The sequence below is a fragment of the Streptomyces macrosporus genome (assembly GCF_039533145.1).
Classification (GTDB): domain Bacteria; phylum Actinomycetota; class Actinomycetes; order Streptomycetales; family Streptomycetaceae; genus Streptomyces; species Streptomyces macrosporus.
Map to the genome: position 1 here is coordinate 287,283 of NZ_BAAASZ010000017.1, position 56,062 is coordinate 343,344.

Genomic DNA, 56,062 nt, shown 5'->3' on the forward strand with positions numbered 1-56,062 from the left:
CCCTTTCCGTCCCGGCCGGCGGCACGGCCACCGCCGCGCTCCGCCCTCCGGCGGCCCCCCGCCCGGCTCCCCCGACGCCCCTCCGCCCCCAGGGCCCGCGGGACGCCTGCCACGAGCCCCCGGACGCGGGCGTGTCGTGCGACCTGGAGCGGAGGGAGGTCTGATGGCCGTCTTCGTCCCCCGCTCGGCCTGGGGCGCCCGCCCCGCCCGCAGCCGCCCCACCGACATCGCCCCCGAGAACGGCGGCGTCGCCGTCCACCACGTGGGCCCCTCGCGCGTCGCCCGCGCCGGCCACGACGACTGCGCCGGACAGGTGCGCGGCATCCAGGCCCACCACATGGACGTCAACCGGTGGGGCGACATCGCCTACACCCATCTGGTGTGCGTCCACGGCTACGTCTTCGAGGGCCGGGGGCCGGGCGTGCGGACCGCCGCCAACGGCACCGCCGCCGGCAACCGGAACTGGTACGCGGTGTGCGCCCTCACCGGCGGCACCCGCTCCCGCTACGACCCCGTCGGCGACCGACTCCTGGACGCCTTCCGCTGGTCGATCGCCCAACTGCGCGACATCGGCGGCGCGGGCCGCGGCATCCGGCGGCACGGCGACCTCACCGCCACGTCCTGCCCGGGCAGGCTCTCCTCCTACGTGCGGGACGGCTCGCTGGAGCCCGGAACCGGCCCCCCCGACGGGACCCGCGGACCCCCGCCCGGCCCGTTCGGCCCCACCCCGCCGGGACGGGCCGCGAAAGGCTCCCGGCGACGGGTTCGCCGCCGGCACGGGCGGGTACGGCGGTCCCCGGAGACGACACCCACAGGGAGGCGACGTGGACCACGCGGCGGACACGACAGGAGACACGGCGGCGGGCGGGACGGTGGACGTCGTCGCCTACGGGGTCGTCGCCGACGAGCGGCCCCTGCTGGAAGAGGCGTTCGGAGGGCGGTACCGCCTGCGCTGCCTGGACCTGGTCCTCGACCGGGACACCGCCTCCACCGCCGCCGGCTGCGAGGTCGTCTGCAGCAGCGTCAACGACGTCCTGGACGGGGAGGTACTGGCCACCCTGGCACGCGGCGGCACCCGACTGATCACCCAACGCGCCACCGGCTACAACAACATCGACCTGGAGGCGGCCCGGAAGGAGGGCCTGTCGGTCGCCCGCGTGTCGTCCTACTCCCCCCACTCGGTGGCCGAGTTCGCCTGGGCCCTGGCCCTCGCGGTCGACCGCAGGGTGGCCAGGGCGGTGACCCGCACCCGCGACTTCGACTTCCGGCTCGACGGCCTGCTGGGACGCGACTTCCACGGGCGCACCGCCGGCGTGCTGGGCACCGGGAAGATCGGCGCCGCCTTCGCCCGGATCGCCGCGGGCTTCGGCATGCGCCTGCTCGGCTCCGACATCGCCGAGAACCCCGAGTGCCTGGAACTGGGCATGGAGTACGTCGAGCGGGACCGACTGTTCGCCGAGGCCGACCTGATCAGCCTGCACCTGCCGCTGGTGCCCGACACCCACCACGTGGTGAACGCCGACGCCCTGGCCCGGATGAAGGACGACGCGATCCTGATCAACACCAGCCGCGGCGGCCTGATCGACGCCCAGGCCCTGGTGGAGACCCTGCGGGCGGGCCGGCTCGACGGCGTGGGCCTGGACGTCTACGAGGAGGAGGCCGGGGTGTTCTTCTTCGACCGCTCGCTGGACGTGATGACCGACGACACCCTCGCCAGGCTGATGACCTTCCGCAACGTCCTGGTCAGCTCCCACCAGGCGTACTTCACCCGCGACGCGGTCGGCCAGATCGTCGAGGCCACCGTGCGCAACGTCGAGGACCACCTGGCCGGCCGCACCGGCGACAACACCCTCGTCCCGCCACCCGCGCCCCGCTGACCGACGACCGGAGAGACGAGGACCGCGAGGACGAGCCGGGAGACGGACCGCCGGCGGGCCGAACGGCCGGGATCGAACGGAGACGGACGGTCGGGATCCACCGGAGTCACCCGGACGCGGAAGTGCACCAGGGCGTGCGCGATCAGGAAGGGCACCACCAACGCCTCGATCACGGCGCCGGTTTCCGCTCGGCACCGCCCTGGTCCAGCCGGAAGGGCGGATAGACGTCCGTCATCAACGCCACGTAGGCCACCACCCGCAGCACCCACCGGTTCAACCCGACGACCAGGTCGTACAGCCCCCTGGGATAGACGCCGGTGAAGGCCACGGCGACCACCGCGAAGAACGCCAGGACGGCGATCAGCCCGGCATAGGCGAACCACCACCGCTCCCCGCCCGCACCGCCCGCGCCGCCGGTGAGGAACCCCACCACGATGTAGTGCGGGATCGCCAGCAGCCACCACTTCACCAGCACCAGACCGCGCGAGAGCCGCTCGGGACGGACGACGTCCAGCCGCGCCGGATAGTCCGGCTCCGGACCCAGGCTGAAGGGCGGATAGCGGTCGGTGGCGAACGCCCCGTGGGAGTAGTACGTCACGCGCCAGTTCCAGCGCAGCACACCGAGGTTGAAGGCGAACAGCGGACGCGGATAGCGGCCGGTGAACAGCACGGCGAAGAACGCGATCACGGTCACCACGGCGAACGCGATCCACAGGAAGAACAGCACCACGTAGTGCGGGATCAGCAGAATCCACTTCACCAGCCACAGCCAACGCGACAGCGGCTCGTCCAACGCCGCCTCCACCCGCACCGGCACGACCGGCTCGGTCGCCGCCTGATCGACCACGGTGATCAGCTCCTTCGTTCGACGACGGCCGGGAACCGGGCGCGGAAAGCGGGCGACGGCACCGGCGGACACGCGACCGCGCCCCGGTCACGGCGGATCTGGTGCCGCAGGCCCGCCGGGACGGCGGTCACGTCCTCGCACCCCCCTTGCCGGGAACCGGCACCATCAGCACCGGGCAGTGGGCGTGGTGGATCAGGGCGTGCACCACCGGACCCAGCCGCATCGCCAGCCGGCCGCGCCCCCGGTGGGCGGCCAGCACCACCAGATCCGCCGCCCGACTCGCCTCGATCAGGACGTGCTGGGCGCTGCCGTTGACCGTCCTGACCCGCGCGCGCACCCGCGGATACTTCTCGCGGAACGGAGCCACCACCCCCTCGGCCACCGCCGCCTCGGTACGCGCGATCCGCGCGATGTCCTCCTCCAACGGACTGGAGGGCACCAGCGGCTCGCCGGGCGGGGACAGGTGGTGGTAGATCCAGGCGTGCAGCGCCGCCAGCTCGGCGTGCCGGGCCGCGGCCTCCTCGAAGGCCAGCTCCACCGCATCGGCGTCGGCGTCGCTCTCGACCCCGACCACGACGGTGCCGTGGACCGCGCCGCCCCCCTCCGGCTCCGGGCCGCCCCGCACGAGCAGCAGGGGCCCGGCGGCGTGCGCGGCGACCCGCAGGCTCACCGAACCGAGCAGCAGCCCGGCGAACCCGCCCAGACCGCGGGAGCCGACCACGGTCAGCGCCGCGCGCCCGCTCACCTCCACCAGGGCCTCGGCGGCGTCCTCCTCCGAGACCCCGGCCAGGACCGTCAGCCCGGGTTCGAGCTCCCGCGCCCGATCCGCCGCCGCGTCCGCCAGCGCCTGGGCGTCCTCGCGGGAGGGCGGACCGAACCCGCGCCCGGTGCCCCCCAAACGGGACCACGGCCGACCGTGCACGACCTCCAACGGAACCGCGCGGCGCCGCGCCTGCGGCGCCGCCTCCCGCAGGGCCGCCTCGGACCGTGGGGAACCGTCCACCCCGACCGCCACGTGCCCCCGCGGTTCCCGCTCCGCGGGGGGCGGTGTGCCGTTGGCGTCCATCGTCCTTCCTCCCGTCCCTGCCACAGCGGAACGCGAACTCCGTCCCGCTATCTACAAGGGTGTACGGAAACTCCCGTTTCCGCTTGGACGCCCCCGGACGACCGCGGAACGCCCGGAGACCCCCGCCACCCGCACGCCGTCCCGCCGTCACGCCGTGCGGACCCATGCCGGGAACCGTCCCCGGACACCGCGCGGACACGTCAGTGGTACGGAACGACGGCGACCGGCGCGGGCGAGTGGTGCATGAGCGCATGGGTCACCGGCCCGACGTGGAAACCCAGCGGAGAACGCCGGACGTGCCGCCCGACGACCACCAGATCCGCCTCCTCGGCGGCCTCCAGCAGATGCCGGGCGGGCCGCCCGATCACGGCCTGCTCCACCACCTCCACCTGCGGATACTTCTCCCGCCACGGACGCAACGCCGCCGCCAACGCCTGCTCCTTCTCCCCGGCCAGGTCGTCCACCGGATTGGGGCCCAGGGCCACCGGATTGATCCCGTACACCGGCGGCGGCTCCCAACCGTGGACGACACGCAGCAGCGCGCCCCGCAGAGCCGCCGCGTCGAAGGCGAACTCCACCAACTCCTCGTTCGGCCTGCTCGGATCCACCCCCAACACGACATCGCGGTACGGACCGCGCTCCCCCCGGCCCCCGCCGTCCCCCTCCCTCTCGCCCCCCGCCCGCACCAACACCAGCGGACACCGGGTGTGGGCCACGGCGGACAGGGCGACCGAGCCCACCAGGAAACCCGCCAGCGCCCCCCTGCCGTGCGACCCCAGCACCAGCATCCCGGCACCGGCCGCCACCTCCCTCAGCACCTCGGCCGGACGCCCCGCGGCCCGCTCGACCACGACCTCCAGACCGGGATGCCCCGCCGACAGACCGGCCGCCACCTCGTCCGGCACCCGCCGCCACCTCTCCCGCGCCTCCGCGTCCAGCGAGGACACGAAACGCGGATGGTGGGACTCCGTCTCCTCCACGTGCACCAGCCGCAACGGCAGCGAACGCAACTGCGCCTCACGAGCCGCCCAGTCCGCGGCGGCCAGACTCTCGCGCGAGCCGTCCAGGCCCACGATGACGGCGCGGGTCATGGCGTGCACCTCCAGACCTCCGGACGGAGCGGCGCTCCGCCCCGCTTCCCGACCCCGAGCCGAGTACCCGCCCGCGGCAGGAGACACGGATCCCCGAGAACCCACCCACGTCACACGACCGACCGCACGGGGTAGGCGTCCCCGTGTGGCCGCGACGAGGCCCGACGACCCCGACGGCCCCGACGACACGCCCGCGGCGACACCACGCCGCACCACCGAGCACGCACAGGAAGGAGGCGGTCGGCGATGACCGCACGACACGTGCTCGTCGCCTACGGCTCGAAGAACGGCTCCACCGCCGAAATCGCCCAGTGGATCGGCGCAGCCCTCCGCGAAAGGCACCTGGAAGCCGACGTGCTGCCCGCGGCCGAGGTCGACGACCTCGCTCCCTACGACGCCGTCCTCCTCGGCTCGGGCCTGTACGCCGGCCGCTGGCACCGGCAGGCCACCCGCCTCGCCCGCCGCCGGTGTCACGAACTGGCACGACGGCCGGTGTGGCTGTTCAGCAGCGGCCCACTCGACACCTCCGCCGACGAACACGACATCCCGCCCACCCCCCAGGTGACACGCATCGCCGCCCGACTGGACGCCTACGAACACGTCACCTTCGGCGGCAGCCTCGCCGACGACGCCCGAGGATTCATCGCCCGGCAACTCCTCGCACACGGCAAGGGCGGAGACTTCCGCAACCGCGAACGCATCCGACGCTGGGCCCACGCGATCGCCGACGAACTCACCGGCGCACCCCAGATCATCTGACCGCACCCACCCCGCCACACCCCCACGGGCCGCCGCGCAGCACCCCGACCGGAAACCGGCACGGCGGCCCCACACCGCCCCGACCCGCGCGACGCCCGCCACCCCGCCGACCGGCCCGGAAGACCCCGGAAACCGGCGCGGGAAACCGGCGCGCGACGACGGCCGAACTCACCCCCCGGCCAGCGGAACCCGCCACACCAGCCGGCTGCCGCCGTCCCGCGGCGACTCCACCAGCAACTCCCCGCCGAGCTTCTCCGCCCGCTCCGCCAGGTTCTTCAGACCGCTGCGACGACCCCCCTCGGGAATGCCCACCCCGTTGTCCACCACCGTGACGGTCACGGTGCCGGACCCCACCACGAGCGAGACCTCGGCCACCGAGGCGTCCGCGTGCCGCGCGACGTTGGACAGCGCCTCCCCCAGCACCGCCACCACGTCGTCGGCCACGGCGGGCGGCACATCGGTGTCCACCAGCCCCTCCATCCGCAGAGCCGGCGTGAAACCCAGGCTCCGCACGGCCTCCTCCACCACCGTCGCCACCCGCACCCGCAGCCCCGACCGGCGGGGCCGGTGCCGTGACCGCGCAACCCGAAGATCGTCGACCTGATGATCTTGATGGTCTCGTCCAGATCGTCCACGGCCCGCAGCAACCGCTCGCTCGCCTCCGGGTGCCGGACGAAACGCACCGCGCTCTGCAACGTCATCCCCGTGGCGAAGAGCCGCTGGATGGCCAGGTCGTGCAGATCCCGCGCGATGCGGTCCCGGTCCTCCAGCAGCGCGACCTGCTCGGCCGCCCGCCGCCGCTTCGCCAACTCCATCGCGACCCCCGCCTGGGCCGCGAAGGACAGCAGCGGAGCCGTCTCCACCTCGGTGAACACCGACGCCTTCCCCCTGCGCACCAGCAGCAGCGCGCCGTGCGCCCCGTCCCCGGTGCCCATCGGCACCGCGACCGCGGGCCCCATCCCCTCCCACCGCGACGGGCCCGACGTGATCCGCGGATCGTCCGCGATACGGGTGCTGGTGATCGACTCCCCCGCCTCGATCGCCGCCCCCAGGAACGACCCCCGCCGGGGCAGCACCAGCCCCCGGAACACCTCGCTGCGCTCCCCCGTGGCCAACGCCACCTGCAGGTTGTCGGTGCCCTCCAAGGGCAGGGCCAGCACCCCCAGGTCCGCCGAGAGGATCCGACGCGCGTGCTCGACGATCAGCTCCAGCACCCGCTGCTCGTCCACACCGGACAGCAGCCCGGCGGTGATCTCGGTGTTCGCCCGCAGCCAGCGCTCCCGGTTGCGCGTCTGCTCGTACAGCCGGGCGTTCTCGATCGCCACACCCGCCGCCACCGCCAGGGTGGACAGCACCGTCTCGTCCTCGGCGTCGAACTCCCGGCCGCCCCGCTTCTCGGTCAGGTAGAGGTTCCCGAACACCTCCTCGCGCACCCGGATCGGCACGCCCAGAAAGGAGTGCATCGGCGGATGGTTGGGCGGGAAGCCGCTGGAGCCCGGATGCCGCGAGAGGTCCGGCACCCGCAACGGCTCGGGGTTGCGGATCAACTCGCCCAGCAGCCCGTGGCCCGAGGGCAGCGGGCCGATGGCCTCGATCTGCTCCTCGTCCAGCCCCACCGGGATGAACCGGGAGAGCCTGCCGTCCTCCCCGATCACCCCCAGGGCGCCGTACTCGGCGTCCACCAGGACCACCGCGGCCTCCACGATCCGCTGGAGCACCTGCGACAGGTCCAGTTCGCGCCCCACCGACAGCACGGCCTCGAGCAGGCTGTGCACCCGGTCCCGGGTGCCGCGCACGGCGTCGATGCGCACCTGCAACTCGTCCAGCAGCTCGTCCAGTTGCAGCCGTGGCAGCCGACCGGCGTCGCCGTGCCCCTTGCCCGCCATGCCCACAGGTCCCTCCGCCAGGCCCAAGAGCCTTCCGGTCCCCCACCGTAACGGCCCCCGTCACCGGGCCGCTGCCCCGCCCCCGCCGTGCCGGTCGCTTTCCGGACTTCCCCCCCGGCAAGTCAACCCGCCTCGGCGGCAAGGGAGTTGTGCCGGCCGTCCGGACGCCTCCGGTCCGGCGCGGGGTCTCGGCTCCGGGCCGCTTGGCACACTTTTCCGGCGGAAGCCCGTCCGCCGCCGGTCACGTCGCCGCCCGCAGGGCGCTCGACCGCCGGTACGGCGCCGGCTTCGCGTGCCGGGCCCCACCGGCGTCCCGGCGGAGCCCGGCAGGACTCGGCCGACGGCCCGACCCGCTCCCCGCGGCGGCGCGGACGGGGCCGGAGGTCCCTGGCCGCGGGGACGTCCGGCCCCGTGCCCGGCGGGCCGCGATCGGGTGTGCTCGGGGTGACGGAGAGGACCGGGGGGAGGGACGCGGCACGGTGGAGCGCCGGCCGGCGCGCCCGGGGGTCCGCGGGACGCGGACGGTCCTCCCCGCCGCCGTTCACGAGGCGTTCGCCGGGAGGGGCGGGGCGGCGGGCTCGGCCCGCCGCCCCGGTTCCGTCGTGTCCGCGCGCCCCTCCGGGGCCGGGGCGGCTAGGGGTCGACGTCGAGGATCTCCGGCAGCGGGCGGCGCGGCGTCTCGGGCCCCGGGGGTCCGTAGCCCAGGCGCAGCACCACCTGCACCAGTCCCTTTCCGGAGACGGGGTCGCGCAGCGGCCAGCGCAGGTCGGGCCACTCGACGGCCTGGGTGACGGGCGACCCGACCAGGCCCTCGGAGGTGGCCAGCAGCAGGACGCGCTCCATGGCCTGACCCGCCCTCAGCCAGTCCTCGGGGCGGTCCCTGAGCGTGCTGAGCAGGGCCAGTTGGGGGGAGCGCTCGAAGTCCGCCGATCCGCGGCCGGGCGTCCGCCGGGCGCCGGCGTGGTCGCGCACGGGGACGCTGCCCTCGCGGGTGCGCGGCCCGAGGGCGCGGGCGGGGCCGCCGTCCCCGGTCGGGCCGTCCGTCCCGGGTCCGGTGCGGGCCCACCGCGCCAGGTCCTCCCGCCGGCCGGGGTCGGTGCGGTTGCGGGCCTCGGCCTCCTCGGTGAGTTCCAGGACCCACCGCAGGTGCCGGGGGCTCGGGAAGTCCAGCAGGGCCCCCTCCCGGCGGGCGGCCCGGGCCAGGGCGGACCGCACGGCCTCGGGGATCCGGGTCTCGGCGTACGGCCGGCGGCTGGTGTGCCGTCGGCGGACCGCCGGGTACAGCGCGGCGAGGTCGCTCTCTCCGCCGTCGGGGTCGACCAGGTGCACGGTGGCGAGCAGGGCGGGGTCCCTCGGGTCGGGCAGCAGCCGGGTCTCCGGGCGCCAACCGGCGTGGGCGGCGGCGACCCTCAGGTTGAGCACGGCCGCTCCGCAGCCGATGTGGAGGCCGCGCGCGTCGGGGTCGGTGTGCGGCAGGCCGCGCCCGGGGTCCGCGCGGACCTCGAAGGTGCGTTCGCCCCGCAGGCAGTGGAAGCGCCAGGGTTGCGCGTTGTACAGGGACGGGGCCGCGGTGGCGTCGTGGACCAGGTCCGCCACGCGTTCTTCGGAGAGTGTCCGTGTGCTCACCGGTTCTCCCTGGCTGTCGCCCGTCCGCCGGTCGGTGGACGGTTGTGTGCGGGACGCCCGCGGCACCGCGCCGGGCCCGGGTGCGGGGCCCGGCGTGCGGCCGATCGCCGTGGTGCGGTGCGGGTCGGGGTGCGGGGACGGCTCAGGGGCCGGGGTGGGAGAGGCCCTCGATGTCGGTCCGTGCGATGGTCAACAGTTTCTGCGCCAGGTCGTTCATCGCCCGGCCCGCCGCGAGTTCGTCGCCGATCTCGGGGATGTCCCTGTCGTGTGGGTTGCGGCGCGCGACACCCTGGCCGGTGACCGCCGTGCCGCCGATGTCCAGTACCGCGCGTGCCTTCGTCGTGCCCTCCTCCTCGGAGAGGTGGAGGCGGACCTGCCAGTCCTGTGTGTGCTGCGGCATCGTCTGCTCCCTGTCGTGGCGCGGACCGCTGGGGTCCGCCGATGGGGTGGTGGACGCGGTCGGCCTCGATGCGCCGTCCGGTTCACCGGGGGATGCGTCCTGGGATGCGCCTCGGGTGCGCTTGTGCGATGCGCCCGGAGGTGCGCCGCCGCGCCCTTCGACGCGGCCTTCGCTCCGGCGGGTGCCGTCCGCGCCGGTGGTTCTCCGGCGGCTCGGCCGTCGGGCGGCGTGGCCCGCCGACCGCCGGGGGCGGGTCTGTGGCGTGGGGGTCGCGGGGACGGCCGGACGTGCGGCCCGCGGCCTCATCCGGGCGCGGAGCGCGTGCGGGGCCTGCCCGCCCGGTGTTCGTCTCCTCGGGCATCGACGGCACCTCCTCGGCGTCGATGCGCGTCCGGCTTCCGTTCTCCACGGTACCCCCGGGACCTCGGGGGTTCCATCGGACGGCGGAGTCCCGGTCCGGGCGGGGGGTTTCCGGACGGGGCGTCCCCGGTACTCCCCCACCACGCACCGGAGCGTCCCGCTCCGCCCGTCCCCGCAGGCCGGGGAACAGCCGTCCAGGGAGCACGAGGATGTCCACTCCGCGAACCGACGCGTCCGCCTCCCGGGCCGGTACGGGCCCGCGGGCGGCGGGGTCCCCGCGCGCGGGCGTGTACGAGACCCACACCGCGGTCGTGTTCTTCGTCGGGGACCGCGTCTACAAGCTCAAGAAGCCGGTGGACCTGGAGTTCGTGGACTTCACCACGCCCGCCGCGCGGCGGCGGGGGTGCGAGCGGGAGATCGAGCTCAACCGCCGTTTCGCCCCCGACGTCTACCTGGGTCTGGCCGAGGTGCACCGCCCCGCCGAGGACCCGGCCGCGGGCGCTCCCGAGCCGGAGCCGATGGTGGTGATGCGCCGCATGCCGATCGAGCGCCGCCTGTCCCACCTGGTGCGGCGGGGCGAGGACGTCGAGGACCCGCTGCGGGCCGTGGCCCGGCTGCTCGCGACGTGGCACGCGAAGGCCCCGCGCGGTCCGGAGGTCGCCGCGCAGGGCACGCGGGACGCGCTCGCCTCGCGCTGGGAGGCGAGCTTCGCGCAGGTCCGCGCGGTGGAGGGGGACGTCGAGGTGCCCGAGGGGGTGGCGGAGGTCGAGGGGTTGGCGCGCCGTTACCTCGCCGGTCGCGAGCGGTTGTTCGAGGCCCGCGTCCGGCAGGGGCGGGTGGTCGACGGCCACGGCGACCTGCTGGCCGAGGACGTCTTCTGCCTGGCGGACGGCCCGCGCGTCCTGGACTGCCTGGAGTTCGACGACCGGCTGCGGTACGTCGACGGCCTGGACGACGCGGCGTTCCTCGCGATGGACCTGGAGCGGCTGGGCGCCGCGGAGGCCGCCGCGTTCTTCCTCGCCCGGTACGGCGAGTACTCCGGTGATCCCGCGCCGACCTCCCTGTGGCACCACTACGTCGCCTACCGCGCCTTCGTCCGGGCCAAGGTCTCCCTCTTCCAGGCGCGGCAGGGCGCGCCCGGCACCGGGCAGGCGGCGCGGCAGCTGGTGGCGGTGGCCCTGCGCCACCTGCGGACCTCCGCCGTGAAGCTGGTCCTGGTCGGGGGGCTTCCGGGCAGCGGCAAGTCCACGCTCGCCGGCGCGCTGGCCGACCGGTCGGGGATGGTGCTGCTCTCCAGCGACCGCGTCCGCAAGGAGGTGGCGGGCATCCCGGCGGAGCGGTCCGCCGCGGCCGGCTACGGCGAGGGGCTGTACGCGCCGCGGTGGACCGAGGCCACCTACGCCGCGCTCCTGGAGCGCGCGTCCGCCCTGCTGTCCTCGGGCGAGTCGGTGGTGCTGGACGCCAGTTGGACGGATCCGGCGCGGCGCGCGGCGGCCCGGCGCACGGCCGAGGGCGCCGAAGCCGATCTGGTGACCCTGCGCTGCGAGGTGCCGGACGACGTGGCCGCCGCGCGCCTGGCCGGCCGTGCCCCCGGGGCCTCGGACGCGGACGCGGAGGTGGCCGCCGCCATGGCGGCCCGGGAGACGCCGTGGCCCGAGGCCGTCCCCGTGGACACCGGCGTCCCGCTCGGGGTCTCCCTCGACCGGGCGCTGGCGGTCGTGCGTCCCCACGACGCCGGGCGGGCGCCCCTCTTCCGCCGCCCGTACATGGAACCCGACTGACGGTCCCCCACACACGTCCCCCGCCCCACCAGCACAGGACGGATCCCCACAGACCATGAGCGGACAGATGACGGTGCCGGGAGCGCTCACCACCGACCTGTACGAGGTGAGCATGGCCCTGGCGTACCTGCGCGACGACATGACCGGCGAGGCGACCTTCAGCCTGTTCGTCCGGAAGCTGCCGCCGCGCCGCGGCTTCCTGGTGGCCGCGGGCCTGGAGTCGGCGCTGTCCTATCTGGAGGGGCTGCGGATCGGCTCCGCCGAGGCGGCGGCCTTCGCCGAGGCGCTGCACCGTCCCGTGGAGGACCTCGAACCGCTGGTGGGGCTGGAGTTCACCGGCGAGGTGCGGGCGGTTCCGGAGGGCCGGATCGTGCCGGCCGGCGAACCCCTGCTGGAGGTGACCGCCCCGCTGCCGCAGGCGCAGCTCGCCGAGACCGCCCTGCTCAACCTGCTCAGCCACCAGACGGCCGTGGCGTCCAAGGCGGCCCGCTGCGTCTTGGCCGCCGCCGGCCGCCCGGTGGTGGACTTCTCGCTGCGCCGCACCCAGGGGATCGAGGCGGGGCTGCGCGCGGCCCGGCTCGGTTCCCTGGTGGGGTTCGCCGGGACCAGCAACGTCGCCGCGGCCACCGCCTACGGGATGCCCGCGGTGGGCACCATGGCGCACTCCTTCGTCGAGGCGTACGAGGACGAGGAGGCCGCCTTCCACGCCTTCGCCCGCGCCCATCCGGGGCCGGTGACCTTCCTGGTGGACACCTACGACACCGAGCGGGGGGTGGCCACGGCCGCCCGGGTGCTGCGCGACCTGGGCCACGCGCCGGGCACCGGCTGCGGCATCCGGCTCGACAGCGGCGACCTGGGCGACCTGGCCGTGCGGGCGCGGCGCGTCCTGGACGGGGCGGGGCTGCCCGAGGTGCGGATCGTCGCCAGCGGCGGCCTGGACGAGGACGGCATCGACCGCCTGGTGCGCTCCGGCGCCCCGATCGACGTCTACGCCGTGGGCACCCGGGTGGGGGTGTCGGCCGACGCGCCCTATCTGGACTCCGCCTACAAGCTGGTCTCCTACGACGGGCGTCCGGTGATGAAGCTGTCGGCGGCGAAGGCGACGGCCCCGGGCGCCAAGCAGGTCTTCCGGGGGCCGGGGATCGCCGACACCGTCGGCCTGTGGGACGAGGAACCGCCGCCGGACACCGCTCCCCTGCTCCGGACGGTGATGTCCGGCGGGCACCGCGTCGCCGGGCCGGCCCCGCTGTCGGTGGCCCGCGAGCGGTTCGAGGCCGACCTGGCCGAGCTGCCCGAGGCGGCCCGGCGGATCGACGATCCGGTACCGCCGGAGCCGGTCGTCTCCGACGCCCTGACCCGCCTCACCGACGAGGTCCGCCGGCGCGTGGGGCGGCGGGCGACGGGCGACGGAGACCCCTGACGTACTGTCAGGTGCCGTATCCCTCGGGCATGGGAACGGCGTGTTCGGCGGCGCGGCTGGTCTCCTCCCAGGCGGCCCAGGTGTCCATGCGCCGGCGCACGAGGTCGAAGGCCAGGTCGTAGATCGTGTCGCCGAGCAGCAGCCGCAGCGGCGGGTCCTCGCTGTCGACCAGTTTCATCAGGGCCTCGGCGGCCAGGCGCGGCATGCTGTCCACCGAGTTCCCGGCCATCGCCTTCTCCGTCTCGGCGCGCAGCGGCGCGTAGGCGTCCAGGGGCTCGGCGGTGACCAGGCCGGTGGTGTAGAGGTCGGTCCAGTAGCCGCCGGGTTCGACGATGGTGACCTTCACGCCGAAACTCGCGGCCTCCGCCGCCAGTGCCTCGCTCATCCCCTCCAGGGCGAACTTGCTCGCGCTGTACAGGCCGGTGAAGGGGAAGCCCCCCAGCCCGCCGATGCTGGAGATCTGCACGATGTGCCCGTGGCGCCGGGCGCGCAGGTGGGGCAGGACGGCCTGGCTCACCCACAGGGGGCCGAAGAAGTTGGTCTCCAACTGGGCGCGGGCCTGGGTCTCGGAGAACTCCTCCACCGCCCCGGTGGCCAGGAAGCCGGCGTTGTTGACGACGACGTCGAGGCGCCCGAAGTGCTCCACCGCCTTCCCGACGGTCTCGTGGACGGCCGCACGGTCGGTGACGTCCAGCGGGAGGGTCAGCAGCCGGTCGCCGTGTTCGGCCGCCAGGTCCGCCAGGGGTTCGGGGGTGGCGAGGGTGCGGGACGCGGCGGCCACGCGGTCGCCCGCGGCGAGGGCGGCCTCGGTGAAGGCCCGGCCCAGGCCCCGGCTCGCCCCGGTGACGAACCAGACCCGGTCGGTGGTCGGTGTGGGCGCGGTGGTCATGGGGTGTCTCCCTGGGTCGGACGATCGAGCGAGACGCACCGTCTCGCCTTGGCGTTCCCACCGTAGATCCACCCTCCCCGAAAAGCAAGACGGTCCGTCTCGTCTCTCTTCCGGTACGCTGTCCCCGATGACGACGCAGCGCAGAACCCCCGACGCCGGCCGGCGCAGCGAGGCCACCCGTCGAGCCATCCTCGACGCCGCGCTGGAACTGGTCGGGGAGGTCGGTTACGCCCGGCTGAGCATCGAGGGCATCGCCGCCCGGGCCGGCGCGGGCAAGCAGACGATCTACCGCTGGTGGCCGTCCAAGGGCGCGGTGCTCTTCGACGCGCTGCTGGCGCTCTCCGAGGGCCGGGACGAGGAACTCGCCGACCTGCCCGACACCGGCGATCTGGAGGCGGACCTGAAGACGGTGCTCCGCGCCACCGTCGACGAGTTGAACGACCCGCGCCTGAGCGAGCCGATGCGCGCCCTGACCGTCGAGATCCTCCTCGACCCGAAGCTGGCCGCCGACTTCGCCGAACGGCTGGACGGGCCCCTGAGGGAGCTCAAGCTCCGGCGCCTGCGCAGGGCCCGGGAGGCGGGACAGCTCGCCCCCGACGTGGACCTCGACATCGCCCTGGACCTGATCTGGGGGCCGTTGCAGCGGCGCTGGCTGCACCGCGAGGGACCGCTGACGGCCGAGTTCGCCGACGCCGTGGTCGAGACCGCCCTGAACGGGCTGCGACCGCGGACCTGACGCGTCCTCGCGTCCGCCCCTCCCCCGCGCGCCACGGGCCCCGGGCGGCTGCCTGGTCGCCGCCCGGGGCCCTGTCCCGAGGACCGTCGCCCGACGGGGCGGCCCGTCGGGCGACTCGGTCGCGGTCTACCCGGTCACGGTGATCTGCGACGCCGGGTCGGTCACGTCGGTGATGTCGTAGGCGACGCTGAAGGTGGAGCTGGTGGAGCTGGTCGGGCAGCCGAACCCGCCGACGACGTCCACGGGAACGGACACGTTGGAGAAGGAGAGCCGGGACGGCGCCCCGTTGGTCCAGGTGCCCGCGACCGTGGCGTCCCCGTCGGGGGCGGCGGTCACGGTGCAGCTCGCCAGCCCGCTGGTCTTCAGGACGAAGCCCTGCCGGGGGATGGTCAGGTTGGCGGTGGACGGCGTCCCGTGCTGGACGGCCACGCCCCAGGTGCCGGTGGTGACGATGGAGGCGGACACGCCCGGCATGCTGGTCCGGCACGAGCTGTAGGTGGGCGGGTTGATGGGGCCGGAGACCGGACCGGCGGCGTTGGTGTTGCCCGGCGCGTCGGGAATCCTGTTGTCGGCGTCGGTGCCGAGCGGGTCGGTGGGCGCCGAGGTGGAGACCGTACAGGTGACGGTCACGATGCCCGCCTTGAAGGTGGCGGTGCCGGCCAGGTTCGCCTTGAAGTAGTGGCCGGCCGGGGTGACGGTCGTGGAGCCGGCCACGGCGGCGGGCTCGGCCGCCGCGGTACCGGTCCCGGCCAGCACCAGGGCCGCCGCCGCGGCCAGTCCGGCGCCGAGGGAAACCGACGTGCGCGCGGCACGGGTGGGTAACGAGCGGTGCGTCATGCTGTCTCCTCTGAGGGTTGGGGGGTGGGGTGGGGAGACGGCGGCGGTGCGTCCGGCTGCCAACCGAAGAGCATTCCACCGCCGATGACACCGGCGACCGTCCCGATCAGGAAGCCGCCGAGATTGGAGAGCACCAGGGCCGTCGCGGCGACCATGGCCGTGAGGATTCCGGCGAGCGCGCGGTACTGGGGCGCGAACCAGGCCGACAGCCCCATCACGATCATGACCGCTCCCAGGAGGACGGACGCGGCTCCCGCCACGCCCTGGTGCAGCATGACCTTCAGGGGCGCCAAGGGGATGACGGCGATCTCCACGCCCGCGGCGACGGTGACCAGCCCTCCCCAGAAGGGCCTGCTGCGGCGCCAGCGCCGCCACCTCAGAAGCATTCGCGCTTGCCCTTGGTGATCTTCATGCTCAGTCCGGACAGTTTGAACGTCCCGGCGTTGGTCGCCCAGGCGACCTGCTTCAGGTTGCTGATCTCCAGGGTGTCGGCCTGCTGGGAGAAGGCGTCCTGCATGCCCTGGGCGCCGTCCGGGCCCTTGTCGAGCGTGGAGGCGTCGCGGCCGATCTCGATGTTCCTGAACGAGGCGTCGCCCGAGAGCTGGGTGGCGTCGACGAACAGGTCGGTGGCCTCGACCGGCCTGTGCTTGCCCGCGGTGAGGTTCAGCGAGATGTCGCCGAGGATGGGCAGGGTGGTGACGACCGACTGGCAGAGGCTTTCGAGCTCGGCCTCCCTGATGCCCGTCACCGCGACGGGCAGCAGTTCGTCGCGGGCGTTGACGTCCACGCTCCCGTACTGCGCGAAGCCCGAACCGGTGAGGCGGTCCGCGGAGACCTTGAACTGCTGCCCCGACACGGCGAACGACGCGGCGAGGGCCCCTTGGGCCAGCGCGACGGCCAGTGCGCCGGTGACGGCGAAGCCGGGCACGACGACGGCGCCGAACCTGCGCCATCTGACACGGCCCGTGACCCGTCTGTCCTGAGCGCTTTCCTGAGCGTCCTTCATCACACACCCCTCCGGCGACGCCCACGAGACCGTCGCGGACGTGCCTCTGGCATACGAACGGCGATGGATCGGTGTACTCGGTGGTGCGGCTCCACCCCGCGGCCGTGGAGGCGCGCGCGGGGACATCCGGTATTAGTGAACATGTCAATACCGGCGGGTAGCCTGACTGTAGGTGCGCCGATGGTCACCGACAAGGTTCCGCGCAGACGCTTTTCGGTCATTCGGCAGCACCTCTGCCGCGCCCGTGCGGTGCCCCGGTACGGCCCGATACGCACGGCACGCCGAGCCGGCCCGGAACCGGGCCGGCTCGGCGTGCGCCGTCGGTGTGCTGCGGTCGGACAGGCGGTCGGACGGACAGACTGTCGGACGGACCGGACAGGCGGTCGGGTCAGGGCCTCGCGCGCCCCTCGAGGTGCGGCGGCACGGGCGCCGACCGCGCCTCCGGCTTCGCCGCGGGACCGGCGGTGACCCGCCAGCCGGAGGAGTCGATCCAGGCCGCCCGCTGGACCAGCCAGTCCTGCATCATCTGCAACTGCTCCTGCCAGGTCCGGCTGGTCTTGGTCTGGAACGGCCCGACCGTGCGGCTGCCGAGGTTGGGCCACTTCCGGAAGTTGCGCTGGGCCGCGTCGGTCAGCGGCTCGGCCAACCGGGAGACCCGCGACCGCAGGTGCGCGTCGGACAGCACGCCCTGCCGCAACCGGTCCCACCGCTGCTTGACCTTCCGGTTGAACGACGGGTCCTGCATCAGCTTGACGAACCAGTCGGTGGTGGCCGGGAAGCCGGGGAACGAGAACGGCTGGAACTGCCAGCCCTGGACCATGTCCGATCCGGGGACGGCGCCGAAACCGAGGTCGTAGTCCCACAGCGGCCCCGCGACGATCCTGCCGCCGCGGTCCTTGTGGAAGTACTGGCTGCGGATGTAGGCGTCGCCCTGGCGGCTCAGCTCGTTGAGGATGATCAGGTCGACGAAGGAGTCGACGTCGATGTACGCCGGGTAGCCGGTCTGCGGATCGGACGGGTTCGCCCCGTGCAGCGCGTCGTGGAACCGCTGGACGTACCGGGCCAGCCAGGTCTGCTGCTCGGGTCGGAGGTCCTCCGCGGAGGGCTCCACGACCTCCAGGTCCCGCCAGCAGGTCCGGGCGTCGCCGGTGCACGGCAGCTTCGGTTCCTGGGCCGCGAAGGCGTCGAACTTGAAGATGTAGCCGCCCGTGACGGCCGGCTCCGTCAGCTCGCTCTTCTTGAGGTTCGCGATGTCGATCCGGTCCGGCGACCGCTTGACGGTCTCGTCCAGCAGGTAGACGCCCTGGTAGTCGTCGGCGCCCAGCGGCTGCCCGTCCAGGTTCAGGTACAGCTCGACGAACCGGTGGCGCGGGGCCTTCAGCCCCAGCTCCTGTCCCAGGCTGTAGGCGAAGGCGTCGCGGATCAGGGTCTTGTCGGGGAACGGTCCGCGCAGCACCCAGTCGGAGTCGGCCGGCATGCCCAGCATCGGGTGGTCGGCGTCCTCGTTGTCGTTGTCCCACAGCTCCAGCCGGTACGGGGCCTTCTCGAACGTGGCCGAGGACTGCCCGCGCAGGTGGAAACCGGCCCGGGTGGCCACCGTCGGCGCCGCGCCGAGGGAGGTGGTGCCGCCGTTCGGGTCCATCAGCAAGGTGGCGACGTCCCGGTACTCGCGGCCGGGCTTCCCGCCGCCGTAGGCGTCCATCACCAGCAGCGGCAGGTCGTGCGTGGCGTCGACCGAGCGGGCGACGTACAGCGCCGTCCCCGGCTCGCCGGCGGCGGCACCGTCCACGAACGCCCGGGCGCGCAGCTGGGTGGTCGCCGTGAACCGCAGCGGGCCGGAGTACACCGGCGAGGAGGCCGTGGGCAGCCGCCCGTCGGTGGTGTACCGGATCAGGGCGCCGGAGACGGACGTGCCCAGGGAGACCGACACCTCCCCCCGGAAGGTCCCGCTGGGCACGGAGAACGTGATGTCCCCGGTCAGCTCGTCCCGCCGCTGCCGGAGCGTCGCCGCGTCCTCCGCGGCCCTCGCCTCCGCGGCGTCCCTCGCGTCCCGCGCGGCGTTCCTCTCCGCGGTCCGCCCGGTGGCCTCGGTCGTCCCCGACGGCGGCGCGGGGGCGCCCCACACCGTCGCACCGCCCGTCATGACCACGGCCAACGCGACCAACGCGGCGAGCAGGGTCGTCACGCTCATTCGTTTTCTGCGCACAACGGCTGCACCTCTATCCGTAACGGGGTGGAGGCAGTCGTGGTCGACTGCCACTGATCCTGTTCCGGCACGTCGAATGAGGGTCGCGTGCGGTCGTCCGCGGACGGTTCGCCGGCGGGACGTCACCGGGTCCTAGCGGGACATCACCGAGTCGAGCCGTCCCCGTCCCGGGCCGCCGGCGAGCCGGGCGCCCGTGTCCGGCGCCTCGGCGACCCGCACCTCGGCCGCCTCCGTCCGGAAGTGCCGGCGCAGGGTGCGCCGCCAGGGCCCGTCGGGCAGGTGCGGACGCAGGGCGGCCAGGCCGGTCGCGTACTTGGAGATGCGGCCGGGCCGGTGCCGGCCGCGCCACAGCAGCCGGTCGACGTGCGAGGCCGTGGAGCCGGTCTTGGTCTCCACCACCGCCGTGCCGGGCAGGCGGAGGCGGTGGTCGCCGTCCTCCCACGTCAGGTCGGTGTCGATGGTGACCCGGCTGCCCGTGTCCGGAAGGTAGAGGGTCGTGCGGCGGTACCGGGTGGTCAGCGTCGGGACCAGGGTGAGCCGGTGGCCTCCGGCGACGCGGTGCTCGGCCAGGATCGCGTCGACGAAGTGGCGCCCCGGTGCCAGGGTGTCCCAGTCCCGCGGGTCGTAGGGCAGGCGCTCCTTGACGGTGCTGCCCCGGTTCCCCCGGACCTTCACCTCCAGCCGGCACTCGGCCGACTCCTCGTAGACCCGGGTGCGCACCTTGAACCGGCGCCGGCGGCGGTGCGCGGCCAGCAGGTAGCTGGTCAGCTCGGGGGTGTCGAAGTACAGCGACCGGTAGGCGAAGGTGCGGGAGCCGTCGATCTCCAGCACCCGGGTGTTCGGCGGCAGCCGGTCGAGCAGGGTGTCGACCGTGTCGATCGGCAGGACGTACTTGCGGTCGACGCGGGTCTGCAGCGAGGCGCGCGCGACCAGTTCGTCCAGCCCGATCGGCGGCAGCGCCTCCAGCGCGGCGCCCGGACGCCCCGCGCTCACGGCCGCACCGCCACCGCGGTGGTGCCGCCCGCGCGGCCCGTGTCGCCCTGGGGGCGGGCGCCGGGAGCGCCGCGGTAGCGCACGTCCACCACGGTGGTGTCGTTGACCAGGTCGACCCGCTGCACGCCCACCGAGTGGACCCGGGCGCCCAGGGTGTGTTCCAGGTGGGCCACCAGCGCGGTGTGGTCGGGCAGCGCCGTGTCCAGCACCATCACCTGACGCCGGTGGTGGCGCAGCAGCCTGGGGTGGTCGCCGACGAACAGCACCGCCAGGATCAGCCCCATCAGCCCGGCCGAACGCCACACGGTGGAGGTCTCCACGGCGCCGAGCAGCCCCAGGGCCAGCGAGGAGAAGTAGTACGCGACCTCGTGCTGATCCAGTTCCGTGGAGCGTAATCGGATGATCGACAGGACGCCGAACAGGGCCAGGCCCAGCCCCAGTCCGGTGCCGGTGCCCGCGGCGCTCAACGATCCGGCCACCGCCAGCACCCCGACGTTCACCCCGAGGTAGGCCACCACCAGGTCTCGGCGGCGGTGGCGTGGGAAGTACAGGCCGAACACCAGGAGGCTCACTGCGGCGATGTCGCAGAGGAACAGGGCGAGTTGCGCCATGGCGTAGTCCTTCCGGCGGGTGTGGGGGGAGTCCGCGACGGTCGTGGGGGTGTCCGCGCGGTGAACCGGCACCGTCCTGGCGGTTACCAGAACGGTAAATGCGGCCTCACCGCCACCGCCATCCACTTCCGGCCGACCATCACCACCGGAAAACCCCTGCTCACGGCGGAGAGGAGGAGCGTCGACGCGCCCCGGCCCGCTCTCCGGCGCGGGCTGTCGGGGCAGCTCAGCCACCGCTTCGCGGACGCCGGACACGCCGGGGCCGGGGCCGCCGTTCACTGACCGGAACCGCCTCCCGCATCCTGACTACCGGAATTTTTCCGAGGGAACGAGCGACGGGGGAAACGGCCGCCTCCGTCGATCTCCCAGCTCAGGCCGGGCGATCTCCTGACGTCCACGACGCGAACACGTTCACATCCCTCAGATCGAACGGACTTCTGCGCCGCGGTTACCGAAATTTTTCCGGTACCACGATGGCGAGACGATCCCGACCGCCGGACCCGGGAGGCACGTGGTGGGTGCGCCCCGTGGTGCCGGTGGGGTCCGTGGTGTCGGCGCGGGTCGGCAGAATGGGCGTGTGAGGAGCTTGGAGACGACCGCGGAGACCCGGGCCCGGATGAGCCGGCAGCGCAGCCGCGACACCGAGGTGGAGCTGGCGCTGCGGCGGGCGCTGCACGCGTCCGGCCTGCGCTACCGGGTCCACCGGCGGCCGGTGAAGGGCGTACGGCGGGAGGCCGACATCGTGTTCGGCCCGGCCCGCGTCGCGGTGTTCGTGGACGGCTGCTTCTGGCACGGCTGCCCGGAGCACGCGACCTGGCCCAAGAACAACGCCGAGTTCTGGCGCCGGAAGATCGAGGGCAACCGCGCCCGCGACCTGGACACCGACGCCCGTCTCGCCGAGGCCGGATGGGCCGCGGTACGGGTGTGGGAGCACGAGGACCCGGCGGAGGCCGCGCGGCGGATCGCCGCGCTGGTGGCGGGCCGGCGTCCCGGCGGGACCGCCGGCTGAGGCGCGCGGGGCGCGCTCCGGGACTCCGGGCCGGCCGGGGCGCCGGGTGGGCTCAGGACCGGTGCGCGAGGAAACCGTGGACGGCCCGGGCGAGTTGCGCGGCGAGGCCGACCGGCACGGCGTTGCCGATCTGACGGGCGATCTGGATCTTCGAGCCGTACCACTTGAAGTCTTCCGGGAAGCCCTGGATGAGAGCGGCCTCGTAGTGGGTGATGGGTCGGTCCTCCGTCGGATGGAGGTACCGGCCCTTCTCCGGCTTGTAGAACTCGGTGCGGATGGTCACCGACGGCTCGTTCCTGCGCAGCCGGCCCATGACGTCACCGGACCCCCTGGTGTGGTTGTCCCAGCTCTCGGTCGAGAGGTACGTCTCCGGGCCCTTGATCCGCCGGTAACCGGCCTCGGTCGACAGCCGGATGCGTCCCGAGCGGTCGACCTTGAAGTACTTTCCGCGCAGGTCGTTGCGGTTGCCGTTCTCGGGAATCGCCTTGTACCGGGCGCGGGACAGCAGTTCGGGGTTGCGTCCGAAGTGCAGGTCGGTGGTCAGGTGGTACCCCGGCACGCCCTGGACGTGGGCCTCTCCGCCCCGCGGCTCGGGCATCCGGTCCGCCAGCGGGAGGCGGGCCGAGGCGTCGAAGACGCGCGACACCGGGACCCAGCGCGGCAGGGCACCCGCCGGCGCGGGGAGCGGCGCTTCCCTCCCCTCCCCCTCCGAGGGGTCGTACCCCCGCTTGGCGTGCGTCGGGGCGGGGTGTTCGAGGGGTTCGGCGAAGTCCTTGTGGGTGCAGATGACGATGGCGCGGCGCCGGGCCTGCGGTACGCCGTAGTCGGCCGCGTTGAGGATCGCGGTGACCACGTTGTAGTCGTACAGGGGGTGGCCGCGCTGCTCCGACGCGCTCTTCAGTTCCCGGTACTGACCCGATCTCAGGAACCGGTCGACGTTCTCGATCACGAAGATCTTCGGGTGCACCTTGGCGACGACGTTCACGTACTCGCGCCACAGTTCGTTGCGCGGATCGTCGGGGTTCTCGCTGCCGAGACCGGAGAACCCCTGGCAGGGCGGCCCTCCCAGGATCACGTCGACCTGCCCCTTGAAGGGCGTCGGGTCGAAGTCCGCGATGTCGCCGGCGTGGACGTGCGCGGCGCCGAAGTTCGCCGCGTAGGTGGAGGCGGCGGCGGCGTCGAACTCGACCGCCGCCACGGAGGTGAACGGGTTCCCACCGCCGGCCGGTCGGTACGCGGCGAAACCGGCGGAGAACCCGCCCGCCCCGGCGAACAGATCCATGACGCGAATCCGTCCAGGTCGAGACGGGTGGGGCTCTGCGGTGGTCATGGGGCCGAAGTCTAGCCGGCCCGAACGCCGCCCGATCACCCCTTCGCACCCCTCCCCGTCCCTCTCGCCCACCGGCACCGGCCGCCCCCGCGGAGCGGACCCGAGCGCCCGTACGCCGGGCACCGATCGCCCGTCTCGCGGCCATGACGCGGGTACGGTACGGACAACACCCGTGCGGGAGCCCGCCGTGAACGACACCCGCCGAAGAAGCAGTGGGCCGGGAGCGGGCGTCGGCCCGCCGGATCACGGTCCACGGGCTCGACCGCTCCTCCCCCACGCCGGAGGTTCCCCGCCCCCGCCACGGCGAGGAGCGGCGGCACACCGGCGATGATCGTCACGGCGGCGAACGGCCCTGGCATACGGTCGACGCCGGCGGTGACGGAATCCGGGGCCGGCCCCACCGGACGAGAGAGGACCAGCGACCATGCCCTCCGTGCGCGGAACCTCCGTGGACGTCCCCACCCGGGACGGTGTCGCCGACGCCTACCTGGCCCACCCCGACGACGGCGAACCGCACCCCGCGGTCCTGCTCTACATGGACGCCTTCGGGCTGCGTCCCCAACTGAGGCGGATGGCCGACCGCCTCGCCTCGGCCGGTTACACCGTGCTGGTCCCCAACGTCTTCCACCGTCACGGGCGGGCGCCGGTGGTCGAGTTGCCCGACGTCGTCGACTCGGCCCGGCGTTCGGAGATCTTCAAGCGCCTCCGCCCGATCATGCGGTCGCTGACACCGGACCTGGCGATGCGCGACGCCGGCGCCTACCTGGACTGGTTGGCCGCCTGTCCCTCGGCCGCCGACGGGCCGGTCGGCGTCACCGGCTACTGCATGGGTGCCGGTCTGGCCCTGCGCACCGCCGGGACGTATCCCGAACGGGTCGCCGCCGCGGCCGGGTTCCACGGCGGACGGTTGGCCACCGACGCCCCCGACAGTCCGCACCTGCTCGCCGACCGGATCACCGCGGAGGTGTACTTCGGCCACGCCGACCGGGACCCCTCGCTGCCCGCCGAACAGATCGAGCGTCTCGAGGAGGCCCTCACCGCGGCGGGCGTCCGGCACCGCTGCGAGGTCTACGCCGGCGCGCACCACGGCTTCACCCAGGCCGACACCGCCGCGTACGACGCCGAGGCGGACGACCGGCACTGGGCGGCGCTGCTGGATCTCCTGGACCGCGCCCTCTGAGCGGGCGGCCCACGGCCGTCCGAGCCGTCCGCGGTCGCCGTGGGGAGAGCCGTGGGGGGGGGGAGCCGCGGGGAAAGGGCGGGGCCGCCTCCCCCGGGCCGGTGGGTCCGGAGGAGACGACCGTGGTGGTGCGGGTCGGGGAGGTGTCCCCGTGGTGGCACCGTGTCGCGGGGACTACGGCACGAGCCGCAGCAGCCGGTTCGGGGAGCCGGTGCCGACGCCGGTCAGCGTGTTGACGGTGGCCCCGTTCACCAGCGCGCTCGAAACGGCGGACGGTGTGGCGGAGGGGTGGCCGGACAGGTAGACGGCGGCGGCTCCGGCGACGTGCGGAGCGGCCATCGAGGTGCCGGAGATGGTGTTGGTGGCGGTGTCACTGGTCCGCCAGGCCGCCGTGACGGACGAGCCCGGCGCGAAGAGGTCCAGCACCGAGCCGTAGTTGGAGTAGCTCGCCCTGGCGTCCGTGCTGGTCGTGGCGCCCACGGTGATGGCGCTGGGCACGCGGGCCGGGGAGGACGAGGAGGCGTTGGTGGAGGAGTTGCCGGCCGCGACCGCGTAGGTCACGCCCGATGCGATGGAGTTGGCGACCGCGTTGTCCAGCGAGGTGCTGATGCCGCCGCCCAGCGACATGTTGGCGACGGCGGGCTTGGTGGCGTTCTGGGTGACCCAGTTGACGCCCGCGATGACGCCCGCGGTGGTGCCGGAGCCGCTGTTGTTCAGCACGCGCACGGCGACGATCTTCGCCTTCTTCGCCACGCCGTACGTGGTGCCCGCGGCGGTGGAGGCGACGTGCGTGCCGTGGCCGTTGCCGTCCTGCGCGACGTTGTCGCCGTCCACGGCGTCGTAGCCGTTCACGGCCCGACCGCCGAAGTCGCTGTGGCTGATGCGCACGCCCGTGTCGATGACGTAGATCGTCACGCCCTGGCCGGCCGAGTCCGGGTAGGTGTAGGTGCCGTTGAGCGGGGTGTCGGCCTGGTCGATGCGGTCCAGGCCCCAGGGAGCGTTGGTCTGGGTGGCGTCCAGGTGGACCTTCTGGTCCTGCTCGACGGCGGCGACCGCCGGGTCGGCGGCGAGCCGCTTCGCCTCGGTCTCGGTCATCTCGGCGGCGTAGCCGTTGAGCACGGTGCCGAAGGTCCGCTTCACCTCGCCGCCGTACTCGGCGACGAGGTTCTTGCCCGCCCGGGACGTGGCCTTGAGGCCGGAGTCCTTCTTGAGCGTGACGATGTAGCTGCCCTTCACGGCCGTGGGGGACCCGGCGTGCAGAATCCTTCCTTCAGCAGGAGCGGCCTGGGCCGGCAGGGCGGCGACCGTGCCGATCAGCGCGGTGGCGACGGCCACCGAGGCGACGGCTATACGGCTGGTGAGGGAACGCGATCTTGCCATTACGAGGGATCCTCCTCATTGGCGGCGCACCGGGTGGGGCGCGCACTGTGGGGGGAGTACGCGGGATCGCGCACACAACCGGGAGTCCGCGTTCCGGCTCCCGGCCGTACAGCAGCGTGATCCAACCACGCCTGCGTGGCAAGAGACTTGACCGCTTGTCATGTCGCTGACACAAGCTTGTAATCGAACCCGTGGTGAATTACCGGTGTCCGCCCCGAAGGGAGTGGTTCACCCCTTCTTCACCGGCTCGTGCCGGTAGTCGCCGCTCTCGTCCGGTGGGGAATCGCCGGACGTCGCGGGCGGGTTGACGTCCCGTCGACGCGCCCGCGGAGCCGCCCGCACCGACCGGAACCGGACGCGCGGTGTCGCGGTCGGCGGGCGCGGCGGGTCGACCGCGACACCCGAGGACCCGGGCGGGGAGGACGGACGTGTGGGTTCGCCGCCGCGGCCGGGCGCAGGCGCCGGGCGGATCGTTGGCCGAATTCCGCGGTAGCCCCGCCGACGGTGTGTGGCGGATCCTGACCGGACGCGACGGGGCCCGGGCGCACATCGCACGGGGGAACCGACGGGGCGAGGGAGAGGGGGACCGGTCGGCCGTGAGCGGACCCGGCGCCCCCGACCCGACGCCCGCCACGCCACCGACGCCCCGTCACGGGTGCCACCGGGCCTCCCCCGCGCCCCGCTCACCCGTCGAACCGCCCGTCCCGTGCCCCAAGGAGCCCCGGCCATGGACCGACAGATCCTCGTACTGGACCCCGACGGCGCCGACCGCCACGCCGAGGACGCCGCCCTGCGCGCCCGCGGCCCGGCGACCCCGGTGGACATCCTGGGCGTACGGGCCTGGGCCGTCACCGATCCGGAGCTGCTCAAGGCGCTCCTGACCGACCCGCGCGTCTCCAAGGACGCCCACCGGCACTGGCCGCTGTTCCCCGACGAGATCGTCGGCCGGTGGCCGCTGGAGCTGTGGGTGAGCGTGCGGAACATGTTCACCGCCTACGGGCCCGAACACCGACGCCTGCGCCGCCTGGTCGGCCCGGCGTTCGCGGCCCGCCGCGTCGCCGCCCTCCTCCCGCGCATCGAGGCCATCACCACCGCCCTGCTCGACGACCTCGCCGCCACCCCGCCCGGCCACGACGTCGACCTGCGCGAACGCTTCGCCTACCCGCTGCCGATCCAGGTGATCGGCCATCTGATGGGGCTGCCCGACCACTCCGGCCCCGACTTCCGCCGCACCGTCGACGGGGTGTTCGACACCACCCTCACCGCCGAGCAGGCCGCCGCCAACGCCCGGGAGCTGTACGCGATCCTGCACGACCTCGTCGCCGCCAAGCGCGCCGATCCCGGGGACGACATGACCTCGGTCCTGATCGCCGCCCGGGACGAGGAGGGCGACGGCTCCTCGCTCACCGAGGAGGAACTCGTCGACACCCTGCTGCTGGTCATCAGCGCGGGGCACGAGACCACGGTCAACCTGCTGGACCAGGCCGTCACCGCCCTGCTCACCCACCCCGATCAGCTCGCCCACGTCCGCGCCGGGCGCGTCGGCTGGGGCGACGTCGTCGAGGAGGCGCTCCGGTTCGAGTCGCCGGTGGCCCACCTGCCGCTGCGGTACGCCGTCGAGGACCTGGACCTCCCCGACGGCCTGACGATCCGGCGGGGCGAGGCGATCCTCGCCTCCTACGCGGCCGCCAACCGTCATCCGAAACTGCACGGCGACACCGCCGACGCCTTCGACGTCACCCGCCCCACCAAGGAGCACCTGGCCTTCGGCCACGGCGTCCACTTCTGCCTCGGCGCCGCCCTCGCCCGGGCCGAGGCCGTCACGGCGCTCCCGGCCCTGTTCGACCGCTTCCCCGACCTGCGTCTCGCCGTCCCCGTCGAGGACCTCCGGCCCAACGTCGGCCTGATCTCCAACGGTCACCGCTCCCTGCCCGTCCGTCTCGCTCCGGAGGGACGGCCGCGGTGAGCGGCGCCCCGCCGCGCGCCGCGCCGCCTCAGTCCTCCATCCGTCCCCGTATCCGGCGGGAGGGAGTGAAGGCGTAGAGGTCGAGGACGCCGGGCGGGTCGGCGAGGCCGGGACCGCCCCGCTCGACCCAGGCCGTGATGTCGGCAGTGGCGTCGGGGTCGTTGACCAGGCCGAGCCAGACCGGCCGGCCGCCCGCCGCGCGCCCGGCGGGCGAGGGCTGGACGACCACGACGTTGGCGTGCTCGCACGCGTCCAGGCAGTCGGTGACGCGGACGGTCGCGGTGCCGTCCAGGGCCCGGCGCAGGTCGCGCAGTTGGGCGGCGTGGTCGAGTCCGGGGATCTTGGCGCTGCCGCAGCAGCAGCCGCGGCAGACGGTGACCGTGCACCGCGCCGTCCCCGCCGGCGGGGCGGAGGCGGCACGGCGGGTGCGCCTGCTCACTCGGTCCCTCCCGCGGCGGCGTTCTTCCAGGCGGTCTCGCGCAACAGGCGCAGGCCGTTGAGGCCGACGACGACGGTGGAGCCCTCGTGCCCGGCGACCCCGAGGGGCAGGGGCAGGGTGCCGATCAGGTCCCAGGCCACGAGGACGGCGATGAACACCCCGGCGACGACGAGGTTCTGGACCACCAGTCGGCGGGCGGTCCGGGACAGCCGCACGACGGCGGGGACGGTGGCGAGTTCGTCGCGGACCACGACGGCGTCGGCGGTCTCCAGCGCGAGGTCGGACCCGGCCTTGCCCATCGCGACGCCGGTGTGGGCGGCGGCCAGGGCGGGGGCGTCGTTGACGCCGTCGCCGACGACCAGCACGTTCCGGCCCTCCCGCTCCCACGCGCGGACGGCGGCGACCTTGTCCTGGGGCAGGAGTCCGGCGCGGACGTCGGTGATGCCGACCTCCGCGGCCAGGCGCCTGGCGGCGCGCTCGTTGTCGCCGGTCAGCAGCACCGGCGGCCGTCCGGTCAGCTCGGTCAGCGCGGCGACGGTGGCGGTGGCGTCCGGCCGCAGCCGGTCGGCGATCCCCAGCACGCCCACCGGAACCCCGTCGCGGAGCACCACGACCGCCGTGTGCCCGGCGTCCTCCACCTCCCGCACCACCTCCCGGTGGGCCGGGTCGGCGTCGGCGGGCAGGAGCCGGGCCGGGGAGCCGACCCGGACCGTGTGGCCGTCGACGCCGGCGCTCACGCCCCGGCCGGGGACGGAGGCGAAGTCGGTCGCCTCGGCGAGGGGGAGGCGGCGTTCGCGGGCGGCGTCCACGACGGCGCGGGCCAGCGGGTGCTCGCTGGGGCGCTCGGCGGCGGCCGCCAGGGCCAGCAGCTCGTCGTCGGTCAGCCCGCCGTCCGGCAGCGGGCGCAGGTCGACGACGCGCGGGGTGCCCTCGGTGAGGGTGCCGGTCTTGTCGAGCGCGACCGTGTCGACCCGGCCGAGGCGTTCCATGACGACCGCGGACTTGGCCAGCACGCCGTGCCGGCCGGCGTTCGCGATGGCCGACAGCAGCGGCGGCATCGTGGACAGCACCACCGCGCACGGCGAGGCCACGATCATGAACGTCATCGCGCGCAGCAGTGCCGACCGCAGCTCGTCGCCGAGGGCGAGCGGGACGGCGAAGACCGCCAGGGTCGCGATCACCATGCCGATGGAGTACCGCTGCTCGATCTTCTCGATGAACAGCTGGGTGGGGGCCTTGGTCTCGGACGCCTCCTCGACCATCCGCACGATCCGGGCGATCACCGTCTCCGACGAGTCCCGCTCCACCCGCACCGTGAGGGCGCCCGTGCCGTTCACGGTGCCGGCGAACACCTCGTCACCGGCCCGCTTGGTCGCCGGCAGCGGCTCGCCGGTGATGGTGGCCTGATCCACCTCGCTCTCGCCGGACAGGACCCGGCCGTCCGCGCCGACCCGCTCGCCCGGCCGGACCAGGACGGTGTCCCCGACCGTCAACTCCTCGGCCGGGACGGTCTCCTCGCTCCCGTCGGGCAGCAGCCGGGTCGCGGTGGCGGGGGCGAGGTCCAGCAGGCCGCGCACGGAGTCCGCGGTGCGGGCGGTGGCGACGGCCTCCAGGGCGCCGGAGGTGGCGAAGATGACGATCAGCAGCGCCCCGTCGAGGACCTGGCCGATGGCGGCGGCGCCGAGCGCGGCGACGACCATCAGCAGGTCCACGTCCAGCGTTCTGTCCTTCAGGGCCTTGCACCCCTCCCAGCCCGGCTCCCAGCCGCCCGTGACGTAGACGGCGGCGAACAGCGGGCCCCACAGCCAGGCGGGGGCTCCCAGCAGGTACGGCGGAAGGGCGATCAGGAACAGCACCAGGGCCGCGAGCGCCCAGCGGGCCTCGGGCAGGGCGAGGATCCGGGTGCGCCGGCGCGGCGCGGCGCCGGTGGCGCGCTCCCCCGGCGACGCCGGGGTGGTCGCCGCGGTGGTCAACGTGGAAGTCATCGGCGAAGGGCCTTCGGTGGACGGGGACTCCGACCCGCACACCATACAGGAACATTTGAACAGTCATTCATGTGTTCATTTCCGTAGGATGAGCCCATGGGCCACGGAGCACAACCCCCCGAGCACAGCGGCGCGGTCCCGCGCACCCGGCTGACCGCGCAGAACGCGCCGAAGGTCGCCGAGACCCTCCAGGCCCTGGCCGCTCCCTCCCGGCTGCTGATCCTGGCCCGGCTGCGCGAGGGCCCCTGCGCGGCCACCGAACTGGCCGCCGCCGTCGGCATGGAGCAGTCCGCCTGCTCCCACCAGCTCCGCGTCCTGCGCACCCTCGGCCTGGTCACCGGCACCCGGCAGGGCCGCTCCGTCGTCTACGCCCTGCACGACAACCACGTCGCCGAGCTCCTCGACCAGGCCCTCTACCACGTCGAACACCTGCGGCTGGGCATCACCGACGCCCCCGCCGAGGCGACCGCGCCGACCACCGCCCCCTGAGCGGTCGGCCGCTCGGCCACGGCGCGCCCGCGCGGGGAGGAACGGCCCTCCCCCGCGCCGGGGACGGACGCGGCGGTGCGTCGCTCCCCCCCTCGGCGCGTCCGAGACCCGGCGTGAGCGGGCCGCCGGACGCCGCGCGGACGCCTCCGGGACCGCCCGCGCTCGGCCGACGAGCCGTGACGGGGCGCGTGACCGGACGAGCGTCGGGTCGACGCCCGTCCGTGCTCCGCCTCCGTTGTCCGCCTCCGTTGTCCGCCGGGGAGTCCCGAACACCCCGGGCCCGCTTTTCGGTGGGCCCGAAGCGTTTCCCCGAGACCCTCGCGTCGCGTGCCGGGGGACACGATCCGCGGCGGGTCTCCTTTCTCGACTTTCTCGACGATCCGGGGCGCCCACGGCCGGGCGGAGCCCGGGCCGGTGCACGGGCACGGGCGCGGGCGGCCCGTCGGCCGAGCCGCGGGGTGGTCGCGAGGTGCGGGGCGCCGACACCACCGCCGCCCGTCGTCCGCTACAGTCCGTCCACTTGGCTGTACGGGGCAAGGGGGGACGGAGTGGGTCACGGCAGATGTCCGGTCTGCGGACGCCGGGCGCCGGTGGACGGCGGGGTCGTCGGCCACCACGAGAGGGACGGCCGGAGCTGTCGGGGGCTCGGCCGAACGGCCGTGGGGCGGCGTCCCCCGGGAACGGGTGCTCCGCGAACCGACAGCGGAGGCGACGCCGTACGGGACGCGCCACCGCGCTCGCCGGGAGACCTCCGCATGGAGACGGTCACGGGCGTGCTCGTGTTCCTGATGGCGGTCGGCCTGCTCGCCCTCCTCGTCGGGGGCCTCCTCTACGCCGTTCTCGACTCCGTCGTGGTCCTGGCGGGCGGCGCCGTCGCCTTCGTGCTCGCCGGGCTCGGCACCCTGGTGTGCAACGCCACCCCGGCGGGCCGCCGCAACACCGCCTGGTACCAGGCCATCACGGAGAAGCAGACCGCGGCCCGGGCGGCGGAGTCCGACCGCGCCGAGCGGGAGCGGCGGACCGCCGAGCGGCGTGAGGCGGAACGCCGCGAGCGCGAGGCGGAGGACGCCCGGAAGCGGGCGGTGCGCGAACTGCTGGACGGCCTGCCCGAACGAGGGGCGCCGCAGGAGGAGGCGATCGCGTACTGCCTGTCCAGGACGAGCGCGGCCCGCGACCCCAGAATCCACGCCGAGGCCCGGAAGCTCGCGCGCCGGCACATCGCCGTGGACGAGCGCATCCTGTGCGTGGCGCGCTCGATGACGTACCGGGACAGGGAACGCCCCGCCCTGCTGATCCTCACCGACCGCGGCGCGGCCGTGTCCGACAAGGGAACGTCGTACCGGTTCGACCCCGGACCGGAGGACGTGTTCGATCCCGTGCCGGATCCCGCCTGGGGGCATCTGGAGGTCGGAGAGCTGCGCTTCCCCTTCCGCGACAACCCCGATCTGCGCATCGCCCTCCTGGCCCGGGAGGAGGCCGCGGCCACTCCCCCACCGGCCGCGCCACGGGCCGACCGCCCCCGGTCGAGGCTGGTCCGCACCGCCCGGGACGCCGAACTCACCGCCGTCGAGTGGATGCGCTACCTGGGCTTCACCGACGCGGTGGCCACCCCCGTCGGCGCGGACGAGGGAGTGGACGTCATCGCCGAACGCGGTCTGGCGCAGGTGAAGATGGAGGGCGTCCCCACCGGCCGTCCGGTGGTCCAGCAGCTCTACGGCGTCGCCGTCGCCCAGGGCAGGGCGGGTCTGTTCTTCTCCCTCGCCGGCTACACCCCACAGGCCGCCGACTGGGCCTCGCGGCACGGCATCGCGCTCTTCCGGTACGACCTCCAGGGGACACCGGAACCGGTGAACCCACCCGCGCTGCGGCTCCTGGAAGCGGCCGACAGCGGAGCACCCCGGCCGCCGGAGGAGGACCCGTCCCCCGAGGAGGACCTCGACGAACCCCCGGCACCGGGAACACCCGTCGACGAGGCGTTCGCGCGGCACGCGGAGGACGCCGGGCTGGAGGCCGAACTCCTCCGCGACATCGCGCGGACGGTGGTCGCCGAGCGGAACGCCGGCATCGCGTACGTGCAGCGGCGGTTCTCCCTCTCACGCCCCGCCGCCCGACGCGCCCTCCAAGCGCTCGAACATCTCGATCTGGTCTCCGCTCCCGCCGGAAACGGACGCCGCACGGTGACGGCCACGTCCCTCGACCACCTCGTTCCCCCGAACGAGCGCTGAGCCGCGGACCACGCCGACGCGCGCTGCCCCACGTTCCCGCTCGGCATACCGCCGCGGGCACCGATGCCCCGGGACGACAGCGGGCGCTGCGGCCCCGGGGCATCGGTGCGGTGCCGTCTTCCGGCGCCGGCTCAGCGGATGCCGAGCCGGCGCAGCGCGCGGCGCTGCGCCGGGGAGGGCTTGGCCGGGAAGAGGAGGTAGCAGATGCCTCCCGTACCGCTCCTGACCCGGCCGTTTGCGTCGTAGCGCTTGGTGCGGAGCCAGATATTTTCGAACTGACGGCGCTTGTAGACGTGGCGGACGGCCTCGTTGCTGTCGCTGGCCGGGTCGTTGGCGATGACGTCGCCGTCCTCGGTGAAGCCGATGACGGTCATCAGGTGGCCGGAGGTGCCGTAGCCCGCGCCGTCGAGTTCGGACTCCATGAAGGACTGGGACGTGATCAGGGGGATGCCCGCGCGGATCAGGTGCTCGGCGTCGGTGAGGGAGTCCAGGCGCGTGACGATGCCCTGCATGTCGGGGTACGTGGCGGCGTAGGCGGTGTTGAACGGCCAGTTGCCGCAGCCGGAGTACTGGTAGTCGTAGGTGAAGCGGGCGGCGTGGCAGACCTGGGGGTCGGCGTACTCGGGGTTGACCCAGGCCAGGTCCTCGGCGGTGGGCCTGCGTCCCCAGTACTCGATGATCATCTGCGAGGAGGTGGGGCTGCACCACGCCTCGCCGCCGTTGTCGTACTCGGGGTACTGGCCGATGTGGGTGTTCTGCGAGTAGCGCGGGACGTTCAGCTCGATGCCCGCGCCCACGCCCGGCGTGGTGGCCGGGACCTCGAAGCGGGCGGGGACGTCGGAGCCCATGGCGCCCAGCCGCCAGACCACCGGGGTGGCGTCGGTGCCCGGGGCGCGGTGGAGGACGACGCGCAGCCGGTAGGAGGCCAGGCGCAGGTCGCCGTCGGTGTCGTCGATGGCGAAGGTGTCGGTCCAGACGCTGGACTTGCCGTCGCCCTGGTCGTCCACGGAGGTGCGGCGGATGTCCTGGTCGTCGGCGGCCCAGATGCCCAGGGTGTACCAGGGGGTGTCGGTGCCGTCGGTGTAGGTGCCGCGCATCTCGATCCGGATCCAGGTGCCGGCGGGGGTGTGCGCGTTCCAGGAGGCGACGAGTTCGCTCGCGGGCACCGGCAGGCGGTGCGCCGGGGAGGTCCAGGTGGCGTACTCCCAGGAGGCGGCGCGGCCGGTGTGCGGGTCGGTGTAGTCGGTGGTGCCCGCGGGGGTGGCGATCAGGATGCCGGGGCGGCGGCCGGCCGCCACGCGGGTGCCCTCCGCGGTGCCGGCGCGCCAGTCGGGGACGGAGGTCCAGGCGTGGTAGTCCACGGTGGAGTCCCCCGGGCGGCGGCCCGCGCGGGCGGCGGCCGGGGCCACGGTGAGCGGGGAGGCGACGGCCGAGGAGGCTACGGCGGTGGTCGCCGCGGTGGCGAGGGCGGCGGCGAGGACGGTGCGGCGCGTGGCCGGTCTGCTGGCGGTCATGATGGTGGTTACCCCGGTCCTTCCGTGAGTCGGTGCGCGTGGGCGCCGCACGTGAGGGCTGCGCTGGGTGGTGCAGCGGCGGTGTGGCGGACGCACGGTGGAGTGCCCACATCTTGCCCCCGGTGGATCACCAGGGCCAGTACTCGCGCCCGTCGGACGCCCGGAATCATTGGTCTCTTCCTCTGGCGCACGGGACATCGCGGGGGCGGCCGGGCGAGCGCCTGCGCCGGGGCGCCCGCCCGGGGTCGCGCCGCCCCGGCCCGGCGGCCCCGCGGCTCACCGCAGTGCGGCCGGCACGATCGGCAGGCCGCGGGTGTTGCCGTCCTCCGCCTTGGCGTCGGTGGAGTTGACCGAGTAGACGACCACGCGCCCGTCGGGGCCGAGGGTGGCGCCCGTGCCGGTGGAGTAGCCGTGGCGAGCGCCGGTCTTGCCGTACCCGACGGTGCCGTCGGGCAGCGTCATGCGTCTCAGACCCATGGTGTACACGGCTCCCTCGATCCCCTCGGGGACCTCCAGCATGTGCCGGAACCGCTCCTCGGGCACGACCCTGCCGCCGAAGAGCGCGTGGGCGAAGCGCTCCAGGTCGGCGGCGCTGGAGACGACGTACCCGGCGGCCCGGGACGCGGACGTCGTTCCCGGGGAAGTAGGTGTCGCGCATGCGCAGCGGTTCCAGGATGCGGCGCCGCACCTGGTGTTCGTACGACGTGCCGGTCACCTCCTCGATCGGCAGCCCGAGGACGGTGTAGTCGATGTCGAGGTAGTCCTGCCGCTCCCCCGGCGTGAACCTCTGCGGCTCGGCGACCGCCGAGGCGACCATCTCCCGCGGGGTGGTGGAGTCGAAGCGGTGGGCGTACTGGTCGGCGAGGGAGTCTCCGGGGCCGTCGACCGGCGCGAGGCCGCTGGTGTGGTCGAGCAGGTGCGCGACGGTGATCGGGGACCGGTCGGCGGGGAACAGGTCCGGCAGGTGCTCCCGCACCGGACGGTCCGGGGCGACGCGGCGTTCGGCGACGAGTTGGAGGACGACGGCCGCCGTGAGGACCTTGGTCGCGCTGCCCGCCCGGAACCGGCCGTTCGCGATCGCCTTCCGCCCGGTCTCCAGGTCGCGGACGCCGGCGGTGCCCCGCCGGGTGCCGTCCCGGCCCGAGACCCGGACGGCCGTCATCGCCACGGAGTGGGAGAGCACGTCGTGCATCTCCCGTGCGATGCGGGCCCGTTCGAGGGCCGCGGCCCGCTCCGCCTCCCCGCGTGCGGCCCGCGGTCGGCTGCGGCCGAGCGCGTAGGCGCCGAAGAAGCAGAAGAGGGTGAAGAGCGGCTCCCGCACCTCGCCGGTGTCGAGCCGCACGCCGACGGCGATCAGCGGCACCCCGGCCGCGCACACCGCCATCCGCCGCCGGCGGGGGGGCACGGCGGCCGTGTGGACGGCCACCAGGCCCTCGTACGGCAACAAGGGCCGGCCCGGCCCGTCCACTGCCGGTTCGCAGAGGAACCGGGCCGCCACGACGGCGACGAGCACCGTCGTCGGCGCTCGTCTGCGCCGGGTCAGGGGCAGCACGACCAGGGCGTCCGCGCGGACCGCGCGGCGCCGGCGCCGGCGGTCGGTCGTACGCTGGGGCCGTGGCTTCCCGTTCCCTCGACGCCCTCTCGGGCGTCCCCTCCGGCACCTCCCCGGGCGGGGCCGACGGGCTCGCCGGTCTCGCCCGGTGGTTGCGCGCCCTGCCGCCGTCGTGCGGTCCGGTGCGGCTGGTGGCGGTGGACGGGCACGCGGGGTCGGGGAAGAGCACGCTGGCCGGTCGGCTGGCGGGGGCCCTGGGCGGGGCGCCGGTGCTCCGTCTGGACGACCTGGCCAGTCACGACGCCCTGTTCGAGTGGACCGGCCGCGTCCTGGACCAGGTGATCGCTCCGCTCTCGCGCGGGGAGCCCGCCCGGCACGGGGTGTACGACTGGGTGCGCCGGGCCTTTCGGGAGGAGCGCGTGGTGCCGCCCGCGCCCGTGGTGCTGGTGGAAGGGGTGGGCGCGGGCCGTCGTGCCCTGCGCCCCCATCTGGCCCGCCTGCTGTGGATGGACCTGCCGCCGGAGGAGTCCTGGGCACGGGGACGACGGCGGGACGGGCCCGGGCTCGCGGACTTCTGGGACGGCTGGGAACGCGCGGAGCGGCGGCACTTCGCCGCCGACCCCTCGCGCCCGTACGCGGACCGGCTGGTGCGGCAGTGCCGGAACGGATATCTGGTGCTCCCGGGGCCTCGGGTACGGTCGTGAACACCCGCCCGCACCCGCCAACACCCGCTCCGATGACGCTCCGTGACGCCCGGCCGTCTCTCCGCGCCCCCGTCACGCCGGCCGGCGCGTTCCGGTTCCCTCCGGCTTGACCGGTCCCCTGTCCAGGTTCTACGTTCTCCCTGAACGACCCGGAAGGGACGTTCACCACACGAAGCCCCCGGTTGTTCCCCCGTGATCGGGGGCTTCGTTCTGCCCGCGCGCCTCCGCCCGCTCTCACCGAGCGTGATCGTCCGATGCTCCCGGAGCGCCCGGCCGTCGCGCTGCCTCCCCCCTGGCCTGCCCATACGCCGTCTACGACCGGGCTCCCAGCGCGGGTACCATGCCAAATGCCGTGGATCGCCGGGGAATTGCTCCGGCATACGCGGCAACTCCCGTCCACAGCAGGGCCGTTGAACACCGCCAACGCCGTCGGGCGACAGCCCGGCGCACACCACTCGGGGGATGTCTCGTGGGGGACGTGATGGACCACGGCACGCAGGACACCCATGGCACGCACGCCCCCGCCGATCTCGCCTGGCTGCGCGGAGTGGACGCGTACACCGTGGGCGGTTACGCCCACGCCGAGGAGGAGTTCCGCACCGCCGTGCGGATCGATCCGGGCATGGCCGACGCCTGGCTGGGGTTGCACGCCCTGCGCGTCGACACCACCACCGCCCTGCTGCGCATGTACGAGCACCGCGACCGCTTCGGCGAGCAGCGCGCCCGCCACGGGCGGCCCCTGAACTCCTGGTACTGGCTGGGCTGGTGGGTGCAGCCGGTGCTGGAGACCGAGCGCGACCTGCTGCTGGCGCACGCCTCGCACTGGCTGGACGGCCGGCACGTCGCCGAGCTGGACCGGGCCCTGGCCGAGTGCCCGCCGGTGGAGACCGATCCGCAGGTGCGGTTCCTGCACGCCTGCCGCGCCTACCTCGCCAAGGACTGGGAGTTGCTGGTCCGGCACACCGATCCGCTGGTGGACGACCCGCTGTTGGGCGTGGAGGCGAGCCTGTTCGGGGGCATGGCCCGGGTGCGGCTGGAGATGTACGGGCAGGCCGAGCCGCTGCTGGCCGCCGCGCTGATGCGCTGCCGCAGCGAGCAGCCGCAGCGCAAGGAGCTGCGCTACTGGCTGGCCCGTGCCCGGGAGGGCACCGGGCGCAGCGCGTCCGCGCTGCCGCTGTACCGGGCGGTGCACCGGGTCGATCCGGCGTTCATGGACACCTCCGCCCGGCTCACCGCCATCGCCGAGGGCGACGGGCTGGACGACGCGCCGGGTCTGAGCACGGCCGTGACGGTGGCGGGCGGCGAGGACGTCCCGGTCCCGCCGGTCGACCCGCCGGCCGGCTCCGGGAGGCCGGGCCTCGACGGGGTCGACGGGGCCGATCCGGCCACCGAGGGGCTGCTGTCCGGCGGCGCGGGAGGGGTGCCGTCCGGGCCCGTGCCGGTGGAGGTCGACGGGGCCGATCCGGCCACCGAGGGGCTGCTGTCCGGCGGCGCGGGAGGGGTGCCGTCCGGGCCCGTGCCGGTGGAGGTCGACGGCGCGCGGCACCGGTCGGCGGGGTCCTCCGGACGTGGATCGGGACAGTTCCCGGCCGGGCCGGCCGATCCGGAGCTGCTGGCGCAGGCGATGGACGAGTTGGAGCGGATGGTCGGCCTGGAACCGGTCAAGCGGCAGGTGCGGGCGCTGTCGGCGCAGTTGAAGATGGCGCGGCTGCGGGCCGAGCAGGGGCTGCCCGTCCAGCCGCCCAAGCGGCACTTCATCTTCTCCGGTCCCTCGGGAACGGGGAAGACGACGGTGGCGCGCATCCTGGGGCGGGTGTTCTACGCGCTCGGCCTGCTGGGCGGCGATCACTTGGTGGAGGCCCAACGGGCCGATCTGGTCGGCGAGTTCCTGGGTCAGACGGCGGTGAAGGCCAACGAGCTGATCGACTCGGCGCTGGGCGGGGTGCTGTTCGTGGACGAGGCGTACAGCCTGTCCAACACCGGCTACACCAAGGGCGACGCGTACGGCGACGAGGCGTTGCAGGTACTGCTCAAGCGCGCCGAGGACAACCGGGACCGGCTGGTGGTGATACTCGCCGGCTATCCGGAGGGCATGGACCGGCTGCTCGCCGCCAACCCCGGCCTGGGCTCCCGCTTCACCACCCGGGTGGACTTCCCCAGCTACCGTCCCCTGGAGCTGACCGCCATCGGCGAGGTGCTGGCGGCCGAGAACGGCGACGTGTGGGACGAGGAGGCCCTGGAGGAGCTGCGCAGCATCAGCGGCCACGTGGTGGACCAGGGCTGGATCGACGAGTTGGGCAACGGGCGCTTCCTGCGCACGCTGTACGAGAAGTCCTGCGCCTACCGCGACCTGCGGCTGTCCGGCTGCCCCGGCACGCCGTCCCGGGAGGACCTGGCGACGCTGCGGCTGCCGGACCTGATGCAGGCGTACGGGGAGGTGCTCTCCGGCCGCGGCCCGGCGGGGCCGCGGCCGGAGCCCCCGACTCCTTTCTGACGGCTCGTCAGCCCACGGGGCGGCGGGGGCGGACACGCGGCCGGAGGGAGGACGCCTCGGGGTCCGCGGGGCCGTCCGGCGCGCCCTGCGGCGCGGCGACGCGGTGGGCCGGGTCGCGGACCTCGCCGACCAGCCTCTCCAGCACGTCCTCCAGGGTGACCAGGCCCAGCACCCGTCCCGACCCGTCCGTCACCGCCGCCAGGTGGCCGGCGGCGGCGCGCAGGGCGCTGAGGGCGTCGTCCAGCGGCAGGTCGGCCGGCAGGGTCGCCATGGGCCGCCACAGGTGCCGCGGCACCGCGCCGTCGCGGTCCTCCGCCTCCAGGACGTCCTTGACGTGCAGGTAGCCCAGGAAGGTCCCCGGGTCCGGCGGTCCGGAGCGGCCCTGTCGGCCCGTCTGCCCGGGCAGGGCGCCGGGGCCGCGGACGGGGAAGCGGGAGAAGCCGGTGCGGACCGTCAGCTCCTCCACCTCCCGCGGGGTGACGGCCGGGCCGACGGTCACCAGGTCCGCCGGGTCCAGCAGGACGTCGGTCACCGGGCGGGAGCCCAACTCCAGCGCGTCGGCCAGGCGCTCGTGCGCCTCGTGGTCCAGCAGTCCGGCCCGGCGGGAGTCCCGCAGCAGGTGGGTGAGCTGCTCGCTGGTGAAGACCGCCTCGACCTCGTCCTTGGGCTCGACGCCGAACAGCCGCAGCACCAAGGCCGAACAGGCGTCCAGCGCGGCCGTGATCGGCCGGCACAGCCGGGCGAAGGCGACCAGGGCCGGGCCGAACAGCAGCGCGGTCCGCTCGGGGGCGGCCATCGCCAGGTTCTTCGGGACCATCTCGCCGACCACCAGGTGCAGCACCACCACCACGGCCAGCGCGATGACGTACCCGAGCGGGTGCACCAGGGACTCGGGCATCCGCACGGCGTGGAAGAACGGCTCCAGCAGGTGGGCCACGGTGGGTTCGGCGACCGCGCCGAGGGTGAGCGAGCAGACGGTGATGCCGAACTGGGCGGCGGCCATCATCCGCGGCAGGTGCTCCAACCCGTACAGGACCCTGCGGGCGCGGACCGACCCGGCGGCGGCCCGCGGCTCGATCTGGCTGCGCCGCACGGAGACCAGCGCGAACTCGGCGCCGACGAAGAAGGCGTTGCCGAGCACCAGCGCGGCGGCCAGGAGCAGGTGGAGGAGGCTCATCGGGCCGCCACCGCCCCCGCCTCGGCCCCGGTTCGGGCTCCGGCCGGGTCGTCCGCCGCCGTGCCGTCCGCCGGGGTGTCGTCCGCCGCGGGGTCGTCCGCCGGGGCGAGGACGCGGACGCGTTCGGCCCGGTGGTGGTCGACCTGCCGCACCCGCAGCCGCCAGCCCGGCGCGCCGGGGACCGCCGCCTCGTCGCCGGGGACGGGGATGCGGCCCAGCAGGTCGGCCACCAGCCCGGCCACGGTCTCGTACGGGCCCTCCGGGGCGTCCAGACCGATGCGCCGCAGGACGTCCAGGCGGCAGCTTCCGGCGGCGTCCCAGGCCCGGCCGGCCTCCCCGGCGACGGGGGCGAGGTCGGGCGGGGCGTCGCCGTCGTGCTCGTCGCGGACCTCGCCGACCAGTTCCTCGACGATGTCCTCCAGGGTCACCACTCCGGCCGTCCCGCCGTACTCGTCGACCACGACGGCCATCGGCTGCTCGCGGCGCAGCCGTTCCAGCAGCCGGCGCACCGGCAGCGTCTCGGGGACCATCAGGGGCGGCACCGCGATCTCCGCCACGGGGACGCGCAGCCGGTCGCCCTCGCCGACGGCGAGGGCGTCCTTGAGGTGGACCACGCCGACGATCTCGTCCAACCGCTCGCGGTGGACGGGGAAGCGGGACAGCCCGGTGGCGCGGGTGAGGTTGACGACGTCCTCGGCGGTCGCCGAGGCGTGCAGGGAGACGACCCGCACGCGGGGGGTCATCACGTTCTCGGCGGTCAGCCCGTCCAGCGACAGGATGCGCACGAAGAGGTCCGCGGTGTCCTCCTCGAGGGCTCCGGCGCGGGCGGAGTGCCGGGCCAGGGAGACCAGTTCCCCGGGGGTGCGGGCGGAGGCCGGCTCCTCGGTGGGCTCCACGCCCAGCAGCCGCACCAGCCGGTTGGCCAGGGCGTTGAGCGAGGCGATGACCGGCCGGAAGAAGCGGGAGAACCGGTGCTGGGGCCCGGCCACGAAGCGGGCGACGGCCAACGGCCGGGAGACCGCCCAGTTCTTGGGGACCTGTTCCCCGACGACCATCTGCAGGGCGGAGGCCGCCAGCACGCCGGTCGCCACGGCCACCGAGGGCACGGCCCCGGGCGGCAGTCCGGCGGCGGTGAGCGGGCCGCCGAGCAGCCGGGCGAGCGCGGGCTCGGCCAACATGCCGACGACCAACGAGGTCAGGGTGATGCCGAGCTGGGTGCCCGAGAGCTGGAAGGACAGCTCCCCCAGGACCTTGACGACGGTGGCGGCGCGGCGGTCGCCCGCCGCGGCGGCGCGTTCGGCGTCCGGCCGGTCCACGGTGACCAGGCCGAACTCGGCGGCGACGAAGAATCCGTTGGCGAGGATCAGCAGGAGGGCCGCGGCGAGCGGCAACAGGGTCGGGATCATGCCGCGTCCCCGTCGGGGAGGGCGACGCGGGTACTACAGGACGGTCCGTCCATTGCCGGAGGGTGTCACTCCTCGGTTCGCAGGTGCCCGCGCGGATCGGACGCGCGCGGGGTACGGCGGTGCCGACCGGACCAGGGTAGTGAAGGAGGGTGCGGGTGGGACGCCGCGAACGTTCCGGGAGTGGCGGGGCGCGAGGGGCGGCACGGGGCCGGTGGCCTCAGTCGGTGGCCGGCCCCGTGCCGTACCGGTCGACCAGGGCGCGCAGCGCCCGCGCGTCCCGGATGGCCCGCTCCTTGGCGATGCCGGGCTGGATGCCCATGGCGGGCAGGCTGGTGCCGTCGGAGAGGTCGAGGAGGACCCACGGGTCGCCGGGGCGGAGATTCACCCTGACGATCTCCGCCCATTCCAGGTGACGCTTGGTGGTGAGGTTGACGACCGTGACCCCGCCGGTGTCCGCGACCACCTTCGGGCGGCTGAGGAGGACGAGGACGCCGAGGAAGAGCACGCCGGTGAGGACGAACGCCGCCCGCTCCCCCACCCCGACGTTCTCCAGCAGCAGCGCGATCACGGTGAGGGTGAGGAGGATCGCGACGCCGACCGTCAGCAGGACGATCCGGGTCCGGGTGGGCCGGAAGGTCGCCGGCAGGTCGGGGCCGGCGTCTGGGGCGGACACGGGTGCGGTTCTCCAGTGGGGGACGTCGGGTGCGGTGTCGCGGGCGCGCGGCTCACAGCCGGCAGGCGTGGATCCCGGTGGTGAGGATCGCCCGGGCGCCCAGGTCGTACAGGTCGTCCATGATCCGCTGGGCGTCCTTCGCGGGGACCATGGAGCGCACCGCGACCCAGCCCTCGTGGTGCAGCGGCGAGATGGTGGGAGACTCCAGGCCGGGGGTGAGCGCCACGGCCTCCTCGACCTTCTCGGCGCGGATGTCGTAGTCCATCATCACGTAGCGCCGGGCCACCAGGACGCCCTGCATGCGGCGGAGGAACTGCCGGACCTTGGGCTCGTCGGCGGGGGCCCCGGCGCGCCGGATGACGACCGCCTCGGACTCCAGGATCGGCTCGCCGATGATCTCCAGTCCGGCGTTGCGCAGGGTGGTGCCGGTCTCGACGACGTCGGCGATGATCTCGGCGACGCCGAGCTGGATGGCGGTCTCGACGGCGCCGTCGAGGCGGACGACGGAGGCGTCGACCCCGTTGTCGGCCAGGTGCTTGGCGACCAGGCCGGGGAAGGACGTGGCGATGGTCATGCCGCCGAAGTCGCTCACGTCGCGCGCCGTGCCGGGGCGGGTGGCGTAGCGGAAGGTGGAGGCGGCGAAGCCGAGCTGCATGATCTCCTCGGCGGCGGCGCCGGAGTCCAGCAGCAGGTCGCGGCCGGTGATGCCGATGTCCAGCTTGCCGGAGCCGACGTAGACGGCGATGTCGCGGGGGCGCAGGAAGAAGAACTCGACCTCGTTCTCGGCGTCGACCAGGACCAGCTCGCGGCGGTCCTTGCGCTGCCGGTAGCCCGCCTCATGGAGCATCGCCGACGCAGGCTCGGACAGTGAACCCTTGTTGGGGACGGCGATGCGCAGCATGGGGTGGTCTTCCTTCGTCGTCGTGGCGCCGTTGCGGCACCGTTGTCGCGTCGTTGTCGCGTCGTTGTCGTGTGGTCGTCGCGTGCCGGTCGGATTCGGCGCGGCCGGCGGCCCGAGGGCGCCGGAACGCTCAGAGATGAGCGTATACGTCCTCGAGGTCGATCCCCCGCGCCACCATCATCACCTGAAGGTGGTACAGCAGCTGGGAGATCTCCTCGGCCGTGCGGTCCGGGCCCTCGTACTCGGCGGCCATCCACACCTCGGCGGCCTCCTCGACGACCTTCTTGCCGATGGTGTGGACGCCGGAGGCCACCAGCTCGGCGGTGCGGGAGGTGGCGGGGTCGCCGGTGGCGGCCTTCTGCCGGAGCTCGGTGAACAGCTCCTCGAATGTCTTGTTCGCCATGGTGTCTCTACCCTACGGGGTGGAGGCCCCCGCTCAGCGCCAGGGCTCGGAGACCGTGCGCAGGGTGGCGGCCGTGGCCACGGCGGCGGTCGCGGCCTCGTGGCCCTTGTCCTCGCCGGACCCCTCCAGTCCGGCCCGGTCCAGGGCCTGCTCCTCGGTGTCGCAGGTCAGCACGCCGAAGCCGACGGGCACGCCGGTGTCGACGGAGACCTGGACGAGCCCCTGGGTGACGCCCTGGCAGACGTAGTCGAAGTGCGGGGTGCCGCCGCGGATGACGACGCCGAGCGCGACGATCGCGTCGTAGCCGCGGCCGGCGAGGACCTTGGCGACGACGGGCAGCTCGAAGCTGCCGGGGACGCGCAGCACGGTGGGCTCGTCGATGCCCAGTTCGCCCAGGGCGCGCAGGGCGCCGTCCAGCAGGCCGTCCATCACCCGCTCGTGCCACTGCGCGGCGATCACGGCCACGCGGAGGTCTCCGCAGTTCTTGACGGTCAGTTCGGGTGCGCCCTTGCCGCTCACGTTGCTCCTCGTGCGGTGTGTGCCGGTCGGTGGTCGGGGTGTGGTTCGGTGACGGGTCGGCGGAGGCCGTTCACTGGCCGCCGCAGACGGGAACGGGCTCGCCGTCCAGCCAGGGCAGGTCGTGGCCCATCCGGTCCCGCTTGGTGCGCAGGTAGCGCAGGTTGTGCTCGCCCGCCTCGACGGGCATCGGCACGCGGCCGGTGACGCGCGCCCCGTGCCGGGCGAGGGCGGCGGTCTTGTCGGGGTTGTTGGTCATCAGCCGCAGGGAGCGCACGCCGAGGTCGGCGAGCATCCGGGCCGCGGCGGCGTAGTCGCGGGCGTCGGCGGGGAGGCCCAGTTCCAGGTTGGCGTCGAGGGTGTCGCGGCCCCTCTCCTGGAGCTGGTAGGCGCGCAGCTTGGACAGCAGGCCGATGCCGCGGCCCTCGTGGCCGCGCAGGTAGACCACCACGCCGCGGCCCTCCTCGGCCACGCGGCGCAGGGAGTCCCGCAGTTGGGGGCCGCAGTCGCAGCGCAGGGAGCCGAAGACGTCGCCGGTCAGGCACTCGGAGTGCACCCGGACCAGGACGTCCTCGGCGCCGTCGACGTCGCCGGCGACGAGGGCGATGTGCTCCACGCCGTCGAGGGTGGAGCGGTAGCCGTAGGCGCGGAAGTCGCCGTGGGCGGTGGGCAGGGTGGTGACGGCCTCGCGGCGGACGGCGGGCCGGGCGTCCCCCCGCCCGGGGGCGGCGGAGGAGCGGCGGTAGGCGATCAGGTCCTCGATGGAGATGATCGACAGGCCGTGCTTGCGGGCGAAGGGCACCAGCTCCGGCAGGCGCAGCATGGTGCCGTCCTCGGCCGCGATCTCGACGATGGCGGCGGCGGGGCGCAGGCCCGCGAGCCGGGCCAGGTCGACCCCGGCCTCGGTGTGCCCGGCGCGCTCCAGCACCCCGCCGGGGCGGGCGCGCAACGGGAAGACGTGGCCGGGGCGCACGAAGTCGTCGGGGGCGGAGGCGGGGTCGGCGAGCAGCCGGATGGTGGCGGCCCGGTCGGCGGCGGAGATGCCGGTGGTCACGCCGTGCGCGGCGGAGGCGTCCACGGAGACGGTGAAGGCCGTGCCCATCGACTCGGTGTTGCGTCCGACCATCTGCGGCAGGTCCAGCCGGTCCAGTTCGGCGGCCTCCATGGGCGCGCAGATCAGGCCCCGGCACTCGCTCATCATGAAGGCGACGATCTCGGGGGTGATCAGCTCGGCGGCGACGATCAGGTCGCCCTCGTTCTCGCGGTCCTCGTCGTCGACGACGACCACGGGGCGGCCGGCGGCGATGTCGGCGATCGCCCGCTCGACCGGGTCCAGGGACAGGTCCCCCTCGTCGGGCACGAGGGTGGGGCGCGGTTGCCAGGTGTGCAGCGCGGTCATGCCGCGGCTCCTTCCAGGGCGGGGTCGGTGGCCCTCCGGTCGCGGGAGCGCAGCCACCAGTCGCGCAGGCCCCACAGGACGAGGACGAAGTAGACGACGTAGACCAGGCCGGAGAAGGCGAGGCCGCTGCCGAAGGCGAGCGGGACGCCGACGAGGTCCACCAGCAGCCAGGCGAACCAGAACTCCACCAGTCCGCGGGCCTGGGCGACCATCGCGGCCAGGGTGCCGACGAAGATGTAGGCGTCGGGCCACGGGTTCCAGGAGAGTTGGGGGACGAGGGTGAACAGGCCGCCGACGGCGAGCGTCCCGGCGGCCGTGCCGCCGACCAGCCAGGCGCGTTCGCGCCAGGTGGCGAACCGCACGGGGATCTTGCCGTCGGTCCCATCGGTCCCGTCGGCGCCGGCCGGCTCGGTGCCGCTGCGCCGGCGCCACTGGTACCAGCCCCACACGGCGACGCCGATGACCAGCAGTTGCTTGCCGACGCCGCCGCCGAGCTGGGCGGAGGCGTAGGCGGCCACCAGGACGAGGCCGGAGAGGAGCTGGGCGGGCCAGGTCCACAGGGACCGCACCCAGCCGAGGGCGAGCGCCAGCAGGCCCATGGTGTTGCCGACCATGTCGGACCACTTCACGGGCTGTCCGAACGCCTCGAAGGCGATGCCGTTGAGGGTGGTGTCGACCCACTCCAGGGCGCTCATCGGGCGGCTCCGGCGGCCTCGCCGGCCTCGTCGGACGCGGGGGCGGCGCGGTGTCCCAGCAGCCGCTCGACGTACTTGGCCAGGACGTCGACCTCCAGGTTGACCGGGTCCCCGACCTTCTTCACCCCGAGAGTGGTGAGGTCCAGGGTGGTGGGGATGAGACTGACGGTGAAGTGCTCCTCGCCCGCCTCGACCACGGTCAGGCTGACGCCGTCCACGGTGATGGAGCCCTTCTCCACGATGTACCGCGCCAGGCGGGGCGGGACGGCGATCCTGACGATCTCCCAGTTCTCGCCGGGGACGCGCTCGGTGATGGTGCCGGTGCCGTCCACGTGGCCCTGGACGAGGTGGCCGCCCAGCCGGCCGCCGAGCGCCATGGGGCGTTCCAGGTTGACGCGGTCGCCGGGGGCGAGCGCGCCGAGACCGGAGCGGTTCAGCGTCTCGGCCATGACGTCGGCGGTGAACTCGCCGTCCGCGGTGTCCACGACGGTCAGGCAGACGCCGTTGACGGCGATCGAGTCGCCGTGCTTGGCACCCTCGGTCACCTTCGGGCCGCGCAGCCGGAAGCGGGAGGCGTCCTCCAGCTTCTCGACGGCGACGACCTCGCCCAGTTCTTCGACGATTCCGGTGAACACTCAGGACTCCTCGGGTTCGGGGACGGCGGGGGCGGCGGGGCGGGGCGCGGGGACGGCGTCGACGCGCAGGTCGGGCCCGAGCCGCTCGGTGCCGGTCACCGTCAGGCGCAACGCGTCGGCGATCGTGGTGATTCCGGCGTCGGCGAGGGCGGCGGGCCCGGCGCCCAGCAGGGCGGGGGCGAGGTAGGCGGTGACGCGGTCCACGGCGCGGGCGGCGACGAAGGCCCCGGCCAGGGTGGGGCCGCCCTCCAGCAGCACGGATCTCACGCCGCGCTCGTGCAGGGCGGTGAGCAGGGCGGTGACGTCCAGGCCGCGTCCCGAGGCGGCGCGCGGCACCCGCAGGACCTCGGCGCGGCCGTCCAGGTGGGCGGCGGCGCCGTCGGGCAGGTCGGCGGCGACGGCGATCAGGGTGGGGGCGGCGTCGTCCAGGATCCGGGCGCCGGGCTTGACGGCGGTGGCCTCGGTGTCGGCGACGACGCGCAGCGGCTGGACGGCGTCGGGAACGCCGCGGACGGCGAGGTGGGGGTCGTCGGTGCGGGCGGTGCCGGAGCCGACGAGGACGGCGTCGGCCTCGGCGCGCAGCCGGTGGACGTCCGCGCGGGCCTCGCCGGAGGTGATCCAGCGGCTGGTGCCGTCGGCGGCGGCGATCCGGCCGTCGAGGGTGGCGGCGTACTTCCACCGCACGTGCGGGCGGCCGAGCCGTACCGAGGTCAGCCAGGCCTCGTTGACCTCGGCGGCCTCGTCGGCGAGCAGTCCGCCCTCGACGTCGATCCCGGCGGCGGCGAGGGTCGCCGCGCCGCCGCGGGCGGCGGGGGTGGGGTCGGCGACGGCGTAGACCACCCGGGCGACGCCGGCGTCGATCAGGGCCCGGCTGCACGGGCCGGTGCGGCCGGTGTGGTCGCAGGGTTCCAAGGTGACGAGTGCGGTGCCGCCGCGGGCGGCCTCGCCGGCGGCGGCGAGGGCGTGGACCTCGGCGTGGGGGCCGCCGGCGCGCCGGTGCCAGCCCTCGCCCACGACGCGGCCGGAGGCGTCGAGGACGACACAGCCGACGACGGGGTTGGGGCTGGTGGAGCCGAGTCCGCGGGCGGCGAGGGCGACGGCGCGACGCATGGCGTCGCGTTCGCGCTCCCGCGCGGTGTGCTCTGCGGCTGCGGCCACCGGGTCCTCCTGCCTCTCCGGGCACGGACTCCGGGGTGGTCGCGGAACGACCGGGGCGGTCTCACGGCGACGGACGGCAGCGCCGAACGCCGGGACTCCTCGCGCGTCCACGAGGAACGCGCGGATGTCCGCCGACGACGGCGTACCGGCCGCACCACGGCCCGCCGCGCACTGCCTCCCATCCGGACTTTGACCGTCGGTCCAGGAATTTCACCTGGTCAACCGGCCGCAGGCTGCGGTCGGGTCGCGGACTGTAACCGCCGGTTCGGAGTTTCACCGACCCCGGAGTGCGCTTGACGTTGGTACGGCACCAGTGTGCCACGGCCGACGAGCGGGATTTTTGTGGGGTGCCTCACACGGGATCATCCGGGCATCTCATGCGGGGGCGGGGGCGAACAACTCCCGTCGGGCCGCGTCCAGGGCCGTCACCAGGCCGCCGCCGAGCACCGGACTGTCCTCGACGGTTCCGCACAGCACCTCGGTGGCCAGGGGGGACAGGCCGGCCAGGCGTCCGGCGACCCGGTCGGCGAGCGCCCGTCCCCCGGCCCGGCCCACCTCGCCGCCGAGCACCACGCAGCCGGGGTCGAGCACGGAGACGACGGCGGCGACGCCCACGGCGATCCGGTCGGCCAGCGCGTCCAGGAACGCGTCCCCCCTCCTCCCCGCCTCGCCCGCCGCCGCGGCCCGCACCACCGTCTCGGCGGCGCGGGCGCCGTCCGCCGGGTCGTACGGGGGCGCCGCCAGGCCGTGTTCGCGGGCCAGGGCGCAGACGGCCGCGCCGCCCGTCAGGGAGTGGAAGCCGCCGTCGCAGGCGGTCGCCGAGGGCAGTGCGGCGGTGCCGGGAACCGGCAGGAAGCCGATCTCGCCGGTGCCGCCGGAGGCCCCGCGGCGCAGCCGGCCGTCCAGGACGACGGCGGCGCCCACGCCGTGGCCCAGCCACAGCAGGACGAAGGTGTCGCGGCCGCGTGCGGCGCCGAGCCGGTGCTCGGCGATGCCCGCCAGGTTCACCTCGTTCTCCAACAGCACGGGGACGCCCAGCCGTTCGCGGAGCGCGTCGGGGACGCGGGCGTGCCAGGCGGGCAGGGCGGTGCCGCGGCCGAGGGCCCCGGTGGCGGGGTCGACCATGCCGGGGGCGCCGACGGCGACGGTGTGCAGCGCGGTCGCGCCGCTCGCGCGCAGCGCCTCCTCCAGGGCCGCCACCGTCCGTGCCACGGGGCCGTCGGGGGCGTCGAAGTCGCCGGGTGCGTCGGGGCCGCCGGGGCCGTCGGGGGCGACCGTCCCGCCGTCCTCGAGGTGGAGCGTCCCCCGGCCGGCCGGGGCGCCCGCGAGGTCGGCCAGGGCGAAGGAGACGCTCGTGGCGCGGACGTCGACGGCCGCGACGTGGGCGCGGTCGGCGACCAGGCCGTAGAGCCGCGCGTTGGGGCCGCGGCGGGCCTCCCCCGCCTCGCCGACGACCCGGACCAGGCCGTCGTCCTGGAGCCGTTGCAGGAGGTCGGCGACGCTGGGCCGGGAGAGCCCGGTCAGCTCCTTGAGCCGGCCTGCCGTCAGGGACCCGTGTTCCACCAGGAGTTCGAGCGCGATCCGGTCGTTGATCGCGCGGGCCGTGCGGGGCGATGCGGTGCGCGCAGCGGAGGGCATGCCGGAATCCTCGCAGATTTCCCTGCTCTTTCAGGCAGGCTTCCTGATAGTTTACGCCCATGCCGATTCCCCCCATCCGCCGGGCCGGCCGCCGGGAGCGACGCTCGATCGCCGTGGTCTTCGCCCTCCACGGCGCGGTTACCGGCGGCTTCGCCACCCGCATCCCCTGGCTGCGGGAGCAACTCGACCTCGGGACCGGCCAGTTGGGCCTGGCCCTGGCCTTCCCCGCCATCGGCGCCTCGCTCGCCATGCCCTTGGCCGGGCGCATCGTGCACCGCCACGGCACCAAGGCCGCGGTGCGCGCCCTGCTGATCCTGTGGTGCGCCTCCCTGGCCCTGCCCGCCCTCTCCCCGCACGTGGCCGTGCTCTGTGCCGCGCTGTTCGTCTTCGGCGCCACCGCCGGGACGGCGGACGTGGCCATGAACGCGCAGGGGGTGGAGGTGGAGCGGCGCCACGGCCGCTCCATCATGTCCGGGCTGCACGGGATGTGGAGCGTCGGCGCGCTGCTCGGCTCGGCGGCGGGGGTGGCGGCCGTCCACCTCGGCCTGGACGCCCGGCTCCACCTGGCGGTGGCCGCGGCGGTCCTGGTCGCCGCGGCGCCCGCGGCCTGCCGCGGCCTGCCGGACGTGCGCCCCGATCCGGCGCGGGAGGCGCCGCCGCGCTTCGCGCTGCCCCCGCGTTCGGCGCTGCTCATCGGCGCGGTGGGAGTGTGCGCGGTGCTCGCCGAGGGCGCCTCGATGGACTGGTCCGGGGTCTACCTCGGGGAGGTCGCCGGGGCCTCGGAGGCGGTGGCCGCCGCGAGCTACACCGCGTTCGCCTGCACCATGGCCGCCGCCCGCCTGGCCGGGGACGCCGTCGTCCGCCGCCTCGGCCCGGTGCGCACCGTCCGGGCCGGCGGCGCCCTGGCCACCGCCGGCGGCGTCCTGGTGGTCACCGCCTCCGGACCGGTGGCGGGCATCGCCGGCTTCGCGCTGCTGGGCGTCGGGATCGCGGTGGTGGTGCCGCTGTGCTTCGCGGCGGCCGGACACGGCGGCCCGGACCCGAGCCAGGCCATCGCCGGGGTCGCCACCATCACCTACACCACCGGGCTGATCGCGCCCACCGTCATCGGCGCACTCGGCGAACTCGCCTCGCTCCGCGCGGCGTTCGGCCTGGTCACCGCGGGTACGGCCGTCCTCGTCCTGGCCGCCGGGGTGCTGGCCCCGCCCGGCGGGGGCGGTGTCGTCGCCCGAAACTCCCCGGATGTACGGGCAAATCTGCGGGGAGACTGACCGGAGCGGACGAGGGACGGACGACGGGAGGAGCCCATGGGGCCCGTGGAACCGGTGGAACGCGCGGACGGGCACACCGGGCGGAGCGAGGTGGTGCGCGCCCGGCGCGCCGTCGCCGTGGTCTTCACCGTCCACGGGGCGGTGAGCGGCGGCTTCGCCACCCGCATCCCCTGGATCCAGGAGCACCTGGGCCTGGGCACGGGCCGGCTCGGGCTCGCCCTGGTCTTCGCCACCGTGGGGGCCGCCGCCTCGATGCCGCTGTCGGCGCGGCTGGCCCACCGCCACGGGCCGCGCGCCGCGCTGCGGGTGCTGGTCGCGCTGTGCTGCGCGGGGGTGGCGCTGCCCGCCCTGGCGCCCGGGTTCGGCTGGCTGTGCGGGGCCCTCTTCCTCTACGGCGCGGGCCTGGGCATCACGGACGTGGCGATGAACGCCCACGCGGTGCAGGTCGAGGAGCGCATGGGCCGGTCGGTGATGTCGGGCCTGCACGGGATGTGGAGCGTCGGCGCGCTGCTGGGCGGCGCGGCGGGCGCGCTCGCCGCGCACCTCGCCCTCGACGCCCGGGTCCACCTCGCCCTGGCCGCGCCGGTGCTCGCCGTGGCGGGAGTGGTCGCGGCGCGCCGGACGCTGGACGTGCGGGCCGATCCGGCGCGGGAGGAGCCGCCGCACTTCGCGCTGCCCGACCGCGGGGTGCTGGCCGTCGGGGCGATCGGCTTCTTCGCGGTCTTCGCCGAGGGCGCCTCGATGGACTGGGCCGGCATCCACCTGCGGGACGAGACGGGCGCCTCGCCGGGGCTCGCGGCGACCGCGTACACCGCGTTCGCCTGCACCATGGCCGCCGCCCGACTGGCCGGGGACGCCGTCGTCCGCCGCCTCGGCCCGGTGCGCACCGTCCGGGCCGGCGGCGCCCTGGCCACCGCCGGCGGCGTCCTGGTGGTCACCGCGGCCACGCCGCCGCCGGCGGTGGCGGGCTTCGCGTTGATCGGCGTCGGGATCGCGGTGGTGGTGCCGCTGTGCTTCGCGGCGGCGGGCCGCGCCGAGTCCGCGGCCCCCGGCCGGGCCATCGCGGGGGTGGCGACGCTGGCGTACGCCTCGGGGCTGGCGGCCCCGGCGGCGGTCGGGTGGATCGCCGAGTTCACCTCCCTGTCGGTCTCCTTCGGCCTGATCACCGTCCTGCTGCTGGGACTGGTGGCGGGCGCGGGGGTGCTGCGGCCGGCGCCGACGGGTCCGGTGGCGGGCGCGCGGGCGGACACGGCCGGCGAGCGGCTGCCGTCGGGCGAGTGAGGCCCGGCGGCGGGCCCCGAGCGGCGTCCCGAGCGGGGCGGATTCCCGGCGCCGTCGAGCGCGTTCCGCCGCCTGACGGCCGCGACGACGACCCGTAGCATGTGGACCGATCAATTCCGCTCGTACACCTGAGCGCATCCACTCCACGGAACGGAGCACCGCCATGGGCCTCGGCCTGCGCTGGACCCTGCACGGCGACGGGCGGACGCCCGCGCCCGGAGCCGTCGTACGGCCCGACGAGCGGCTGTCGTGGCCGCGGACGGCCGGACTGGGCGCACAGCACGTGGTCGCCATGTTCGGGGCCACCTTCGTGGCCCCCGTTCTCATGGGCCTGGACCCCAACCTCGCCATCATGATGTCCGGCGTCGCCACCGCGGTCTTCCTGCTGCTGACCCGCGGCAGGGTGCCCAGCTACCTGGGCTCCAGCCTCTCCTTCGTCGGGGTCGCCGCGGCGATCCGGGCGTCGGGGGGCGACAGCGCGACGATCACCGGGGCGCTGCTGGTCGTCGGCGTGGTGCTGCTGCTGGCCGGGTTCGTGGTGCAGCGGTTCGGCGCCCGGGTCATCCACGCCGTGATGCCGCCCGTGGTCACCGGCGCGGTCGTGATGCTGATCGGCTTCAACCTGGCCCCGGTGACGGCCTCGACGTACTGGCCGCAGGACCAGTGGACGGCGCTGCTGACCATGCTCTTCACCGGGCTCGCCGTGGTGGCCCTGCGCGGGTTCTGGTCGCGGATCGCGATCTTCCTGGGCCTGGTCTTCGGCTACGCCGTCTCCTGGCTCTTCGACGTCCTCTTCGGGAAGATCCACTCTCCGGCGGGCGGCGCGGAGGCCGTCGACCACTGGCGGCTGGACCTCTCGGCGGTGGCCGAGGCGGACTGGATCGGGCTGCCCTCCCTGCACGCCCCCGAGTTCCGGTGGTCGGCGATCCTGGTGGCGCTGCCGGTGGTGATAGCGCTGATCGCCGAGAACGCGGGCCACGTGAAGGCCGTGGGCGAGATGACCGGCGACCGGCTGGACGACGCGCTGGGCACCGCGATCGGCGCCGACGGCGCGGCCACGGTGCTGTCCACCGCGGTCGGCGGCCCGGCCACCACCACGTACTCCGAGAACATCGGCGTGATGGCCGCGACCCGCGTCTACTCCACCGCCGCCTACTGGGCCGCCGCGTGCTTCGCGGTGCTGTTCGGGCTCTGTCCGAAGTTCGGGGCGGTGATCGCCGCGATCCCCGGCGGGGTGCTGGGCGGCATCACCGTGATCCTCTACGGCATGATCGGCCTGCTGGGCGCGCAGATCTGGCTCGCGGGCAACGTGGACCTGCGCAACCCCCTGAACCTGGTGCCGGTGGCGGCGGGCATCATCATCGGCGTCGGCGGAGTCTCCCTGGAGATCACCGACACCTTCGAGCTGAACGGCATCGCGCTGGGCACCATCGTCGTCCTCACCGGCTACCACGTGCTGCGGGCGCTGGCCCCGGCGCACCTGCGCGAGCAGGAGCCCCTGCTGGACGAGGGCACCTCCTCCTACGACGTCGGCGACGCCGACCCGACCGACACCGGCAGGAGCGACGGCGAGGCGGGCCCCGGCGGTCCCGACCGGCGGTAGGGGTGGCGAGGGGCGCGCCACCGCCGTGGCGCGCCCCTCGCCACCCGAGCCTCTCCCCCGAGCCCCCCGAGCGGTCGCGTCCGGCCGTGCTCCCCCTTTCGGACGTCGCCCGATCCGGGGGCACTTCCCACGTCCACCCCTACGCTCCGTGTCCGCCTGTCACGCTGTGCGCATGACGACGACGCAGTACGGGACGGCCGCCGTGGACGGGGTGGTCGCGCGGATGCGGGCCCTGCGGGAGACCCTGCCGCGGCACGACGGGGTGGCCGTCTTCAACGGGGTCTACCTGACCGTGACGCTGGCGGTGCGCCGGCACCTCGCCGACGGACTCCTCCCCCGCCCCCGGACCACGGCGGGCCTGGCGACGGTCTTCGCCCACCGCTACCTCGCCGCCGTCGACCGCGACGCCGCCGGGGCGGACGTCCCCGAGTGCTGGCGCCCGCTGTTCCTGGCGCGCCACCATCCGGGGGTGTATCCGGTGCAGTTCGCGCTGGCGGGGATCAACGCGCACATCGGGTACGACCTGGCGCTGGCGGTGGTGGACACCGCCCGGCTCCACGGCTGCGAACCGGCCGACCTCCAGGGCTCGTTCGACCGGATCGGCGACGTCCTGGTGGGGCTGGAGGAGCGGGTGCGCGAGGAGTTGATGCCCGGCCCCGACCCGCTGGACGTCGCCGACCCGCTCACCCACCTGGTCGCCAGTTGGAGCATGGAGCGGGCCCGGGACGCGGCCTGGTCGGCGGCGCGCCTGCTGTGGAGCGTGCGGGGACTGCCGGAGTTGGCCGAGGAGTTCACCCGCCGACTGGACGCCGGGGTGGGCCTGGTGGGGCGCTGTCTGCTCACGCCGCTGGGGCGCCGCGCCGGCTCCCGCACGGCGTGAGCGTCGTCCCCGCACGGCGCGGGCGTCCCCCGCGTGCCCCCTTCCTCCGCCTCGTCCCTCAGCCCTTCAGACCCGAGCGGGACACCCCCTCGATCACCCAGCGCTGCGCCACGACGTACAGCAGCAGGACGGGGACGCCGGCGATGACGGCCCCGGCCATCAGCAGGTCGTAGCGGATGTTGTTGGCGCCCTGGAAGTTGGCCAGGCCCGCGGGCAACGTCAGCGACTCGGGGCTGAGCAGCACGTACAGCGGCCACAGGAAGTCGTTCCAGTTGGACAGGAAGGCCAGCAGGCCGAGGGTGACCAGGGCGGGCCGGGAGAGCGGCAGGACGACCCGGACGAAGATCTGCCACCGGTTGCAGCCGTCGATCTCGGCGGCCTCCTCCAGTTCGGCGGGCAGGGTGAGGAAGAACTGCCGCAGGAAGAAGACGCCGAACGCGCCCGCCGCTCCGGGCACGATCACCGCGGGCAGACTGTCCACCCAGGCCAGCTCGTTGACGATCAGGAAGTTGGGGACCAGCAGGATCACCGGCGGCACGAAGAGGGTGGCCACGACGCCGGCGAAGATCGCTCCCCGGCCGCGGAAGTCCATCCGGGCCAGCGCGTACGCCGCCGGGGCCGCGGTGGCCAGGACCAGCAGCGCGTGGGCGGACGCCGCCAGCAGGCTGTTGAGGAACCACTGCACGACGGGGCTGTCGGTGGAGCCCAGCACGTGCCGGTAGGCGTCCAGGGTGAACGGGTCGGGGATCCACCGCGGCTCGGTGGCCCCGGCCTCGCCGCGGGTCTTGAACGAGGTGACCAGCATGTACAGCAGCGGGCTGAGGTAGAGCGCCGCGACGACGGCCAGCACCAGGTGGAGCAGGGAGCGGCGCAGCCGCCGTCGGGCGACCGGCCCGGTCTGCGGCTCCCGCCGTCCGCGGGCGACCGGCCCGCCGGGGGCCGGGGAGTCCGTGGGGGCGGCGGTGGTGCGGGGGGTGGTCATCGGTCCTCCTGCCGGTCGCGGAAGATGCGGAAGAGCACCGCGCTGGCGGCCATCAGGGTCAGGGCGAGCACGAAGCTCATCGCCGAGGCGGTGCCCATCTCGAAGCGGCGCAGACCGGTCTCGGCGATCAGGAAGATCGCGGTCTTGGTCTCGTCCGCCGGGGCGCCGGCCGTGATGAGGTAGGACTGGCCGAACATGTTGGCCGAGGCCAGCAGCGTGGAGTTGACCACGAACAGCAGCACCGGCCGCAGACCGGGCAGGGTGACGTGGACGAACCGGTGCCAGGCGCCGGCGCCGTCGACCCGGGCGGCCTCGTAGAGCTCCGCGGGGATGTCCTGGAGGCCGGCGAGGTAGACGACGGCGTTGAAGCCGAGCGTCCACCAGACGGTGACGCCCACCAGGGCCCACCAGGCGGCGGGGGTGTCGGTCGTCCACTGGACGTCGTCGGGCAGCCCGAGCACGCCGAGGTAGTGGTTGACCGCGCCGATGTTGCCGTCGAGCAGGAAGCGCCACAGCAGGCCGACGACGGCCACCCCCAGGACGTAGGGGGCGAAGTACACCGCCCGGTACAGGTTGCGTCCGCGGAAGCGGCCGTTCATCAGCAGCGCGACGAACAACGGCACGACCAGCAGGAACGGCAGCGACAGGGCGGTGAAGACCCCGGTCGCGCGCATCGCGGCCCAGAAGCGCGGCCCGTCCACGCTCGCCGGGTCGAACAGTTCGCGGTAGTTGTCGAGCCCGACGAAGGGCTTGGCCGGGACGTTGATGTCCCAGTCGTGGAAGCTG

At 74.5% G+C, this 56,062-nt stretch carries 47 protein-coding genes, 2 pseudogenes and 1 riboswitch (1 of these 50 running past the window's edge); of the genes and pseudogenes, 16 read left to right on the forward strand and 33 right to left on the reverse strand.

What is annotated here, in order from left to right; translation table 11 throughout:
• Positions 1-872 precede the first annotated feature (872 nt).
• Positions 873-1,877, forward strand: a complete 1,005-nt coding sequence (locus ABD335_RS09715) for a 2-hydroxyacid dehydrogenase (protein WP_344322117.1) — start codon at positions 873-875, stop codon at positions 1,875-1,877.
• A gap of 169 nt (positions 1,878-2,046) precedes the next feature.
• Here the strand turns inward: ABD335_RS09715 and ABD335_RS09720 are convergent, their stop codons facing one another.
• The 3 genes from ABD335_RS09720 to ABD335_RS09730 form a co-directional block, all read right to left on the reverse strand.
• On the reverse strand, positions 2,047-2,724 hold the full coding sequence (locus ABD335_RS09720; protein ID WP_344321751.1) for a DUF4389 domain-containing protein: 678 nt from the start codon (positions 2,722-2,724) through the stop codon (positions 2,047-2,049).
• A gap of 127 nt (positions 2,725-2,851) precedes the next feature.
• Complete coding sequence (locus ABD335_RS09725; RefSeq protein WP_344321752.1) at positions 2,852-3,790, reverse strand: universal stress protein; 939 nt, start codon at positions 3,788-3,790, stop codon at positions 2,852-2,854.
• Between the two features lie 200 nt (positions 3,791-3,990).
• On the reverse strand, positions 3,991-4,881 hold the full coding sequence (locus tag ABD335_RS09730; protein WP_344321753.1) for a universal stress protein: 891 nt from the start codon (positions 4,879-4,881) through the stop codon (positions 3,991-3,993).
• A 246-nt stretch (positions 4,882-5,127) separates the two neighbouring features.
• Here ABD335_RS09730 and ABD335_RS09735 point away from each other — a divergent pair, with 246 nt between their 5' ends.
• A complete protein-coding gene (locus ABD335_RS09735; protein ID WP_344321754.1) occupies positions 5,128-5,640 on the forward strand; it encodes a flavodoxin domain-containing protein in 513 nt (170 codons plus the stop codon).
• Positions 5,641-5,808: 168 nt separating this feature from the next.
• Here ABD335_RS09735 and ABD335_RS09740 read toward each other — a convergent pair.
• The 3 genes and pseudogenes from ABD335_RS09740 to ABD335_RS09750 form a co-directional block, all read right to left on the reverse strand.
• Positions 5,809-7,526, reverse strand: a pseudogene (locus ABD335_RS09740) (sensor histidine kinase).
• A 633-nt stretch (positions 7,527-8,159) separates the two neighbouring features.
• Positions 8,160-9,152, reverse strand: a complete 993-nt coding sequence (locus tag ABD335_RS09745; RefSeq protein WP_344321755.1) for an Acg family FMN-binding oxidoreductase — start codon at positions 9,150-9,152, stop codon at positions 8,160-8,162.
• 142 nt (positions 9,153-9,294) lie between these two features.
• Positions 9,295-9,552 (reverse strand): DUF1876 domain-containing protein, encoded by a 258-nt coding sequence (locus ABD335_RS09750; protein WP_344321756.1) that lies wholly within the window; start codon positions 9,550-9,552, stop codon positions 9,295-9,297.
• Positions 9,553-10,121: 569 nt separating this feature from the next.
• Here ABD335_RS09750 and ABD335_RS09755 point away from each other — a divergent pair.
• Positions 10,122-11,693, forward strand: a complete 1,572-nt coding sequence (locus ABD335_RS09755; RefSeq protein WP_425583587.1) for a bifunctional aminoglycoside phosphotransferase/ATP-binding protein — start codon at positions 10,122-10,124, stop codon at positions 11,691-11,693.
• A 55-nt stretch (positions 11,694-11,748) separates the two neighbouring features.
• Positions 11,749-13,113, forward strand: a complete 1,365-nt coding sequence (locus ABD335_RS09760; protein ID WP_344321757.1) for a nicotinate phosphoribosyltransferase — start codon at positions 11,749-11,751, stop codon at positions 13,111-13,113.
• A 7-nt stretch (positions 13,114-13,120) separates the two neighbouring features.
• On the opposite strand, the gene ABD335_RS09765 is transcribed toward ABD335_RS09760, so the two are convergent.
• Positions 13,121-14,002 (reverse strand): SDR family NAD(P)-dependent oxidoreductase, encoded by an 882-nt coding sequence (locus tag ABD335_RS09765; RefSeq protein ID WP_344321758.1) that lies wholly within the window; start codon positions 14,000-14,002, stop codon positions 13,121-13,123.
• A gap of 127 nt (positions 14,003-14,129) precedes the next feature.
• Between ABD335_RS09765 and ABD335_RS09770 the strand changes: the two genes are divergently transcribed.
• Positions 14,130-14,738 (forward strand): TetR/AcrR family transcriptional regulator, encoded by a 609-nt coding sequence (locus tag ABD335_RS09770; protein ID WP_344321759.1) that lies wholly within the window; start codon positions 14,130-14,132, stop codon positions 14,736-14,738.
• A gap of 126 nt (positions 14,739-14,864) precedes the next feature.
• Here ABD335_RS09770 and ABD335_RS09775 read toward each other — a convergent pair whose 3' ends face one another.
• The 6 genes from ABD335_RS09775 to ABD335_RS09800 form a co-directional block, all read right to left on the reverse strand.
• Entirely contained in the window at positions 14,865-15,575 is a 711-nt protein-coding gene (locus tag ABD335_RS09775; protein ID WP_344321760.1) for a hypothetical protein, read from the reverse strand.
• Positions 15,572-15,961, reverse strand: coding sequence for a DUF6114 domain-containing protein (locus ABD335_RS09780; RefSeq protein ID WP_344321761.1), 390 nt, complete (start codon positions 15,959-15,961; stop codon positions 15,572-15,574). The genes ABD335_RS09775 and ABD335_RS09780 overlap by 4 nt, the downstream gene beginning before the upstream one ends.
• On the reverse strand, positions 15,952-16,581 hold the full coding sequence (locus ABD335_RS09785) for a DUF6230 family protein (protein ID WP_344321762.1): 630 nt from the start codon (positions 16,579-16,581) through the stop codon (positions 15,952-15,954). The genes ABD335_RS09780 and ABD335_RS09785 overlap by 10 nt, the downstream gene beginning before the upstream one ends.
• A 388-nt stretch (positions 16,582-16,969) precedes the next feature.
• Complete coding sequence (locus ABD335_RS09790) at positions 16,970-18,772, reverse strand: CotH kinase family protein (protein WP_344321763.1); 1,803 nt, start codon at positions 18,770-18,772, stop codon at positions 16,970-16,972.
• 147 nt (positions 18,773-18,919) lie between these two features.
• Positions 18,920-19,780 carry a polyphosphate polymerase domain-containing protein gene (locus tag ABD335_RS09795; protein WP_344321764.1) on the reverse strand — a complete coding sequence of 287 codons (861 nt, stop codon included), beginning with the start codon at positions 19,778-19,780 and terminating at the stop codon, positions 18,920-18,922.
• Complete coding sequence (locus tag ABD335_RS09800; protein ID WP_344321765.1) at positions 19,777-20,391, reverse strand: DUF4956 domain-containing protein; 615 nt, start codon at positions 20,389-20,391, stop codon at positions 19,777-19,779. The genes ABD335_RS09795 and ABD335_RS09800 overlap by 4 nt, the downstream gene beginning before the upstream one ends.
• Positions 20,392-20,968: 577 nt before the next feature.
• Here ABD335_RS09800 and ABD335_RS09805 point away from each other — a divergent pair.
• On the forward strand, positions 20,969-21,400 hold the full coding sequence (locus tag ABD335_RS09805; RefSeq protein ID WP_344321767.1) for a very short patch repair endonuclease: 432 nt from the start codon (positions 20,969-20,971) through the stop codon (positions 21,398-21,400).
• A 52-nt stretch (positions 21,401-21,452) separates the two neighbouring features.
• On the opposite strand, the gene ABD335_RS09810 is transcribed toward ABD335_RS09805, so the two are convergent.
• Entirely contained in the window at positions 21,453-22,682 is a 1,230-nt protein-coding gene (locus ABD335_RS09810) for a DNA cytosine methyltransferase (protein ID WP_344321768.1), read from the reverse strand.
• Between the two features lie 472 nt (positions 22,683-23,154).
• Between ABD335_RS09810 and ABD335_RS09815 the strand changes: the two genes are divergently transcribed.
• Positions 23,155-23,910 carry a dienelactone hydrolase family protein gene (locus ABD335_RS09815; protein WP_344321769.1) on the forward strand — a complete coding sequence of 252 codons (756 nt, stop codon included), beginning with the start codon at positions 23,155-23,157 and terminating at the stop codon, positions 23,908-23,910.
• A 174-nt stretch (positions 23,911-24,084) separates the two neighbouring features.
• On the opposite strand, the gene ABD335_RS09820 is transcribed toward ABD335_RS09815, so the two are convergent.
• Positions 24,085-25,290: a S8 family peptidase gene (locus ABD335_RS09820; RefSeq protein WP_344321770.1), complete on the reverse strand. Its 1,206-nt coding sequence runs from the start codon at positions 25,288-25,290 to the stop codon at positions 24,085-24,087.
• A gap of 727 nt (positions 25,291-26,017) precedes the next feature.
• On the opposite strand from ABD335_RS09820, the gene ABD335_RS09825 reads away from it, so the two are divergent.
• Complete coding sequence (locus ABD335_RS09825) at positions 26,018-27,256, forward strand: cytochrome P450 family protein (protein ID WP_344321771.1); 1,239 nt, start codon at positions 26,018-26,020, stop codon at positions 27,254-27,256.
• 28 nt (positions 27,257-27,284) lie between these two features.
• Here the strand turns inward: ABD335_RS09825 and ABD335_RS09830 are convergent, their stop codons facing one another.
• On the reverse strand, positions 27,285-27,695 hold the full coding sequence (locus ABD335_RS09830) for a (2Fe-2S) ferredoxin domain-containing protein (RefSeq protein WP_344321772.1): 411 nt from the start codon (positions 27,693-27,695) through the stop codon (positions 27,285-27,287).
• A complete protein-coding gene (locus ABD335_RS09835) occupies positions 27,692-29,680 on the reverse strand; it encodes a heavy metal translocating P-type ATPase (protein ID WP_344321773.1) in 1,989 nt (662 codons plus the stop codon). Before ABD335_RS09835 ends, ABD335_RS09830 begins: the two co-directional genes overlap by 4 nt.
• A 96-nt stretch (positions 29,681-29,776) precedes the next feature.
• On the opposite strand from ABD335_RS09835, the gene ABD335_RS09840 reads away from it, so the two are divergent.
• Together ABD335_RS09840 and ABD335_RS09845 are read left to right on the forward strand one after the other, a co-directional pair.
• Positions 29,777-30,169, forward strand: coding sequence for an ArsR/SmtB family transcription factor (locus ABD335_RS09840; protein WP_344321775.1), 393 nt, complete (start codon positions 29,777-29,779; stop codon positions 30,167-30,169).
• Positions 30,170-30,924: 755 nt separating this feature from the next.
• Entirely contained in the window at positions 30,925-32,394 is a 1,470-nt protein-coding gene (locus ABD335_RS09845; RefSeq protein WP_344321776.1) for a restriction endonuclease, read from the forward strand.
• Positions 32,395-32,525: 131 nt separating this feature from the next.
• Here ABD335_RS09845 and ABD335_RS09850 read toward each other — a convergent pair whose 3' ends face one another.
• The 3 genes and pseudogenes from ABD335_RS09850 to ABD335_RS30745 form a co-directional block, all read right to left on the reverse strand.
• Positions 32,526-33,908, reverse strand: a complete 1,383-nt coding sequence (locus ABD335_RS09850; RefSeq protein ID WP_344321777.1) for a peptidase C39 family protein — start codon at positions 33,906-33,908, stop codon at positions 32,526-32,528.
• 276 nt (positions 33,909-34,184) lie between these two features.
• Positions 34,185-34,427, reverse strand: a complete 243-nt coding sequence (locus tag ABD335_RS09855) for a hypothetical protein (protein ID WP_344321778.1) — start codon at positions 34,425-34,427, stop codon at positions 34,185-34,187.
• 82 nt (positions 34,428-34,509) lie between these two features.
• Positions 34,510-35,292: pseudogene (locus ABD335_RS30745) on the reverse strand (serine hydrolase domain-containing protein); the annotation flags it as partial.
• A gap of 320 nt (positions 35,293-35,612) precedes the next feature.
• Here ABD335_RS30745 and ABD335_RS09860 point away from each other — a divergent pair.
• Both ABD335_RS09860 and ABD335_RS09865 read left to right on the forward strand, forming a co-directional pair.
• On the forward strand, positions 35,613-36,164 hold the full coding sequence (locus tag ABD335_RS09860; protein WP_344322119.1) for a uridine kinase family protein: 552 nt from the start codon (positions 35,613-35,615) through the stop codon (positions 36,162-36,164).
• Between the two features lie 481 nt (positions 36,165-36,645).
• A complete protein-coding gene (locus ABD335_RS09865; protein ID WP_344322120.1) occupies positions 36,646-38,658 on the forward strand; it encodes an AAA family ATPase in 2,013 nt (670 codons plus the stop codon).
• Positions 38,659-38,665: 7 nt separating this feature from the next.
• On the opposite strand, the gene ABD335_RS09870 is transcribed toward ABD335_RS09865, so the two are convergent.
• The 11 genes from ABD335_RS09870 to ABD335_RS09920 all read right to left on the reverse strand — a co-directional run bounded on the left by ABD335_RS09870 (position 38,666) and on the right by ABD335_RS09920 (position 49,259).
• Positions 38,666-39,835 (reverse strand): hemolysin family protein, encoded by a 1,170-nt coding sequence (locus ABD335_RS09870; RefSeq protein ID WP_344321779.1) that lies wholly within the window; start codon positions 39,833-39,835, stop codon positions 38,666-38,668.
• On the reverse strand, positions 39,832-41,241 hold the full coding sequence (locus ABD335_RS09875; protein WP_344321780.1) for a hemolysin family protein: 1,410 nt from the start codon (positions 41,239-41,241) through the stop codon (positions 39,832-39,834). Before ABD335_RS09875 ends, ABD335_RS09870 begins: the two co-directional genes overlap by 4 nt.
• Positions 41,242-41,458: 217 nt before the next feature.
• Positions 41,459-41,914, reverse strand: a complete 456-nt coding sequence (locus tag ABD335_RS09880) for a PH domain-containing protein (RefSeq protein ID WP_344321782.1) — start codon at positions 41,912-41,914, stop codon at positions 41,459-41,461.
• 52 nt (positions 41,915-41,966) lie between these two features.
• Entirely contained in the window at positions 41,967-42,815 is an 849-nt protein-coding gene (gene hisG, locus ABD335_RS09885) for an ATP phosphoribosyltransferase (RefSeq protein WP_344321783.1), read from the reverse strand.
• A 130-nt stretch (positions 42,816-42,945) separates the two neighbouring features.
• On the reverse strand, positions 42,946-43,218 hold the full coding sequence (locus ABD335_RS09890) for a phosphoribosyl-ATP diphosphatase (protein WP_344321784.1): 273 nt from the start codon (positions 43,216-43,218) through the stop codon (positions 42,946-42,948).
• 33 nt (positions 43,219-43,251) lie between these two features.
• Positions 43,252-43,737, reverse strand: coding sequence for a 6,7-dimethyl-8-ribityllumazine synthase (ribH, locus tag ABD335_RS09895; RefSeq protein ID WP_344321785.1), 486 nt, complete (start codon positions 43,735-43,737; stop codon positions 43,252-43,254).
• A 70-nt stretch (positions 43,738-43,807) separates the two neighbouring features.
• Positions 43,808-45,133, reverse strand: a complete 1,326-nt coding sequence (locus tag ABD335_RS09900) for a bifunctional 3,4-dihydroxy-2-butanone-4-phosphate synthase/GTP cyclohydrolase II (protein ID WP_344321786.1) — start codon at positions 45,131-45,133, stop codon at positions 43,808-43,810.
• Positions 45,130-45,828 (reverse strand): nicotinamide mononucleotide transporter family protein, encoded by a 699-nt coding sequence (locus ABD335_RS09905; protein ID WP_344321787.1) that lies wholly within the window; start codon positions 45,826-45,828, stop codon positions 45,130-45,132. The genes ABD335_RS09900 and ABD335_RS09905 overlap by 4 nt, the downstream gene beginning before the upstream one ends.
• Complete coding sequence (locus ABD335_RS09910; RefSeq protein ID WP_344321788.1) at positions 45,825-46,463, reverse strand: riboflavin synthase; 639 nt, start codon at positions 46,461-46,463, stop codon at positions 45,825-45,827. Before ABD335_RS09910 ends, ABD335_RS09905 begins: the two co-directional genes overlap by 4 nt.
• Complete coding sequence (gene ribD / locus ABD335_RS09915) at positions 46,464-47,573, reverse strand: bifunctional diaminohydroxyphosphoribosylaminopyrimidine deaminase/5-amino-6-(5-phosphoribosylamino)uracil reductase RibD (RefSeq protein WP_425583602.1); 1,110 nt, start codon at positions 47,571-47,573, stop codon at positions 46,464-46,466. It abuts the gene before it with no gap.
• 212 nt (positions 47,574-47,785) lie between these two features.
• Positions 47,786-47,916: riboswitch (FMN riboswitch) on the reverse strand.
• Between the two features lie 80 nt (positions 47,917-47,996).
• Positions 47,997-49,259, reverse strand: coding sequence for an ROK family transcriptional regulator (locus tag ABD335_RS09920; protein WP_344321791.1), 1,263 nt, complete (start codon positions 49,257-49,259; stop codon positions 47,997-47,999).
• A 59-nt stretch (positions 49,260-49,318) separates the two neighbouring features.
• Between ABD335_RS09920 and ABD335_RS09925 the strand changes: the two genes are divergently transcribed.
• From ABD335_RS09925 to ABD335_RS09940, 4 genes are all read left to right on the forward strand, one after another.
• A complete protein-coding gene (locus tag ABD335_RS09925; protein WP_344321792.1) occupies positions 49,319-50,530 on the forward strand; it encodes an MFS transporter in 1,212 nt (403 codons plus the stop codon).
• A 36-nt stretch (positions 50,531-50,566) separates the two neighbouring features.
• Positions 50,567-51,811: an MFS transporter gene (locus ABD335_RS09930; protein ID WP_344321793.1), complete on the forward strand. Its 1,245-nt coding sequence runs from the start codon at positions 50,567-50,569 to the stop codon at positions 51,809-51,811.
• 163 nt (positions 51,812-51,974) lie between these two features.
• Positions 51,975-53,414 (forward strand): uracil-xanthine permease family protein, encoded by a 1,440-nt coding sequence (locus ABD335_RS09935; protein WP_344321794.1) that lies wholly within the window; start codon positions 51,975-51,977, stop codon positions 53,412-53,414.
• 172 nt (positions 53,415-53,586) lie between these two features.
• On the forward strand, positions 53,587-54,294 hold the full coding sequence (locus ABD335_RS09940; RefSeq protein WP_344321795.1) for a DUF5995 family protein: 708 nt from the start codon (positions 53,587-53,589) through the stop codon (positions 54,292-54,294).
• 58 nt (positions 54,295-54,352) lie between these two features.
• Here ABD335_RS09940 and ABD335_RS09945 read toward each other — a convergent pair whose 3' ends face one another.
• Both ABD335_RS09945 and ABD335_RS09950 read right to left on the reverse strand, forming a co-directional pair.
• Entirely contained in the window at positions 54,353-55,276 is a 924-nt protein-coding gene (locus ABD335_RS09945; protein WP_344321796.1) for a carbohydrate ABC transporter permease, read from the reverse strand.
• A protein-coding gene (locus ABD335_RS09950; protein ID WP_344321797.1) for a carbohydrate ABC transporter permease crosses the window boundary here: on the reverse strand, positions 55,273-56,062 show its 3' portion. 179 nt of this gene lie beyond the right edge of the window; the window shows 790 of its 969 coding nt (coding positions 180-969); its start codon lies beyond the right edge, outside the window; it ends in the stop codon at positions 55,273-55,275. The genes ABD335_RS09945 and ABD335_RS09950 overlap by 4 nt, the downstream gene beginning before the upstream one ends.

What these genes read in the sequence shown, in the direction of transcription:
- ABD335_RS09855 (WP_344321778.1), bottom strand. Translation starts at nt 34,427, where the DNA reads ATGCTGGAGGTCCCCGAGGGGATCGAGGGAGCCGTGTACACCATGGGT.
- ABD335_RS09930 (WP_344321793.1), top strand. Translation starts at nt 50,567, where the DNA reads ATGGGGCCCGTGGAACCGGTGGAACGCGCGGACGGGCACACCGGGCGG.
- hisG (WP_344321783.1), bottom strand. Translation starts at nt 42,815, where the DNA reads ATGCTGCGCATCGCCGTCCCCAACAAGGGTTCACTGTCCGAGCCTGCG.
- ABD335_RS09750 (WP_344321756.1), bottom strand. Translation starts at nt 9,552, where the DNA reads ATGCCGCAGCACACACAGGACTGGCAGGTCCGCCTCCACCTCTCCGAG.
- ABD335_RS09850 (WP_344321777.1), bottom strand. Translation starts at nt 33,908, where the DNA reads ATGACCGCCAGCAGACCGGCCACGCGCCGCACCGTCCTCGCCGCCGCC.
- ABD335_RS09870 (WP_344321779.1), bottom strand. Translation starts at nt 39,835, where the DNA reads ATGAGCCTCCTCCACCTGCTCCTGGCCGCCGCGCTGGTGCTCGGCAAC.
- ABD335_RS09755 (WP_425583587.1), top strand. Translation starts at nt 10,122, where the DNA reads ATGTCCACTCCGCGAACCGACGCGTCCGCCTCCCGGGCCGGTACGGGC.
- ABD335_RS09920 (WP_344321791.1), bottom strand. Translation starts at nt 49,259, where the DNA reads ATGCCCTCCGCTGCGCGCACCGCATCGCCCCGCACGGCCCGCGCGATC.
- ABD335_RS09925 (WP_344321792.1), top strand. Translation starts at nt 49,319, where the DNA reads ATGCCGATTCCCCCCATCCGCCGGGCCGGCCGCCGGGAGCGACGCTCG.
- ABD335_RS09945 (WP_344321796.1), bottom strand. Translation starts at nt 55,276, where the DNA reads ATGACCACCCCCCGCACCACCGCCGCCCCCACGGACTCCCCGGCCCCC.
- ABD335_RS09810 (WP_344321768.1), bottom strand. Translation starts at nt 22,682, where the DNA reads ATGGATCTGTTCGCCGGGGCGGGCGGGTTCTCCGCCGGTTTCGCCGCG.
- ABD335_RS09840 (WP_344321775.1), top strand. Translation starts at nt 29,777, where the DNA reads ATGGGCCACGGAGCACAACCCCCCGAGCACAGCGGCGCGGTCCCGCGC.
- ABD335_RS09865 (WP_344322120.1), top strand. Translation starts at nt 36,646, where the DNA reads ATGGACCACGGCACGCAGGACACCCATGGCACGCACGCCCCCGCCGAT.
- ABD335_RS09775 (WP_344321760.1), bottom strand. Translation starts at nt 15,575, where the DNA reads ATGACGCACCGCTCGTTACCCACCCGTGCCGCGCGCACGTCGGTTTCC.
- ABD335_RS09845 (WP_344321776.1), top strand. Translation starts at nt 30,925, where the DNA reads ATGGAGACGGTCACGGGCGTGCTCGTGTTCCTGATGGCGGTCGGCCTG.
- ABD335_RS09780 (WP_344321761.1), bottom strand. Translation starts at nt 15,961, where the DNA reads ATGCTTCTGAGGTGGCGGCGCTGGCGCCGCAGCAGGCCCTTCTGGGGA.
- ABD335_RS09900 (WP_344321786.1), bottom strand. Translation starts at nt 45,133, where the DNA reads ATGACCGCGCTGCACACCTGGCAACCGCGCCCCACCCTCGTGCCCGAC.
- ABD335_RS09820 (WP_344321770.1), bottom strand. Translation starts at nt 25,290, where the DNA reads ATGGCAAGATCGCGTTCCCTCACCAGCCGTATAGCCGTCGCCTCGGTG.
- ABD335_RS09735 (WP_344321754.1), top strand. Translation starts at nt 5,128, where the DNA reads ATGACCGCACGACACGTGCTCGTCGCCTACGGCTCGAAGAACGGCTCC.
- ABD335_RS09770 (WP_344321759.1), top strand. Translation starts at nt 14,130, where the DNA reads ATGACGACGCAGCGCAGAACCCCCGACGCCGGCCGGCGCAGCGAGGCC.
- ABD335_RS09785 (WP_344321762.1), bottom strand. Translation starts at nt 16,581, where the DNA reads ATGAAGGACGCTCAGGAAAGCGCTCAGGACAGACGGGTCACGGGCCGT.
- ABD335_RS09875 (WP_344321780.1), bottom strand. Translation starts at nt 41,241, where the DNA reads ATGATCCCGACCCTGTTGCCGCTCGCCGCGGCCCTCCTGCTGATCCTC.
- ABD335_RS09890 (WP_344321784.1), bottom strand. Translation starts at nt 43,218, where the DNA reads ATGGCGAACAAGACATTCGAGGAGCTGTTCACCGAGCTCCGGCAGAAG.
- ABD335_RS09835 (WP_344321773.1), bottom strand. Translation starts at nt 29,680, where the DNA reads ATGACTTCCACGTTGACCACCGCGGCGACCACCCCGGCGTCGCCGGGG.
- ABD335_RS09800 (WP_344321765.1), bottom strand. Translation starts at nt 20,391, where the DNA reads ATGGCGCAACTCGCCCTGTTCCTCTGCGACATCGCCGCAGTGAGCCTC.
- ABD335_RS09790 (WP_344321763.1), bottom strand. Translation starts at nt 18,772, where the DNA reads ATGAGCGTGACGACCCTGCTCGCCGCGTTGGTCGCGTTGGCCGTGGTC.
- ABD335_RS09940 (WP_344321795.1), top strand. Translation starts at nt 53,587, where the DNA reads ATGACGACGACGCAGTACGGGACGGCCGCCGTGGACGGGGTGGTCGCG.
- ABD335_RS09825 (WP_344321771.1), top strand. Translation starts at nt 26,018, where the DNA reads ATGGACCGACAGATCCTCGTACTGGACCCCGACGGCGCCGACCGCCAC.
- ABD335_RS09935 (WP_344321794.1), top strand. Translation starts at nt 51,975, where the DNA reads ATGGGCCTCGGCCTGCGCTGGACCCTGCACGGCGACGGGCGGACGCCC.
- ABD335_RS09725 (WP_344321752.1), bottom strand. Translation starts at nt 3,790, where the DNA reads ATGGACGCCAACGGCACACCGCCCCCCGCGGAGCGGGAACCGCGGGGG.
- ribD (WP_425583602.1), bottom strand. Translation starts at nt 47,573, where the DNA reads ATGCGTCGCGCCGTCGCCCTCGCCGCCCGCGGACTCGGCTCCACCAGC.
- ABD335_RS09765 (WP_344321758.1), bottom strand. Translation starts at nt 14,002, where the DNA reads ATGACCACCGCGCCCACACCGACCACCGACCGGGTCTGGTTCGTCACC.
- ABD335_RS09905 (WP_344321787.1), bottom strand. Translation starts at nt 45,828, where the DNA reads ATGAGCGCCCTGGAGTGGGTCGACACCACCCTCAACGGCATCGCCTTC.
- ABD335_RS09730 (WP_344321753.1), bottom strand. Translation starts at nt 4,881, where the DNA reads ATGACCCGCGCCGTCATCGTGGGCCTGGACGGCTCGCGCGAGAGTCTG.
- ABD335_RS09815 (WP_344321769.1), top strand. Translation starts at nt 23,155, where the DNA reads ATGCCCTCCGTGCGCGGAACCTCCGTGGACGTCCCCACCCGGGACGGT.
- ABD335_RS09760 (WP_344321757.1), top strand. Translation starts at nt 11,749, where the DNA reads ATGAGCGGACAGATGACGGTGCCGGGAGCGCTCACCACCGACCTGTAC.